Consider the following 57,671-nt stretch of genomic DNA (forward strand, 5'->3'; position numbering starts at 1 on the left):
TTGATCGTCAATGGGTCAGCCATAGGGATTAACCATGTTGGCCAGCACGCGCTGACGATAGTCTAATAGGCTAAACACGCCAAACAGCAACACGGCGCCATAGTCGGCCTTGCCCAGCCGCAACAAGGGGCTAAACAGGCGATGAAAAATCAGTAGCTGCCCGCAATGCATCACCACAGTGAGTAATAATAACAGTGATAGCAGTTGGCTTATCGTATCGCCTATGGGCATCAACAGGTTATACAGCATCAGCAACCAGGCGCACAAAGTGATGGCTTTACCCACTCGGATCAATGCTTTCATTATGAATTGCCTATCTCAGGCTGATACTGGTATAGACGGTAGATCACTTGTCCGGCTTTTTTCTCTTTCAGCGGCACCCAGTCGCTAGGCACAGTGAGTGAGCTTAACTCGCTTTCGGTTTCGACATAAATTTGCGCATTATTATTCAGCCATTGGTGCTCACTGAGCAGCGCAATCGTCTGCTGCGCTAACCCTTTGCGAAATGGCGGATCGATAAAAATAATATCAAACCCCTGGCTTGGCGTGTGCTGTAGTAGCGCCAGCGTATCGCCCTGCACGACTTCGGCGCAATCACATTTAAGGGTCAGCAAATTTTGCTGTAATTGTTTGGCGGCACTCGTTTGCAGTTCAAACACTTTAGCAAAGGCGGCGTAACGCGATAGCGACTCTAAGCACAGCGCGCCGCTACCACCAAAGCAGTCGAGTACCCGAGCGCCAGCAATATCGCCCGATAACCAGTTAAATAAGGTTTCTCGTACCCTGTCTGTCGTGGGGCGCAATCCCTCAAGATCATGAATGGGTAAACGTCGTGAGCGCCATTGGCCTGCAATAATGCGTACTTGCCCACTTAAGGGTTTATTTTTAGCCATCTTATACCTGTCAATTTACGGATACCTTTAGCGATGATTTGGCCTCACCGGAGAAAGTGATAGACTGTGACGCTAAATTGAAGTCGCCATTTTAACGCAAAGCAGTTAAAAATGGTGAAAAGCCGCCGACATTAGCTAAAAATGCCGCACTTTGCTGCGTATTTGGACTCGCTATCTGGTTATAATAACGAGCACAAAACGACTTCATACCGAATTTTAAATCAGTTAGTTGAGTACTGGTATTACCCATGGCAAAAAAAGGTTTTTTTTCTTGGTTCCGTAAAGACAAATCGAAAGAGGATGTCGCGGCACCCGAAGCAGAAGTAACATCTCAAGTTGAAACAGAGGCGACAGCGCCCGAAGCGGAGCAGGCAGAACTTGCCCGTATAGAAGCTGCGCGTATTGCAGCGGAGCAGGCAGAACTTGCTCGCATAGAGGCCGAGCGCCTTGCAGCAGAGCAGGCAGAACTTGCTCGCATAGAGGCCGAGCGCCTTGCAGTAGAGCAGGCTGAACTTGACCGTATCGAAGCCGAGCGTATTGCAGCAGAGCAGGCAGAACTTGACCGCATAGAGGCTGAGCGTCTTGCAGCGGAGCAAGCAGAACTTGCTCGTATCCAAGCCGAGCGTATTGCAGCAGAGCAGGCAGAGCTTGACCGCATCGAAGCTGAGCGCCTTGCAGCAGAGCAGGCTGAACTTGACCGTATCGAAGCAGAGCGTATTGCAGCAGAGCAGGCAGAACTTGAGCGTATCGAAGCTGCGCGTCTTGCAGCAGAGCAGGCTGAGCTTGACCGTATCGAAGCTGAGCGTCTTGCAGCGGAGCAGGCTGAGCTTGATCGCATCGAAGCTGAGCGTCTTGTGGCCGAACAAGCAGCGCAGGCATCTTTAGCCGCCGAGGATGCGCCCGAGCAGCAACCTGAGCCGCAACAAAAACCGACTAAAGAGGGCTTTTTTGCCCGCCTTAAGCGTGGCTTGAAGCGCACCAGCGAAAATATCGGTAGTGGGTTTGTCGGACTGTTCAAAGGCAAAAAGATCGATGACGAGTTGTTTGAAGAGCTTGAAGAGCAGCTATTGATTGCCGATGTCGGAGTAGAAACCACTACGCGCTTAATCTCTAGCCTCACCGAGCAAGCGAGCCGTAAGCAACTTAAAGATGGCGAAGCCCTGTATGAGTTGATGCGCGAAGAGATGCAGAAAACGCTCGAACCTGTGAGCGTGCCTTTAGTGCCAGAAAACCCCGATGGCCCGTTTGTTATTTTAATGGTTGGCGTTAATGGTGTGGGTAAAACCACCACTATTGGTAAGTTGGCAAAACAATATCAGAAACAGGGCAAATCGGTAATGCTAGCAGCGGGCGATACCTTCCGCGCCGCCGCCGTTGAGCAACTGCAAGTGTGGGGCCAACGTAATAATATTCCGGTTATCGCCCAGCACACGGGGGCCGATAGTGCCTCGGTATTGTTTGATGCCTTACAGGCGGCTCGCGCCCGTAATGTCGACGTGTTGATTGCCGATACCGCTGGTCGACTGCAAAATAAAGCCCACCTAATGGATGAGTTGAAAAAAGTCGTGCGGGTGATGAAAAAGCTAGATGAGTCGGCACCTCACGAGGTGATGCTGACCCTCGATGCCAGCACAGGCCAAAACGCCATCAGTCAGGCGCAGCTGTTTAAAGAAGCCGTTGGTGTTACAGGCATTACCATTAGTAAACTCGATGGTACCGCGAAGGGCGGGGTTATCTTTGCTATTGCCGATAAATTTGGTATTCCTATCCGTCACATCGGTGTGGGTGAGCAGATCGACGATTTGCGTACGTTCGATGCCAAAGATTTTGTCGACGCCCTGTTTAGCCAAGAGGGCGAAGAGACGACATAACCGCTATCGCACCTCGCAGTGAAACGGATTTTTGTATGCAAAATATTGCATTAATCAACTGCGTGGATTGGGCTGATATAAGATAACGTATCGCCGTCAAGGATTGGCGGCATCAATAATTGGGTAACTATGATTCGATTTGAGCAAGTTAGCAAAATTTATCCAGGTGGACAAAAGGCACTCACCGATGTGAGTTTTCATTTAAAACGTGGAGAAATGGCGTTTTTAACCGGACACTCAGGTGCCGGTAAAAGCACTTTGCTCAAGTTGATCAGTGTGATCGAGCGCGCCAATGGCGGTAGAGTCGCCATTAATGGCCACGATATCGCCAAAGTTAGGCCTAAAGATGTGCCTTACTTGCGGCGTGATATCGGCATGATCTTTCAAAATCATCACCTGTTGATGGATCGCAGTGTGTTTGACAACATCGCCTTGCCGTTGGTGATTGAAGGCTTTGCCCTGCATGAAATTAAAAAGCGGGTATTGGCCGCCTTAGATATGGTGGGCCTTTACGGCAAAGAGCGTCATTATCCCATAATGTTGTCGGGGGGTGAGCAGCAGCGTGTCGGTATTGCCCGTGCGATTGTTAATAAGCCGCCCTTGTTATTAGCCGATGAACCTACAGGTAACTTAGATCCTAAGCTGTCGATGGACATTTTACGTCTGTTCGAAACCTTTAACGATTCGGGAACCACGGTGTTAATTGCAACTCACGATCTTGGCCTTATTGCCCGCATGAAGTACCGCACTTTAACCCTCAAGCAGGGGAGAGTGATTGGTGGTGATGAGCTGGCGACGCCTCAAGCCTTTAACGGATAAGCGGACAATCGAATATGGATAAGCAACCTCAATTAGTCCGCAGCAAACTTCCCTTTACGGGCCGTATCGTGATGTTTTTTATTCGTCATATTCAACATGCCATGGGCAGCATGGGCGAGTTGTGGCGTAATCCTATCTCGTCGTTAATGACCATGGCGGTACTGGGGGTGAGTTTAAGCTTACCGGCGGCGTTACAAGTGCTGGTTAAAAATGCCGAGACCATTACCCAATCGTGGAACAGCGCCGCCGAGATCTCACTCTTTATCGATGAAGGACGCAGCGAGCGCTCTATTCAAAGCTTGATCACCCGTATAGGTGCGTATTCTGAAGTCAGTGCGGTCAACTATATTAATCGCGATCAAGCACTGGAGGAGTTTCAGCGGTTATCTGGTTTTGGTGAGGCGATAGCTTATCTGGATGATAATCCGCTGCCAGCTGTGGTCACAGTAACCCCAGATATCAAGCACGCCAGCCCCAATGGTGCACGCGCCTTATTAAAAAAGCTGGAGTTAGAACCTGAGGTGAGTTTTGGGCGGCTCGATATTGAGTGGCTAGAACGCTTACAAGCGGTCGTGAGATTGCTTGAGCGAACGGTATTGGCTATTGCACTATTATTAGTCTTAGCGGTGGTGTTAGTCATTGGCAATACCATACGTTTGGCCATTATGAACCGCCGCACCGAAATCGAAGTGATGAAATTAGTCGGTGCCACAGAGAGCTTTATCCAGCGGCCCTTTTTATACACAGGCATCTGGTTTGGTGTCATCGGTGGCATCTTAGCGTGGATCATTATCAATCTGTTGGTGTGGTATCTCGATGGTGCACTGGCCGATTTACTCGGGCTGTATGGCAGTACATTAACGATGCAATCGCTGACGCTTACCGAGTTAGGCCAACTGGTATTATTGGCGTCTTTCCTAGGCTGGTTAGGTTCCTATCTGTCGGTAAGACAGCATCTGCGCGCTATCGAACCGACTTAAGATTTATCGGCGCATAACAAGCGTTTTATGAACTAAATTTCACTTGAACTGTCTATAGTTTCGGGTGAAATTAGCCCACGTTAAGCGGTGGTATTGACATATACTGTCAGATAGTGAATAGTTCGTCAGCTTGCCTCTGCGTCAAAGCTTACTGTGTATCAGAGCGACCAGAGACGGCAGCCTGCAATAGGTATTCAAGCGTCATAAAGCATTTATAGCGTTAAATTTTTGCAAGATAAGAGGTAGGAGAGCGTTAATGACAAGTCAAACGCAATCAATGTCACTAATGGTTCCGCAAAGCAGCGGTAGCTTAGAGGCTTATATTCAGTCTGCGCATAACATTAGCATGTTAGAGCCACAGGAGGAGTATGAGTTAGCCAAGCGTCTGCAAGAGACGGGTGACCTTCAGGCGGCAAAGCAATTGATTATGTCTCATCTTCGTTTCGTTATTCATGTGGCCAAAGGTTACTCTGGATATGGTTTGCCACAAGCAGACTTAATTCAAGAGGGTAACATTGGTTTGATGAAAGCGGTTAAGCGCTTTGACCCTGATGTGGGTGTGCGTCTTGTCTCGTTTGCAGTGCATTGGATTAAAGCTGAAATCCATGAATATGTGCTTAAAAATTGGCGCATCGTTAAAGTTGCGACCACAAAGGCACAGCGTAAATTGTTCTTCAATCTACGCAAAGCCAAAAAGCGTCTTGGTTGGTTTAGCGATGAAGAGGTGACTATGGTCGCCGAAAATCTGGGGGTATCTAAAGCCGATGTGACCGAAATGGAATCACGTATGGCGGCGCAAGACCCAGCATTCGATCTTGCCAGCGATAACGACGACGAGCAAGATTATTCACCTGTGCATTATCTTGAAGATCACTCTTCAGATTTAGCCTCACAGGTTGAAAATGCTAATTTAGAAGCCGATAACCAAACACGCCTGTTGGCGGCCATCAAAACCCTTGATGAGCGTAGCCAGCATATTCTACAGGCGCGTTGGTTAGACGACCAAAAAACCACGTTGCAAGAGCTTGCGGCGACGTATCAAGTGTCTGCAGAGCGTATCAGACAACTTGAGAAAAACGCCATGAACAAGCTTAAAGCGCGCATGGAAATGTAAGCTGAGACCTGACGTGATAAAAACCTGCCACTTGGCAGGTTTTTTTATGCCTCAATGTTGAGCTCAGGTGTCTTGTCTTCATCCCATGATTTATCTGGTTATGCTGGGTGAAACTATGCCCTTGTAGCGACTTTAAGTCATCTCTGCCTATCACGCTGTGAAGATCTCCCACCGATTTAAAACAGGCTATTAATAGTATTGCTATGAATTATTGCCGCTTTATTTAGAGCTTAATTGTTTAGGCTTGGATTATGCAGGCTGTTTTTTCGATAAGAGATCATCTTAATAATATTATTTTTGCTGTTTTAACACTCATGTTTATGATATTCATTCTCATTTATGTTTTTTTAATTTAATTAAATGGTGTTGTGTAGGGTTAAAATAGTTCAATTATACGAGGGATTATTGTCAAATTTAGATCTGGTTCAAACACACATATATAGTGCACCTTAACGCTTGTAACTTACAGCTAACCATTCAATATCAACTCAAATATCATGATGTAACGCGATTAAATTTAAGTTGTTGTTTATTACCTTCTTTTTATCTATCTCATCGCCTGCTGTTAATAAGATTCATTCTCGATAGTAGGGTGTTGTAGATCACATAATCAACCTTTTTTAGACTTTATTAGCGTTTTTCAATTGCTAATTTTAACAACTCACATATTCGACTAGGCTTTAATTATATTGGCTATCTTTGCAATAACGATAGCACCATAAAAATTAACTCATGGTTAATTAGGGTAGGGTCATATAAATATGAAAAAAATAATCACCGCATTCACTGTTGGGATTATTTCAATATTGAGTCTGGTCGCAAGTGTCCAGGCCACTCCTTGGGATAATTTATCGAGTGAACAGCTTGAAGCAACATTAGTAGACAAGTTTTCTGCTGGAGAGTATTCCACCAAAGGAGCGGATTCTTGCCTGATGTGCCATAAAAAAAATACTAAGGTGATGGCCATTTTTGATGGTGTTCATGGCGACATGAGCAACAGCACATCGCCTATGGCAGGTTTGCAATGTGAAGCCTGTCACGGCCCCATAGGTAAGCATAATCGTGGCGGCAAAGAGCCCATGATCCATTTTGGTCCCGATAGCAAGTTGTCTGCTGCTAGCCAAAACAGTGTGTGTCAGGGCTGTCATAACGATCCCAAGCAGATGGCGTGGCATAACAGCACCCATAACCTTGCAGAGGTCGCGTGCAGCGATTGTCATAATGTCCATGGTGCTAAAGACCCAGCTCTAGATCGCCTCACGGTCAACGATACCTGTACTTCGTGCCATACCCGCGCCAAAGCCGATATGCATAAGCGTTCATCACATCCAATGCAATGGGATCAGATGACCTGTATTGACTGTCACAGCCCCCATGGCTCCATGACGGAAAGCGCATTAATCAAGCCAAGCTTGAATGAAACTTGTGCCGAGTGTCATGCCGACAAACGCGGCCCATTCCTATGGGAACATGCGCCAGTGATGGAGGACTGCTCAAGCTGTCATTCGGCCCATGGCAGTGTCAACGAAAACTTACTTAAGTCTCGTGCGCCGCAGTTGTGCCAACAATGTCACGCCGACGATGGTCACGCCAGTCGCGTTAGCTCTCAGGCAGGTCTCGATGCATTTAGTGCTGGTAAAAGTTGCCTCAACTGTCACAGCAAGATCCATGGTTCTAACCATCCTGCTGGCAGCAACTTTGCCCGTTAAGCTTTGGAGTGAGTATTATGCGTTCAATTAACCCTTTTTCATTAAACCTGATCACTCTGGCTTTGCTTTGTTCAGGTACTAGCGCCTTGGCGGCCGATTTTGGTATTCAACATGCCAATACCAGCGCCATCAACCAAACCAGTTATCAGTGTAAACGTTGCGTCGAACCTCAAGGTCACAGTGGTAGTGTTGGCGTGAGCGTGGGTGTTATCGATGCCGATGACAACCATGCCATCAATCAGCTTGGCACCGATACCGATGGCGCTGTCGCTGGGCTTAACAGTGATGTGGCCTATCAAGGCAGAGGTTACCGCGCCAATGTACAGGCGCACCAGCTCGGTATGGATAACGGCTTTATCCAGATGCAAGCGGGCAAGCCTGGTCAATATAAGTTTGATTTAGATTATCAAACGATCACCACCAATCATGGTAGCAATGCAGCCACCAATCTTTGGCAAAACAACGGCATGCTGACCCCAAGCGAGCAGACTCGAATGCTGGACCTTGAGCTGCAAAGACAGCGCAGCGGCATCGGCTTTGAGTATGACTTTGCCTCAGTATTGGGATTAGGGCTAAGCAGTTATGCCCGCTATAACCATGAAGAGAAAACCGGGCATCGCAGCGCCAGCTTAACCAGCCCAAGTCCCATCAATTTTGCGAACGCCGTCGATGAAACCACAGATAAATTCAGCGCTGGCGTGGTGCTGGATGGCAACAACTGGTTGTCAGAGCTGAGCTATCACGGTTCACGTTACGACAATAATCTTGGCAACCTGAGTTTGCCTTATGCCCCCGATGTGTATAGCGCCACCCCAGATAACCAAGCCCACCAAGTGGCGTTATCGGGCCAGTACCGCTTGGCATCAAGTGTCTTTAGTGGCCGTGTGGTGACGGGTCGTATGATCCAAGATCAAGATTTAGTGCAGATGAGTGGCAACCCCATCCAAAACTGGGATGGTCAAGTCGACACCCTTAATACCCACTTAGCTGCGACCACCCGAGTGAGTAATCGCTTACGTCTGGGCGCCAGTTACGATTACAGCAAACGCGATAATCGTTCATCGGTATTTGATTTTGCCCAGTATGAATACAACCCAGTATCGGGGGCGTTTAAGCAAAATACCCCTATGGATATCGATCGCCAAACGCTGAAAACCGATGCCAGTTATCGCATTGCTAGCGGCTATCGCCTGCAAGCGGGTTACAACTATAAGCAGGTCGAGCGCAGCTACGGAGAACGCGAAGAGACCCGTGATAACGAGTTGTGGAGCAAGTTAAACATTCGCGCGATCGATAAGCTGATCCTTGACTTTGGTGTGAGCTATAGCGATCGAGGCGGCAGTGATTATCAAGCCAATGAACTGACCAGCGAAGAGAGTGAGTCCTTGATGCGCAAGTATCATCTTGCCGACCGTCAGCGCAGTGAAGTCAACGCCAGAGCCAGCTACACCCCGCTCACCTGGCTAACCTTCGATGCAAGTACTTACTATGCCAATGATGATTACAACGCGACCGACATCGGGCTGACTCAAGCACAAGATTATGGTTATGACGTTAATGTGCATGCTCAAGTCACTCAGCCGCTCGCCGTGTACGCCTTTGCTGGCCAGCAGTGGATTGATTCAGACCAAAGTGGCGATCAAGCCTCTGTTTGGCAAGCCGAAATTAAGGATGAATTCATTAACTTGGGTCTAGGTGCCACCTACTCAGGCTTGATGCAAGACAGATTAACCTTAGGTGTCGATTACCTATTTGCTAACTCTGACAGTAACACCGGCGTCAATGGCTATAACAGCGACAACTATGGTGCGTATTACTCCTATAACCACAGTGTGAGCTTATATGGGCAATACCTGTTATCGCCACAAATGGCATTAAAGCTGGCTTACCAGTACGAACGTTATTTTGATACCGACAGCGCTTCGGTCACCCCCGATAGCATTGCAGGTTTAATCACCTTGGGTGACCTGAACCACAACTATAACGCCCATCAACTGATGTTGACCTTCAGCTACAAGTTGAAGTGAGTCGATTCAGTTATTTAATAAGTTTGAGGAAAACAAGATTATGGAACGTAGAAGTTTCTTAAAAATGAGCGCTGCACTGGGCTGCGCAGCAACCGTAACCGGCTGTAATTCCAGCTCTGATGATGCCAATGTAGTTCCGCCAACGCCACCAGTGGGTGATGAGCAAATCACTTGGTCTTCATGCTTGGTTAACTGTGGTTCAAACTGCCCAGTCAAAGTTTTCAGTCGCGATGGTGTGATCACCCGCGTTGAAACCGATCATGACATTACTGATGGTGACGACATCTATCAAGTACGCGCCTGTGCACGTGGTCGCTCACTGCGTCAACGTACCTATGCGGTTGACCGTTTAAAAACCCCAATGAAGCGTGTAGGTAAGCGTGGTGAAGGTAAATTTGTGCCTATCACCTGGGATGAGGCTGCCAAGACGATTGGTACCAAATTAACCTCAGTGATTGCCGAGCATGGTAACAAAGCCATTTTCCGTAGTTACGGTTCGGGTGCTTACTATGGTTTTGCCTCCAATGCCTGTTTTAACCGTTTATTCAACTTAAACGGTGGCTGCCTAAATGCCTATGGTAACTACTCTTGGGCGCAGCAGATGGAAGCTGCGAAGCACACTTTTGGTACCGGCAGTACTAGTGGTTCTTCCACTGTGACCTTGTCAAACAGTGACTTTTTATTAGGTATCGCTTACAACCCAAGCGAAATCCGTCAGTCTGGTTCGGGCGAAGGGTATGATTACTTAAAAGCCCTGCAAAAATCGAACGGCTTAAAAGTGGTGATGATTGACCCACGTTATACCGACTCCATGTTAGGTAAAGAGTCGAAGTGGTTACCCATTCGTCCCGGTACCGATGCCGCACTGGCCGAAGCGATTGCTTACCAGATGATAAGCACAGGTTGGGTCGATGCGAATTCACTCGACTTTATCAATCAGTTTACCGTCGGTTATGACGCCGCTTCGATTGCGGCGCAACAAGCGATATTTGCCGCCAGTAGCGATAAAGAAGAGCAAGAGTACGCTCAGGTGATGAACCCTGACGACAACTACCGCGACTATATCTTAAGTGCAGGCATTTATGCTGGCCAACCGTTGAAAACGCCTGAGTGGGCAGAAAAGATCACCGGCATTCCGGAAGCGCAAATCAAGCAAATTGCCGATGACTTAATGGCATCACAGCGCCCCTATATCGTGGTTGGCGCTGGGGTTAACCGTCAAGCTAACGGTGAGCAGAGCATGCGCGCACTTTACATGCTATCGGTATTAACCGGCAAATTGGGTAACTTGGGTGCCTCTAACGGTGAGTTACCATACATGAGCGGCATGTACCGTGCGGGCATTCCGGCGGGCTCAAACCCTGTGAAAGAAAGCATCTCCTTCTTTACGTGGAGTGAGGCGATTCACAACGGCAAAAACATGACGGCGCGGACCCACGGTATTCGAGGTACTGACGACTTAGATACTCCACTTGGCACTAACATCAAGGTGATTATCTCTGCTTCAGACAGCTCGCTACTGAACCAGCACGCCGAGATCAATAATACCGCCGACATCTTACGTGATGAATCGGGTGTTGAGCTGATTGTTAGCTGTGATTGTTGGATGACGCCGGGCGCTAAATTTGCCGACATCATCCTGCCTGATACCAGCTGGTTAGAGTCAAACGATCTGGTGAATGACTCTTATGCATCAGGTGCATTGGGTTATATCACCGCCATGAAGTCGGCTATCGATCCTATGTGGGATTGTAAGTCTATGTATGAAGCGGCAGCGTTAATTGCCAAGTACATGGGCTGTGAAGCCGAGTTTACCGAGGGTAAAACGGAAGCCCAGTGGCTTGAAGAGCTGTATCAAAAAACCAAAGACAGCAGCAGTAACTTAGGCGTGGTCCCAGCGTTCCCAGCCACTTACAAAGAAGCCCAGGCGATTGGCTTCTTCCGTAAAAACATGAACGACAACCACGTGGCACTGCAAAGTTACATTAAGGATGGCCAAGCGCTAACTACGCCAAGTGGCAAAATTGAGATCTACTCTGCCGAGCTGGCATGGCGCGCGGCTAACTGGAGTCAAGAGAATAGCGCGCAAAATCCGACTGGCATCAAAGGTGACACCATCACGCCTATCCCGCAGTACACAGTAACCTGGGATGGTTATGAAGATGAAGACACTAAGGTGGATTATCCAATCCAGTTATCCGGTTACCACACTAAGGGGCGGACACACTCAAGCTATCACAACGTGCCTTGGCTGCGCGAAGCGGTAGAGGATGCGGTATGGGTTAACCCCATGGACGCTACTCTGCATGGCTTAAGCTCGGGCGATAAGATTGAGATGTACAACCAGCGTGGGTCGATTGCCGTGAAGGTGCGCGTTACCCCACGTGTGGCACCAGGGGTATTTGCTCTGGGTCAAGGCGCTTGGTATAGCCCAGGTAACACTGTCGGTAGTACAGGCCATACGCTAGACGAAGGCGGCGCAATTAACTCGCTGACTCGCTATCAGCCGAGCCCTGTTGCTAAAGGTAACCCACAGCACACCATCCGTGTTGCCATTAAAAAGATTTAAGAGAGTAGTGAATTATGACTGAATCAACTCAATACGGTTTTTATGTAGACAGCACTAAATGTACTGGCTGTAAAGCCTGTCACGTCTCTTGCAAAGACCGTCAAAGCAATAACATTCGTAATAACAGTAATCCACAAGACAATAGCTTACCTGCGCTAAATGGGGTCACTTGGCGTCGTGTTTATGAATATGGCGGCGGCGATTGGACTGTCGGCAACAACGGCTGTTTCGAGCAAAATGTCTTTGCTTACTACATGTCGATCGGCTGTAACCATTGCTCTGAGCCGGTATGCGTTAAGGCGTGCCCAACCGGTGCCATGCATAAGCGCCGTGAAGACGGTCTGGTACTGGTAGCTGAAGATATCTGTATCGGTTGTGAAAGCTGTGCTCGCGCTTGCCCATATGATGCGCCGCAGATCGACCGTGAGCGTAAAGTGATGACTAAGTGTGATGGCTGCTTTGAGCGCATCGCCGAAGGCCGTAAGCCTGTGTGTGTTGAGTCTTGCCCGCTACGTGCGTTAGACTTTGATACTATGGAGAATTTACGCGCTAAGTATGGCGACGGTGACGGGCATATTGCGCCACTGCCATCACCTTCAATTACATCACCTAACCTGATCATCAAGGCCAATGTTAACGGTCGTCCCGCAGGTAGTGGTGAAGGTAGCATCTTAAATCCATCAGAGGTTTAAGCGTTACATTTTAGTCTTTAAGTGGTATTTAAGCGGCGGGCAACTTAAGCCCGCTTAGCTTGTAAGGTAAATCATGTCTTCAAAAGTAGAGTCTGTCAGTAAAGCGCCTTTAGCCGCAATCGATTTAGAGGCATATCAAGGCTTAGCGCGCATCTTGCATCATTGTTTAATCCGTTATCCAGATGCCGAATTGGTGCAAGGATTAGCAGAGTGTGATGTCGCTGCTAGCTGGCCGGTATTTGCGCAGCGCCCGCAAAATACCCAAGGGCGAGCCTTGCTAGGTGAGTATTTACAGCGCTGGGTGGCTGCGCAGTCAGACCCGAGTGACGAAGCACAACTGGTTGACCTTAAACTGGATTATGGCCAGCTATTTTTTGGTCCGGGTGAGCCTAATGCCGTGCCGCAAGGGTCGGTCTATTTGGGCGAGGAGCAGTTGCTCAACGACAAATCGACCATGGCGCTAATGGCGTTTTATCGTGCTCACGGGGTAGAGGTTAAGGTGGATTTTCCACAGCCTTTAGATCATATCGGTCTGTTTTTTGCGGTGTTGGATCAAACCTTTGGTCGCCTAAGCCAAGAGCCTGAAAATGATGCACTGGTGCGTTTTACCCAAGTGTTACTGCAGCAACACCTGTTGCCGTGGGCACCGCGTTGTTTCGCCTTAGCTTATGAGTACGCCACCACAGATTTTTATCGTGGCTTAGCCTTGCTTGGCAGCGACTTCTTGGTGCAGTTACAACAAGATTTTCAACTACTGCCGAAAGAGACCCGCTTGTATCGTTAAGCATGGGTATCGTTATGCATCTGTGGCGATAAAGGTATTGATAATGCCCGCGTTGGCTCACGAGTGAGTTAACGCGCTCGTCGCCGAGTGCAATACAAGGTCAGACGAACAAGCCCGCTCTCGATAAGAGAGCGGGCTTTTTATTTAGCTGGGGTTGCGGCCCATATTGCGGCTCACCTGACGCTGTTGGCTGCGCGCCAGCTCTAACTGAGTATGAATAGTTTGCAATAAGTGGCATAGCTGCTTGCCATTATCGCTGAGCTCACTTGCGCCTAACAGGTGATGCTCAACGGGCTCATCGCGTGGCTCGCTAAGCGTGTTGGCCTGTTTGGCAGGACTTTTTTGCAGCTCGACACTCCACTGGTTGGCGATGGTAAGGATCAGGTGTTCGGCTTGGCTCAGTTGGCCCTGCTCTAACTCTTTGACAAACAGCAGACGGCTGGCTTCGAACAAGCAGTGCAGGGTTAACTCAGGCGGCAAGGCATGCTCTGCGGCATCTTCCATCGGCGGCAACCACACTGGTTGGCCTTGGGTAAAAACCAATGCGGATATGGTATGGGCGACCGTCTTTAATGAGGTGGCGCCACCAAACAGTTGCTGCACGTTAACTGATTGCAGCAAACTTAAACTGAGGCGATGGGCCAAGGTGGACTTAGTCCACTGCTGACCGATAGAGCGTATTAGTGTCATAGTGTAGCCAGTTTAGTGTCGGTTTAGTGTCATAGCTAAGTGACATAGTTAAGTGACATAGTTAAGTGACATAGCGTTTTAGCGTGAGTCAGTCATTCGCTACTGGGCTTAGCCCTGTCACATAGTGCGTATTATGCGCCTAGCGCTGTGGGGCAACAAGCCTTGGCGGCCAGCGCTTAAGCAGAGTGTGACTTCAGTGTGGCAAAGGTGACCGGCTAAAGGAGACAAGCCAGGCTGTTAACGTCGGGCCGTTAAAGCCAGGCTGAAGTGAAGCCGTTAAAACTGAGTCTGCTGAGCCAGCGCCGCCTCAATCAGCTGCTTACGTGGCACCTTTAAACTGGTGCTGGTGATATCAGGCCAAGGGTAATAACGGCGCGGGCGTTTAAAGCTGGCAATATACTGGCGCACAAAATCATCCAGCGGGGCGACATCGCTAATGCTGCCGTTGATAATGGCCGCTGGCAGGAAGCCAAATTCACTGTCTGGTATTGGAAATACAATTGCATCGGTGATTGCAGGGTGGCGCTTAAGGGCGGCCTCAATCTCTTCGGGCTGCACATTTTCGCCGCCACAGACAAACATGTTGTCGGCGCGGCCGCTGATCACCAGATCGCCATCCTTATCCCAATAGCCCAAATCTTGGGTATCGAACCAGCCTTGCTCATCGAGCGGGCGCCATAAACTGTTACCGCCATCATGGGTTAGATAGCCTAAAAAGAGGGTGTCTCCCTTAACCAAGATCTTGTGGTCAACAATAGTTAGCTCGCGCCCATTTAATAACTTGCCGCTACTGCCTTTGCTGGTGGCGAGCCCGGTGGTAATTTGCGATGCCATCTCGGTCATGCCGTAGCTGGTGTAGGCGTTAATGGCTAGCGGCGCCAGTTGTTGTAGTAACGATGGCGCGATAGCGCCGCCCCCCAGTAGCAGGGCTTTGACGTGGCGTAGCGCCTGTTTATCTTGCTGTAGCAGCCGCACCAGTTGGGTGGCGACCAGTGACAGGTGAGTCAGGGGCTGTTGCTGCAATTGTTCCGTTAAGGTGAGCTCGGCTGTCGGCAGCGTGATGGCGGCGCCAGCCAAGACGCAGCGATTGACGATGGCGAGTCCGCCGATATGAAATAGTGGCAAAGACAGTAACCAGTTATCACCTTGAGCAATTGGGATCACCTCGCGAGCGCCCTGTGCGCTGGCAATATGATTGGCCAAACAATGCACCGCCGCCTTAGGCTGGCCACTGCTGCCTGAGGTGAGAATAACGTTGCAGGGTCGCTGGTGGTCGATAGGCTGAGGAGCCGTGGCTGCGCGGGCGCTAAAGTCCACGACTAATCCCGCGCTTGGCAGTAGATGCTGATAAGCAGCTTGAGCCCAACTATGGCGCAGGCCATATTGCATGCTCAAACTGGCGATTTGCTGTGCAGGGAAACGAGGTGATAAGGGACAAAATATCACGCCAGCGTCGACGCAAGCCCAATATAAGATAACCAGTTCTAGCGAGTTATTATCGATACAGCCGAGGCGATCGCCAAGCCTTACTCCTTGCTGGGTGAGTTGCCGCGCGCAGGCGCAAACCGCCTGACTGAGTGCCTGATAACTGATGCTGTGATACTGGTTTTGCGCCCAATAATAGAGTGCCACCTGCTGTGGATAGTGTTTGGCGGCAAGATGCAGTGGCGAGTGTACTTGGGGCATCTGAGCTCCTATACGCTGTAAAGCAAGGTTAAATCGTCGAGATTGAGGCAGCGCGCCTTATCACTGGGCTCGAGTAAATCGCAGCTAAAGGCACGCAGGGTGTCTAGTCCGGGCACTTCATCTGGAGTGCATGCTTGGCTAATGCAGCGCAGTGCATTGATGCCTAAGCTCGCCTCTAAACTGGAACTGATGATCACCCGCACGCCGTGCTGCTGGGCGGTGTCGATGATCGTCTGTAAGCGGCTTAAGGTGCCCAGTAACATAGGCTTAATCACTAAGGCACTAAGGCCCGCCTGCATGGTGAATTGATAACGCGGATCGTTAAGGCTCTCATCGAGAGCATAAGGGATACCTAATGTATTGAATAACAGAGGATTGTGGTTCGGATCGCGGCACGGCTCTTCAATATATTCAATAGCATCTAAGGGCAAGCAAGCTAAAAAGTCGATGGCATTTTGCAGTTTAAAGCTGCGATTGGCATCGAGACGCAGCTTGAGATCGGGGCGGATCGCCAAAATTTGATGAATTAATTGGATCTCCTCCATCATTGAGGTTTGCCCCACCTTCACCTTGACCGCATGCACCTGACGGTCGAGTTGAGCAACTCGCTGGCCAACCTCGGCTATGGGCTCATCTTGATGACGGTAGATAAGCGGCACTGTGCGAGGTAAAGCTCGGTGCGCCAACAGGCTAGGGAGTTGCCCCGACAACTTGGCGTGTAACAGGCTTAAACCATAGGCGAGTGAGGCCATGGTCGTGTGCTCGGCAAGGTCAAGCAGGGCATCAAGCGGTTGGCCCGGTAGCGATGGCATGGCGGCGACGAGCGCGTCAATCACCTGCTCGAGTCGCTCTTGGCTAAAGCCCGTTAAGGGTTGACCGTCGACATCGACACCCGACAACGGCGCAATTTCAACTACCTCGCAGCTCAGCGCTGTGCTGGCCTGTAACACTAGGCCTTCGCGGCTATCGATACGTTGATTACCCACAGGTAATAGGGTTTCGATTGGAATATGGTAGCGATACAGGTTAAGGGTTAACAGTGTCATGTACGATCCTTTTGGGGGGCAAAGGCGCTTTATTGGCAAACAAATGCGTGCTCAGCTTATTGTGCTATTGGCCCGATTTCAAGTGTGGTGCCATCTCACTGGGATGCCTAGGCGTCTGGCGTGGTGAGTTGCTCAATTAAGGTGGTGCAAAAGGCATCACAGCAACTTAGGTGAATATTGTGGCCGCCATGCTCAAAGCGATGCAGATTGAGGGGCGCGCGTTGTTGCCATGCTGTGGCTAACGCAGCAAATTTATCATCTTGGCCACCGACATAATAATGCCAAGGCACGCCAAGTTGATGGGGTAAGCAGGACAGATCTTGCTGTAAGCCGAGTGAGGTCGGCAGGTAAATCTGTTGCAGCGCCGCCAACTTATTGTGGCTGCGACGTTGAATGAGCTGCGCGCGCGCGCTATCACTCAGATCGCTAAAGACGGTTTGGCGATACCACAAGTTAAGAAACTCGTTGAGCGACATCTGTAGCATGCGCTCATGCCACTGTTTATCACTGTGCAAGCGCTGCTCGCGTAGCGCCTGACTGGTCAGCCCGGGGTGGCACGACTCTAAGTTGACACTTAAGATCTGCTGCGGCATGAGCTGCGCCAGATGCAACGCGATGCGCCCACCGAGGGAGTAACCTAGCAAGTGAAAGGTCTCGATATTGAGCGCTGTGAGTGTACGGCGGATCAAGCTGGCGACCTGCATAAAGCCCGGCGACGGCAGCGCTAGACTCGGGCTATCGCCATGGCTAGGCAGATCGAGACAGACACAGTAAAAATGCTGGCTCAGACGCGGCATCAAGTCTTGCCAGTCCTGTTTATCGCCCAGCAGCCCATGTAGCAATACCAAACAGGGATTAGTGGGCTGGCCATAACAGCGCGAGGCGAGCATTAGCTTTGCTTGATCCATGAGGCGAGCTGCGCTATCTGCGAGCTGGCTTGATCTTGAGCCACGTTGACCTCAATCACCGAAGTGCCCTGATGGTTAATCGCCTCTTGATAGACCTCATTAAAGGCGTTGATGTCGTCAACTTGGTTATAGGCTAAGCCAAACATGGCCGCGGCGTAACCAAACTCTAAGCCATGGGCAAGGCGGTAATATTCGCTGCGCAGCTTTTCGTCGGGTACAGGCAATAAATTAAAGATATTGCCGCCATCATTATTGAGGATCACGATAACCAGTGGGCCGTTATGTTTGGCGGCAATGGCGAGTGAATTAAGGTCGTGCAGTTGCGATAAGTCGCCAATAATTAAGGTGGTCGGTTGTTTTTTATGGGCCGCAATGCCGCAGGCGGTCGCTAATAAACCGTCGATACCCGACGCGCCGCGGTTAGTGTAAATACTTGCTATGGTGGCCGTGGTGGGGGCAAACATATCGTACAGGCGCACCGGTAAGCTATTACCAATAAACAGTTGCTTATCGGTGTGCATCGCAATGGCGCGTACCACCTGAGCTTCGCCAAATTCCCCTTGATCGATCTGCTGCTCAAATAGGCTAGCCAAGCGTTGATTTAATTCGATTAATTGCACCGCCCAGTTGGCCTGTGACGAGCGTGGCCAAGCTAATTGGCTAAAGGCCGTTACCGGGCAAAGCCAAATCTGTTTTGGGGTATGACTAGGATCTAACCGCTGCTGGTGGGGTAGTACTTGCCAATAGTTCTTCCATTTCTGTTCGGCTAAGTAGTTAATTAAGCGTTTTGACAGTAGGCGCCCACCAAACACCAGTACTTTTTCAGCCTGTTGTAACAGTGATTTAGCCTTAGGTTGCAGCAGCAGTTGGTCGATATTACCTATGGCAGCGCCATGTTGTCTCAATTGAGATTGGGCATCGGTGAGGATCGGCCAGCCCAACTTGTGTGCCAGCTCGATAATTAATTCGGGTTGCTCATGGGGCGCTAAGGTGCCCACCACAATGACGCCTTTACCATGGACAAAGCGCGCTAAGGCATCGCTACTGGGCGTGCTGTGCAGCTGCGCCTTAGCATATTGGCTAAAGGGCTGCGAAGTATGCTGCCAATTACCCAGCGTACTCAGGTAGTGAGTAAAATCGGCGCTCATGGTGCCAGGGTACAGTGGCTCGCGGTACATGCAATTGATATGCACTGGCTGAGTCTGGTTGGCAATGGCGCTATCGATAGTGGTCAGCAGCGCCTCAGGGCGGATCTGTAGATCTGGCGTCGGCAGGTTAATTTGCTCAGCGTAATGACCAAAGATAGCGGGTTGGATAATGGCTTGATTCGCGCCGCAGTCGAGTAATTCTGGCGGTCTATCGCCCGATAATACGATCAGTGGCACATGGGTGAGCCAAGCTTCAACGATGGCAGGATAAAGGTTAGCCACAGCCGTGCCGGAAGTGGTAATAATGGCCACGGGAGCACGACTGGCCTTGGCTAACCCTAGCGCCATAAAACCTAATCCACGCTCGTCGAAATGCAGATGCTGCTTCAGTTTAGTCTGCTTTGCCGCCGCTAAGGTGAGTGGCGTAGAGCGAGAGCCCGGCGCCATGCAGACATGCTGCACCCCAAGGCGTGCTAATTCTTCGAGGAGTATCGATCCCCACAATAAGTTGAGCTCGGCTGTTTTATCCATTGATCACGATGAAGTTTTTAAGATTTCGATTAAGGTTAGTGTAACGCGATTTAAGGATTAGGAGTAAGGCTTAGCTCGCGATATCACACTTTAGCGCAAAAGGCGTCTTGCGAGTGATGTTAATCGCGTCATTGATAGCGCATTAATACAAGCCGTTAACTTTGTAATCGAATTGTTTTGATTGTGAGTTTGATGAAAGTTGTTGGCGTTTTAATCATCAATTGTTTGGTGGTTTTATGCCCTAGTGCGCATAATTGCGTTTCACTATGCGTAATCGACAAATGTTTGATTTAGCCGAGCAATAACCTAAATTTAACTGTGATAATCTTAGCCGATATGGATATGGGCTAGGATTAAGGTAATGATTAAAAAGGAACTTTGTAAACTCGACTATTTTACACTTAGGGTCCTCATCGGCTTATTCGAATATCAAAATGGTTCTGTGGTGGCCGAGCAATTGAATACCACTCAGCCTAAGGTGAGCCGTGCCTTGAGCTGTCTGCGCGAATGGATGAAAGATGAGCTATTTGTACGCCAGCAATATGGTTTGCAGCCTAACGCCATGGCCGAAAAACTCTATCCTTTAGCCAAGGCGATAGTGGCCGCTTATGATGAGATGAGTATTGCCATACATCATAGGCAGCCCCAGCAGAGTGAATTGACCATCGCAGCGCAAGAGCATCAAGCTGGTTTGTTTACCGAGGCGGTGCAAGAGGTGTGTCAGTTGTTAGAGCGTAATGTCACCATCAATATGCAGCAGTGGAGCGATAATGCGCCTAGCCTTATTGCCCAAGGTAAAATTGATTATGGCGTGGGGATTAATGCGGACCTGCATCAATCGATTGAAAGTGTCGATTTAGGTGAGGTGAAATACCGTTATATTATCGCTAAAAAAGATCACCCCATCTTTAGTCAAACCTTGTCGCTGCCTACATTATTTACTCATCGTTTTGTGTTTATCAATTATTCATTGATTGGCGGCAAGCGTCATTGGCTCGAAGATCTGGCGCAAAAGTTAGGCGTCAATCTGGCGGTTAGCTTGAAAACATCGAGCCTCAATGTGGCACTGGATCATGTCGCCCATTGCGATGATATTTGTTGGATTGCATCGGCGCTCGCGCCACAGTTTGTTCGCCAGCGTCCGGAGCTGGCTATGATGAATGTGTCTACATTTTTTAATCGTGAATGCCGTGATTCAAATCGGTTTGTGCCTTACCACTATTACCTACAATTTCATCATGGTAACGATAAGTTATTCACCTCTCATCTGTTGGCTAATCTGCAAGATAAAGTGGCTAAACTCCATCAGCACTGCCATCAACAGCAACAAGAGGCTGGCCAAAGTTAAGCTGCGCTGCAGAGGGATGCGGTTGACTACTGCTTTGGTGATAGGTATCGATAATGCTGTTGATCATCCATTGTAGTGGTTGACCATTATCGTCACTATTATAAACCAGCGTCAGCATGGGCGGTGCGATGCGGCTATAAACGCGGTTGGTTTCAAACTGAGACAGCTCGCATGAATGCAAGCCATTAATATTTTCAGTGATCTCTGACTTCTCGTTGAATGGCAGCAGGGTGAGCGCTTGGCTATTTCTAAGGTAATCGAACAGGAAGTTGATATTCTTGGCTTCAACGTCACTGTGTAGCGCCAGTCCGCTAATATTACAGTACTCTTGAAATGGCGAAATCGCATTTTTGATACCACCGATATTGGGGTTAGCAAAAGGGTATTTTGCAATGGTTTCCAAGGTGATCTCTTGATGGTAAATATCATGATGCTCGTTAGCGATAAGCAGCAGTCGATTTAATGGCGACAGTGCGATGCTGTTAATATTGCTGAACTCATTGAGTTGAGCATTATTTCTGCTATAACATAAACCAATATCCACTTTGCCTTTGCTAATTTCATCCAGTGTTTTTGTACTCCAAGACTTAGATGAAACCGAAATTTGTTTACCCGCATCTCTAATATTATCTAAGATCCCTTTAGATAAGTTTAGATATAGCGGTGTCGGAATGGCTATATTAAAGTGTGTATTATTACATTCTACACTTTCATTTTTAAATGACTGTAGCGCTTTAGAACATTCGACAATTTCTTTGGCGACAGGATATATTTTGCTGGCGTAATCGTTTGGGATTAATCCATATCTTTTTCTAATAAATAATTCGTTGCCAAATATTTCGCGAGCATGTTTTAAACTGCGGCTTATTTTAGGTGCAGGTATATTGAGCTTTTGAGATACAAAGGTGGCCGATTGATTTTCGTATAGGTGTACGAAAATATTTAGACATAGTAGATCCAGGTCGCTGAATATTATATCTCTCATTTAATATACCCCTTAAACATAAGTGTTCCTTTCCACATCATAAGGAACTTTATTTGTTATTTGTCTAAATCTATTAACTATTTTTGCTAAATGACACCTGTGTCACTTAATGGGTTATGCATATTATAAAATTGAGTTATTCTCATATTTAAATTCTTGCCGTTTTGATTTATTTTTATTTATACAGTGGCCGTGGCTTAAGGTTTTTATGTTTTTTGATGTTACACCACTGGTGTATATTATTATCCAGTTATCTAAATCTTATATTTGGCTTATATATGCTTTATATTTCTGTTTTCTATATTTTTAAAAATGGTATTATGACACCGCTTGTAATTGCTTGAAATAAGTATTGTTAGTTTTTCTTGTGTGATCCAGGTCAAGGTTTAGATTTTCTTGTTTATAAATAATGGCCATGCGTTAAAAATAATAACTGTTAGAATGTTGGAGATAATTATGAATGCTTCAGTTGTTTTTAGTTATGCCTTTGTTTATTTTGTTTTATTCGTGGTCGTGCCATTTGTATTAGTTACATTTGCAATGACCTGTATTAAATTTTTTAAATCTGAGGGCAAATCTGAGGGTAAAGCTTTTAAGTTTAAAGGAAGTAAGGTAAGTGCTAAGGCTCAAGTTTTTCTATCTAAACTAAGCGGTGCATTTAAAAATAAATACAGTGTGCTTTATGGTACCTGTTTAGACAGTATTTTGGACATTGATAATAATAAGGATGAGCAGGCACATGAATATTTAAGAGCCTGCCATTTAGATTATGTATTAGTGGACCCAGAATCGTCAGCGGTTAAGTTAGTTATTACCGATCCTGAGCATAACTCTCCCGAGAGAAACGCGTTTATTGATCACTCGCTAGCCGAAGTGGGCATCAAAGTACTTCACCTAGACACTAATGTGCCCTGCGATGAAGCCTTATTAACCCGCTCGTTGTCGATGGCTGCATAGCGTGTAGCGTGCTGAGGCAACGCTTCAGCACGTATTTTTCAGTTGTTAATTCAATTATCACTCTCATCTCGTGAGGACTCATTATGTCCATATTCAGCAAAACAGCGTTTTGCGCGGTGTCGATATCAGCTCTCTTATTGCTGAATATTGCGCCAGTGAAAGCCGAAGTGAACCGTCTGCAAATCAATCAAGATAAATGTGTTAAGTGCCATAAGCGTAACGGTTTAATGGCAGGTGTGCATGGTAATGATGCGTTGGCACTAACCTGCCAGAGTTGCCATGGCGAAAAGGGGAAACATCCTCGTCAACCGTCATTGATTATCGGTTTCAATGCCGAATCGAGCAGTAAAGTGACTACACAAGTGGACAGTTGCTCGCAATGCCATGATCACGATGTCCTCTATCAAGCCGATTGGACCCATGCAGTGCATTCAAACAAGGTTAGCTGTGCCAACTGCCATCAGCTTCACAGCGACTCCGATCCTATGATGGCCCTAGCGACTGAAGAGCGTAGCGCCTTATGTGGCAAGTGTCATGGTGTTACCCCTAAGGAGAGTGATGATGAAAAACTCTAGACGTTTGTTTTTGAAATCCGCTTGCGCCTTAGTGGTGGGTGCTTCTGGTTACACCCTGGCGCAGGGCCCATTAGGTGAGGCGCAACAGGCGACTAAAAAATATGCCTTAATCCATGACGAAACTAAATGCATTGGCTGCGATGCTTGCAGTGTGGCGTGCCGCGAGGTTAATGATGTTCCCGAAGGGGTAACACGGCTGCGCATTGAACGTAAAGGCCCCTATGGCGAGTACCCAGAGCAATATTTTAAATTTACCCGTCACTCTTGCCAACACTGTGAAGACACCCCTTGCGTTAAGGTGTGCCCCACAGGCGCCGCGTATAAAGATGAGGCGACGGGCATTGTCAGTGTCGATGCGTGGAAATGCGTTGGCTGCCAGTACTGTATCGCGGCTTGCCCCTATCAAGTGCGTTTTATCAACCCTGTCACTAAGGCGGCCGATAAGTGTGATTTTTGTAAGGAGACGCGCTTAAAAGAGGGCAAATTGCCAGCCTGTGTTAGTGCCTGTCCGACCCAAGCGCTGACTTTTGGCGATCTGCAAGACCCCGATTCACAAGTGGTGCAGGTGTTAAAGCATACGCCTAACTATCGCACTAAGACCGAACTTGGGACGCGTCCTAAGTTGTTTCGTATTGGCTCACAAGACGGCGAGGTAAGGTTATGAGTCCATTCCATTTTGACGGCCTAGTGTGGCATTGGCCGATTGCGATCTACCTGTTTTTAGCTGGGGTGTCTGCCGGCGCGGTGTTTTTTGCCATTTTGCTAAAACAGTTCCGCTTAGGTGATGATGCCTATCGGTCTCCTTTCGTGCAGGCAGCGTGTATTATCGCGCCACTCAGTGTGTTTGCCGGATTGGGTATTTTGGTGATCGATCTCACCAAGCCGTTTGATTTTTGGAAGATATTGGTGTTTTACAACCCCACCTCAGTGATGTCGGTTGGGGTGGCGGTGTTGATGTTTTACCAAGCCATGCTATTTGCCTGGCTGGCATGTGTGTTTAAAAAACCCTTGCTCGCGTTTTGTGAGCAGCGCTGGCCACGTGTGCAACGCCTATTAAAGTGGCTGGTGAGTGCCGAAGCCAGCATTACCGGTATCTTGGCAATTTCGGCGGTGGCACTGGGGGCGTATACCGGCTTCTTACTGTCGGCGTTAACGACCTATCCCATGCTCAATAATCCGGTATTGCCCTTGCTGTTTCTGTTCTCTGGTCTCTCCTCTGGTGCGGCAGGCACACTGCTCGGTGGCGTGCTGATGAAGGGGAGTCCAGATGGCAAAGAGGTGCACTTTATCCACAATATAGAGATCCCGATTATTTTGGTGGAAATGGTATTGATTTTTACCTTCTTTGTCGGATTGATATTGAGTGGCGGAGCCAGCAAGTTAGCCGCCTTTAGGGCGATAGGCGAAGGCTTCTGGGGCTGGGTATTCTGGGGTGGAATTGTGTTTGTAGGCTTGAGTCTGCCGCTGGCCTTTAACCTCTTTATGAAAGCCTCGGCTAAGCGTAAGTTTTCTTATGTAGCGGTTACGGCCATGTGTAGTTTGATGGGCGTATTATTGCTGCGCAACTTCATTCTTTACACCGGTCAAATGACAGTGGCCTAGCCGTTGGAGAGCTGCGATGTACAAATTGGGATTAGGAGCGCTACTGCTGTGTCTCGCCTTAATGGTACAGGCGCAATCGGTGGTCGATACTCATATGCTTAATGGCGATTGTGAAACGTGCCATGAAAATGGCGAGCCATCGATTAACAATGAGGTTGAAAACCGCGCCTGTATTGAATGTCACGGCAGTGTCGATACCCTTGATGGCCCTTATCATCAGTCACATTCCTATTTGATGATGTGCAGCGATTGTCATAAGGTACATGCCTCTACGCCAGTCACTGACAGCTGCATGCGCTGCCATCACTGATAAGGCTTATCGGTCCCATTAGTCGCTCGCCACTCGGTGATTGACTAGTGGGGTTGCCCCAACTATTTATTGCGCGCGGTTGTCTATCCACTCACTCATCACCACGTGGGTTTTAATTTTAATGATGTTGTTTTGGGCATCGATATGTTCGCGAATTTCATGTAAGCGTTTCATCGAACTGGCCTGCACATACACCAGCAGATCCATGTCGCCGGTGATCCCGCGGCATGTGACCACTTCGGGTATCGACTGAAACACATGCACCACATCGGCACTCTGACGACATTGATGCTGGATCTCAAAATAAGCCGACACCCCCTCTTTTTGTGACTCACTGAGCAGCACCTGATAACCGCGAATAATGCCGCTTTGTTCCAGTTTTTTAATCCGTTCAGATACGGCGCTGCGCGACAGGCTGACTTTGTCGGCAATATGTGACACGCTCTGGCGTGCATCTTGGCGTAATGCGCTGATGATTGCTTTATCAAATTTATCCATCGAGTGTCTCTTATGCGGCGGCGACGATTTGTCGGTCAAAAGGCAAAATGACGTCAAAATGGCGGTCGCCATAGGAACATCGACGCAATGCTATGACAGTTTGTTGCGTCACACAAGTCTATACTAATGGCCATTAACCACCTTTACAGATAACAAGATGACTCATATTCAAGGCAGCATAGGGCGTTGGCAGGGGGCAGGTTTAATGGCCACCACTTTGCTGGGTACCGGGGTATTTATTTTACCGCAGATGACGATTGATACCGCGGGCACGGGCGCTATATTGGCGTGGATATTACTGACCTTAGCCATTATTCCGGTGTCGCTGGTCTTTGGCCGATTAGCCGGCGTCTTTCCTCATGCGGCGGGGCCAGCTTACTTTATTGAAAAGGCGTTTGGCCGCACCGCTGGGCGCACCATAGGCTTGATCTTTTTGTTGGTGATCCCTTTAGGGGCACCAGCGGCGGTGTTAATGACATTTCAGTTCGTTAATGAATTGGTGGCCCTGTCTGGCTGGCAGCAAGTGTTTACTGAGTTGGGGTTACTCTTGTTGCTTTTGGTCTTGAACCTTAGGGGGATCCAAGTCTCGGCTAAGTTGCAGTTTGCACTAACGCTGGCCATTGTGACCGTGGTGGTGGTGATGTTTGGCGCCGGTGGCAGTCACCTTGGCGAATTTGAATTGGCAGCCCATCAAGCGGGTGGCGATATGAGCTTAGTGATGGCGGCCGCCGGTATCGCGTTTTGGAGTTTTTTGGGTATCGAAGCCATGACCCACCTAGCCAATGATTTTAAAGATCCTAAGAAAGACATGATGGCGGCGATGATTATCGGTACCGTCTTGGTTGGCTTAGTCTATGTGGCGTGTACGGCATTGTTACTGTTTGCGCCGCCCACTGATGGCCTTGCGATGGTAGCAGCATTTGATCAATTACTGGGAGGCTATGGCGCACAAGTGATTGGCATACTAGGTATTGCCGGTGGGTTGTCGACCGTTAATGTGTATACCGCCAGTGTGTCTAGGTTGATCTGGAGCTTTAGCTGTGAAGGGGTATTACCACGTTATTTTATGCAGTTAAATACCCATAGAGTGCCAGTGCGCGCACTGATAGCGGTATTGCTGACCATGGCGCTAGTGATTGTCCTTACCTACCTTTCGGGGCAAGAGCTGGAACACCTGATTGCCTGGACCAACGGCGTATTTGTGATTATCTATCTGGTTTCTATGATGGCAGCGGTCAAACTGCTGAGTAAGCGTTACCTGCCACTGGCAATGATGGGGATACTGTTTTGTTTGCTGATGATGCAGGCACTGGGCAATAACATGTGGTATGCCACAGGCTTAGTATTGCTGGTGGCGCCTCTATTGTGGTGGCAAAAAAGCCATCTGGCACGTAAGTTAGCCCTTAGCTTAAATAAGCCATAGGTTATTTAAGCTAAGGGCGATTAAATCAATGGGGGTTACCGAGTCACCGCAAGGTTATCTCAAGCACATGTTACCAATGCTTATTGCGGCAGCTGGTTTATCGCCGCATTGCGCATCTGGATGAGCTCGCTGTGTTTGAGGTGCAGCAGATCTGCTGTGCGGCGTACTATCTGATCTTCATAACGGCACAGGTGGCCATCGGCATAGGCCAATTTCCACATGGCTAAGATCAGCTGCTGTTTTTCCGCTAAGTCGAACTGCTGGTTGATCTCGGCGGTGAACTCATACAGTGAGGTGGCATCTTGATGATTCGCCTTCGCCGTTGTAATCAGCTCATCAACCTCGCCCGGCGCTAACGACAGTGTGGTGGTCAGCAGGCTAGGCAGCAAGCGTAGCTCTTCGTCGCTCAGAGTGGCATCGGCATAGACCACCTCTAGCAGTAAACTCACTGCTGCAAGGTTAAGATGTTTGGCTTTTTCTTGCGGCGATACCGCTTGGCGCTCAGAAGCGAGCAACTGTTTTAGCTTTGCTATCATCATGATTCTCTTTTACTGCCTCGATATCGGTTAGAGCCCGATAAGAGGCAAGAGTTCACTATAACAGCAAAGCTGGATGTGGGCGTGGAGTCACTGGCTACAGGATTGCACCCAGTCCTTGTAGCAGCAGGTCGCTGGTACCAGCGCCGGCATTGGTGTCTAAATAACCTTTAATAATATCTACCATCGGCATGGCCAGCTGCTTAGAAATACCTAACTTTTCAAAGGCATCATAAACCTGCGCGCCACCTTGCAGCGAGGCCCCCAGATCGCCAGCCTGTGATAATAAGCCCGACATGCCCGAGCCGCTATCGGTTTGAGGTGCGGCGCCAAGTAACATATCTGCGCCCGGGATCGCCGCGGCAATCGGCGCAAAACTGTCGTTACCTAAAGTGGATTTCGCTAAGGAGAGCAGGCTGCCAAGGCCGCCTTCTGCTTGGTTTTGGTTGAGCCCGAGCTGCAACATGACAGTGCCAACCAGATCGTTATTTTGCGTCTGTGGCGCCGTTACTTGGGGTTCGGTTTTGTTGCTTAAATTATCGAGCCAGCCAGCGTGAACCGGGGCGTTGAAAGCGAGGGTACTGAGCAGTAACGGTATAACCTTGAAGAGCTTCATCACTTACCATCCTTTGGTAAATCAATTTAATGTGGCGCTAATATTAGCCTAAGTCGGCCAAGATTTCGTCGCTATTTTTAGACATCAGTTGTGCATTAGATAGGAAATTTCGGTATCCTGTGCGACCTAATTAGTTGGTTTATCATTATCTATTGGAACGACCTATGTCATTATCAGCGATTTTGACCGAAGCATATAACTTCTTTCGCAATCATATTAGTCAGTTAGCTATTTTAACCGTGCCTATTTTGTTTATTCAGGTGAGTATTCAATTATGGCTGGGAATGGAGATCAACAGTGCCGATTTAGAGAACCCACAGTTTGGTGCGTCTCATATGGTCGCTATGATGGTGTTGCTATTGGTGTTTTCGGTGTTGATTGCATCGTTAACCCTGTTTATGGAAGTGAGATCCAATGGCCATGAGCCATCTAATGCCCTGATTTTAAAAACCAGTTTAAACTTTGTGCCGGGATTATTGCTGGCGGGTGTGATGTCAGGATTACTGATTTTAGCCCCGGTGATGTTGTTTGCCGCCTTTGGTCCCTTATGGCTAATCGGCTTGACCTTGAGCATCTATGTATTTGCGCGCCTCGCCTATGTTAACTTCATGGTGGTGGTTGAGCGATTAACGCCGCTTGAGGCGATTAAAGGCAGTTTCAAGTTTAGCTCTGCTATCGCCTTTAAAACGTTACTGGTATTAATGCTGTATATTCCCTTGTCTCTGCTGGGTGGCACCTTGTCGCAACTCGCCTCAGCAGTAGGCTTTCCGCTGATGTTGGTGGTCGAGGTGAGCGTGGCATTTATTGGGTTATTTGTTAACGTTGCGCTGTTTCGCTTATACATGGTGTCGCGTCCTAGCGTCGATGAGCACGTGTAGCGAGTGTTTATATAAGGGCCTGATAGGCCCTTTTTTGTAAGTTTTACGGAGTGTATGCCGTGCTGACCGATATCGAACTCGTGAGCGAATTTTCTCAAGTGCTTGGCGAAGATTATCGTATCGCCAAGAGCTACGTACGTGATGTACCTACTCAAGCCTTGCTGCATATCCGCAGCTTTACTCACAAATTGACCGATCAGTTAGCGCAGTCGCAGCAGATTATTTTTGATAGCCCTAATCTCTATGATCATATTGAGACCTTGAATCGGCAGCGGGTGATCAATGTGCGCATCACTCGAAGCCTGCATCGGCTGCGTGGTGATGGTAATCGAGGTGCTCATCCAGAAAAATATCACCTAACCGCCGAGGCGCTGCAAGAGTTGGCGCAGCGCTCAATTGAGCGTTTACTCAAGCTGGTGGTTGAGCTGTTTCCTATAGTGCACCAACGGCCAGCCCCTGAGTATCAATTTGAACCATTTGATTCGATTGCTGGTCGCGACTTATGTTATCGGGCGATCATGGAAAATGACCATCAGGCCCAGTATTTGGTGGGCATGTCGTTAAAAACTCGCGCGCTGATGCAGCGTGAGCAAGAGCAAGCACTAGCCGAGCAAGATGATGAGCCCAAGGTCCAGCATCAACGCAGTACCGACAGCTTTAAGCAAGCCGCCTATTGGTTTGCCCAAGCGGCGCCTCACCACCCCGAGGCCTTGTATGAACATGGGGTTAGCCTGCTGCACGGTTATAACGGCGAGCCAGATGCCAGCGCTGGCGAAACCGCGATCATCGGCGCTGCCAAAGCGGGTGTCGCCAATGCCATGGCTTTGTTAGGTTATTTTTACTTGGTGGGGGGCGAGCATATTGAGGTCAGCCATAGCGATGCCTTGCACTACCTGCAGGCGGCTGCGGCGCTGGAGCAGTCGGAAGCGATGGCCAATCTTGGGGTACTCTATTATCAGCAAGGCGATTATAGCCAAGCCTATCATTACATTTCGACTGCTGCTAACGCAGGTTTCCCCCATGCGCAGTATCATTTAGCCTTGATGTTGGCCCGAGGCGAGGGGTGTGAGCCCGACGCATTAGCCAGTCAGCATTGGATGGCCGAAGCGGCCGAGCAAGGTCAGCTCGACGCCATGTTGAATCGAGCACAGCAGATGCTCAACAGCGATAATGCTCTGGGTGACGATTACAGTGTGGCCGAGCGTTATCTGCGCCAAGTGGTTAAATATGGCCACAGTGTCCCGGCCATGATTGAACTGAGTATCGCCTTAGCCGATGGTGTTTTAGGGCGTATCGATGTCGTGGGATCGGCGGCACTGCTTAATATGGCGCGCGCCCGTGCTAATGAACAGGAACTAGCGGTGATCGCGCCGTTATGGCGCTCATTGGTGGCGCAAATCGACAATGTGTTGGCGGTAACGGATAATCAGGCCGAGGTCTCGGCGCTAGAGCGGGCGAAAGAGTTGTTAGCTGAACCGATTTAAGCGGGTTTGCTTGCCCTATATAATCTAGCTGAGGCCAATGGCCTCAGCTAATACAAGCTTACTCGTTGGGGTTGTGGTCGAAGGTGCGGCCTTGGCGCGGCGTGGTAAATGGCGCCTGTTGCTCGAAGTATTCCGCTTGGGTATGGCGGCGCTGAGCCTGATGAGGCATCTCATCTTGTGCTGGCGAATACTGGCGAAACTTAGCCAGTTGGCGCTTTAAAAACAAGCGACCAAATACGCTGAGCAACACCAAGCTCACCGCCGCGATTAAGATGATAAAGGGCAGCGCTAGCAAGACCAATGTCATCACCACTAAACCGATAGCAAATGCCAACCACCCTTTGATTCCAGTGAACCTATGTTGCAAAGGTGTTTGCTGAAATTGATGATAAATCATAGTTTCTCCTGAATTTGCTGTGGCTTGATTCTGCCCACTTAGGCGGCAGAGATCACGTTAAATTAGCTTAATCTTAGTGTCAGCCACACATCGGTATGTTGGCTTGCTCGCTAAAAAACTGATGATAAACTAATCAGGCTTAACCGTTGCTGAATTATCCTCATTGGCTTGATTAAACGCCTGCGCCACACTCTTACAGATGGTTTCTCGTATCCATTTGTGTCCCGGCTCCTCATTATTACGCTCATGCCAAAGTAAGACATAGGCTAAAGGAGAAAATGCCACAGGTAGGGGTAATTCCACCAAGGGATAGAGTTTCTGGGCGTGACTGGCAAAGCTCGATGGTAGGGTAAAAATAAGGTCGCTATGGGCACAAACGCTGGCGGCACCATAAAAGTCCGGCACTGTGGTACTTAGGTGGCGACGATGGCCTTTTTTAGCTAAAAAGTAGTCGAGAGCCCACCACTCATTGCCCTCACAGCGCACCTGCACATGCGACATCTCTAGATAGACGGCCAAGCTCCAGGCGTTACTGTTGACCAGTGCGAGAATCGGATGTCCTTGGCGTACAAGGCAAACCTGATGATCTTTAAACAGGGTTTGATAGGCGATACCTTCGGGGAGGCGGTCGATAATCAGATCCGATTGCGGATTAAGGTCGCGGCCAGTAATGCCAAAATCTATCTGCCCTTGTTGCAATGCCGGCAGCGATTTTTCCAGCCAGAGGTAGGAGTCGAGCCGTAAGTTGGGCGCATTATTGAGCAGCGGGCCGATAAAATAGGGGATCAGGGTTTCGTAGGCGCTTTCGACCATGGCGAAGGAAAATTGTCGATTACTGCTAGCGGGCTCAAAATTGGGTGGCTGAGTCAGTTGATAAAGGCCTTGCAACATAGTGGGCAGTTGCTGACCTAGGTGCATCGCATGGGCGGTGGGTTTTAAACCGTGAGCGGTACGAATAAACAGTGGATCGCCTAAGGCATCTCGTAAGCGATTTAAGCTCTTACTCAAGGCCGACTGACTCACATGTAACCGATTAGCGGCGCGGGTAACACTGCGCTCTTCGAGCAAGACTTGCAGCATCACCAATAAGTTAAGATCGATACGGGCCAAATTGTCGAGATTCATAAGATATTCCTTAAAGGAAATTAGCTTTTGAAATTATACCATTTCTATTCATAACATCACTCGCTTAAAATGCTCGGCTTGCATATTTCCGATTAACTTACAGAGATTAAAGAAAGCTCATGCGTCGTAATTTGTTACCTATTTTAATGATGATGGTGGTGCTTAGCCCACTGGCCATCGATATCTACCTGCCTTCTATGCCAACCATGGCGGCAGAATTCGCCGTGTCGGCTAGTCAGGTGCAATCGACCTTAGTGCTGTTTTTATTTGCCATGGGCGTGGGGCAGATCCTCATTGGCCCGTTAGCCGACCGCTACGGTCGTCGCCCTGTGGCGCTGGGCGGTATTTTGCTTTATATCGCCAGCAGCTTAATGGCTGTGGTGGCGATGGAGTTTCATTGGTTGCAACTGGCTCGAGTGCTACAAGGGTTAGCCGCCTGTTCAACCTCTATTGTGGTCTTTAGTGCGATCCGCGATTGCTTCACTCCCAAAGAAGGAGCGCGTTATTACAGCTATATTAATGGTGTTATCTGCGTGATCCCAGCGTTGGCCCCGACCTTAGGCGGCTTGCTGGCCTTACAGTTTGGTTGGCGTTCGACATTTCTATTTATGACCTTGTATGGCTTATTGATGATGGTGCTGATGAGCTATCGCCTGCCAGAAACTCGTCCTGCTAACACGGTCACCACAGGACCACTGTATCGTTGGGCTCGTTATAAGCCGATTTTACGCGAACCCCATTTTCTGTTTTATGCGGTGGCTTGTATGGCGGGGATGGCCTCAATTTTATGTTATGTCTCCTATGCCCCGGTGTGGCTTATCGAGCGTTTAGGCGTATCAGAGTTGACCTTTAGTGGTCTGTTTGCCCTCAATGCCGTGGTCAACATCATTGCCTGTTTTGCTGCCCCAGCGGTGATCAGCCGTTTGGGTAATCGCCCCACCGTTATCCTGGCGCTATTGGCGTTATTAGCTGCTGCGGTATTGGAGTTGGCGATGCAGTTTGTTGGCCCACAAACCGGCTTGCCTGCGGCGTTTGGTTTTATGTTACCCATGATGATGTTGTGTATTGGTTTTGCCCTATTACTGGGCCCAGCTACCAGCATGGCACTCTCGGCGTTTGGTGAACGTGCAGGGACAGCCGCTGCGATGTTAGGTTTTATTCAGATGAGTGGCGCCTCGGTCATCGCTGGACTGGTGCAGCAAACAGACTTAAGCGCGCCATATGCGGTGATTGTGGTGACCGGCGGGTTGTCGATCTTACTGCTAGGCATGATGGCGATGAGTCGGTTCGATAATTGCCATCAAGAGCAGCACGCCCACTAATGTGTCTATGTCCGTGGCGCCAAAAGTAGCCAAGGGCAGATAACGAATAATGATAACCTAACCCTTTTGCCTGCGCTGAGTGACCTAAAGCGCAGGCTTTTTTTATTATAGAACCTGCTAAAGGCGCGTTTTGAGCGTGGGTTTGGTAAACTTAGCGTTTGTGTGATGACTGAAATAGAGCCTGTTGTGAGTCGAGCCCTGTGTGAGCAATGCCAATACCCGCTAAATGCCTGCCTGTGCGCCCATATTAGGCCCATGTCGACTGAGCTCGAGCTGATTGTGCTGCAAGATCCCAGCGAAGTTAAGCATGCTAAAAATAGCGTTAAGTTAATGAAAGCCGTGCTTCAGCCGCTGCGTGTCGAGGTGGGGGAAACACCAAGTGATTTTGCCGCGCTTAAGGCCTATCTCGACAGTGTGGATAAGCCGATATATTTACTCTATCCCTCTGAGCATAGCCAAAGTATGACTCAGCAGAATATCGCACCTGATGCTGTGCTGTTACTGCTCGATGGCACCTGGCGTAAAGCCTATAAGTTATTGCAGCTCAACCCTTGGTTGCAACAGTACCCAGCGCTGCATCTGGAGCTGGATTCGCCCTCCCATTACACTATTCGAAAAGCGAAGCGTGACGACAGCTTATCGACCCTAGAAGCGGCGGCGTTGGCCATTAAAGCGGTAACGCCTCATGTTGATGTGTCGCCCCTTAGCGATGCATTGGCGGCATTAGTTGAGCAACGTCTCAATGCCATGCCTGTGGCTGTCAGGGCGCGTTATGGTCAAAATGACTAATTGACCTAAAAATGTGTGATCTATCGCCGTGGCTACGCTAACAATTTAGCACTGGGTCACGATAACAGGATTGGAACTGATGTTTAATGATGCCATCACTTGTGTGCAAGTGGTGAGATAGTTGTGTCAGTCATTGTCCATGCAGGGAGGCAGTGACTGACACGGCTGTCGGTTTCTTATTGCGCCCTGTATTTATCCCCTTAGAGCAAGCGGCGAGCATGGCTTTATTGCCGGTATTGCCCACCCCTTGCTTTATAAAGTGGCCTGGTTGCCATGACTCGATTTACATTTGCTCTCTTCTCGCATACTCAACGCCTAAAAATAAGCCGCTATCATCACGGGCAAGCAGCAGGTAATATCAGCATGCCATACTGCAAGTCAGTGATTTATCCTTGGCTAAATGGGCGCTTGGTGAACACTGGGATACATAGTATTGATACTCATCGTTTATCACACATAGGATTTGAGGAAAAAATGATGTTTCGTAAACCGCATTGCATCACATCGATATTCATCGGCTGCGCTTTGCTGTGCAGTGGCGCCGTAGTGGCCAAAGATGACCCTAGCCGAAATGAAAAAACCGCAACGACCGAGGCGCTATCGCGACAAACCGAGCAAGATCAATTAGCCAAGGCGCGCCAAGCGGCGAGCGAGACCGAGCAGCGTCAGCAAGAGGTATTGCAGCGCCAAGAAGCAGGCGAATGGCAAGCAGAGCAACGGGCTAAGGCGCAAGCCGACTTTAATCAGCGCGAAACCCGTGAACAAAAATATTTACGTGAAGCGGCCGAAGCGGCGGCAAAAACGCGTAAAATCCCGCAACCTTAGGATGAATTCGCATACCTAGTGTGCAAATGACCCTTAACGTGGATCATTGAAATAGGAAATACCGTGAGTTGTTGTCCTTTATGTAAGAGCCCGTCGTTATCTGCATTTCATCAAGATAAGCAGCGCGCCTATTTTATCTGCTCAGTGTGCCAACTGGTCACTGTGCCCGACGAGTATTTGCTCAGCGCCGCCGACGAGAAAGCGTTTTACGATAATCATCAAAATAATAGTGACGATTTGGGCTATCGCCGTTTTTTAGGCCGTACATGGAGCCCGCTATTGCCGCGGCTGACACCCGCCATGCAAGGGTTAGATTTTGGTTGTGGCCCAGGGCCAACCATCAGTGTGATGGCTGACGATGCTGGCATCACTATGGCCAATTATGATCTGTATTATTTTAACCATCCTGAGCTGTTAGCCCGCCAATATGACTTTATTACCATGACCGAGGTGATTGAGCATGTTGCCGATAGCGCGGCATTGTTGCAGCAATTGGATGCCTTGCTCAAGCCCAATGGGGTGTTGGCTATCATGACTAAACGAGTCTTGGGCGCCGAGGAATTTGCCCGCTGGCACTATAAGAACGATTTGACCCATATCCGTTTTTACAGCATTGCCACCTTTGAGTGGATAGCTAAGCAGTGGCAGTGGCAGCTAGAAGTGATTGATAACGATGTGGTATTTTTTACCAAAAGTGCCCGTTAAGGATTAAGCGGTTACAGCAGGCGCTAATGCTACCTGCTGGCAAAGAACTTTTTACTCGGTTTTATCTCGCCTATTGCTGCGCTATTTGGCTGCCTGTTAGGGCCATTGCGCGGCTTGCGTCCTCATTTTTTAATATCAAAAAAGCAATACGTTACAATTAAGTTATGTAGATTTTACGCTCTGGCACTTGATCTTAATCCTGGTTTCACCGCTTAATAGTCAGCTAAATATCGATATCCTCATATCTTGAGTGTCTCGGTAACATTTAAATGTTTTTAGCTGCGCAACGAGAGGGAACCACTGATGATGCGAACAATTATCGCGCTGGGGGTGTCGATAGCAGTGTTATGTACTGCAACGGCCGCACAGGCGACACAAGTCGACGATATACAAAGCTTTACACTCGATAATGGCATGAAGATCATGGTGTTAGAAGATGCTTCTATCCCCAATGCCAACATGTACCTATTTTGGAAAGTCGGCTCGCGTAATGAAGTCCCCGGCATTACCGGAATTTCTCACTTTTTCGAACATATGATGTTTAACGGCTCAAAAAAATATGGTCCTAAGATGTTTGACAGAACCATGGAAGCCGCGGGGGGAGCCAATAATGCTTACACCACAGAAAACGTCACTGTGTATACCGACTGGTTTCCTGCCAGCGCGCTAGAGACCATTTTTGACCTCGAAGCCGATCGCATTGCGCATCTGGATATCAATGCCGAAATGGTAGAAAGTGAGCGCGGCGTGGTGACCTCTGAGCGCACCACAGGGCTAGAAAACTCTAACTGGCGCACCATACAAGAAGAGCTCAAAGGTGTCGCGTTTAGAGCGCACCCTTACAGTTGGTCGGTGATAGGCCATGAATCGGATATCGCCGCCTGGACCCTAGACGATTTAGTGCAATACCATAAGACCTACTATGCACCTAATAATGCGGTGGTGGTGATTGCGGGCGATGTGAAGCTCAATGAAGTGAAAGCCTTAGCCAATAAGTACTTTGCGCCAATTCCAGCTCAAGCGCCGCCGCGCGAAGTGAAAACCGTGGAGCCGCTGCAAAAAGGCGAGCGCCGCACCTATGTGCACAAGGCCTCGGTCAGTACGCCTAACGTGATGCTGGGCTATCATGTGCCCGCCACGACCCACGCCGATTACTATGCACTGGATCTCTTGTCCTCTATTTTGACCTCAGGCAATAGCTCGCGTCTCTATCAAGGCTTGGTAGAGCAACAAGTGGCGATAGAAGTCGAAACCTATATGCCGATGAGTTTTGACCCTAACTTGTTTTACGTTATGGGGGTGGCAAACCCTGGGATCACCGCCACGGAACTCGAAAAAAGCATGATTAGCGAAATTAACCGCGTTGCACGTGAAGGCGTTAGTCAGCACGAATTAGACAAGGTTAAAAATATCAAATTGATGGACTTCTATCGTTCGATGGAAACCATCAATGGTAAAGCCAACACCCTAGGCACCTATGAGCTTTATTTTGGCAATTATGCTCAGTTATTTAATGCGCCTGAGTCCTATAACAAGGTCACCCCAGATGATATTCAACGTGTAGCGCAAACCTATTTACGTCGTGCCAACCGCACCGTTGCCGTATTGGCGGCCACAGAGGAGAGTGACCAATGAAGCAGTTTATTAGCCAAATGCCCGCCAAGTTGTCGACATTAGCGCTGACCGCGCTGCTGGCGAGCACGCTAGGCTTGTCTGGTTGTACGACGACTCAAACGCCTGTGTCTGACAGTGCCAGTTTTAAGATGCCCGCTTATGAGCGTTATCAACTCGACAATGGCTTAACTGTTTATTTAATGCCGCAGACGGAGGTTCCCTTAATTACCGTTAATGCCGTGGTGCGTGCGGGCGCCGTTAACGATACGACTTCTGGTGTGGCGCTGATGACGGCGCAGTCTTTACTGCTTGGCGCTAATGGTCAGTCAAAAGCCGACATTGAACAGATGGTCGATTTCCTCGGGGCGTCTATTGGGGCCAGCGCTGGCAAAGAGGGCACCTATATTGGCGCCGACTTTATGGCGAAAGATAGCGATAAGATGTTGCCATTGGTGCGAGACTTATTGGTGACGCCTGATTTTTCTGCCGAAGAGTTTGATAAGTTGCGTCAGCGTGAAATGGCCGCGTTAGCGCAAGCGAAAGAGAGCCCACGCAATGTGATTGGTCGCTATTTCGATAAGCTAATATTTGGTCAGCACCCTTATGGTAATCCCACTTCTGGGACGCGCACCTCGCTGGAGCAGCTTACTATCTCTCAGCTCAGAGCATTTCATAAAAGCTATTACCAACCACGCAACGCCGCCATCACCGTAGTGGGAGACTTTTCCCCAGCAGTCATGAAAGCCAAGCTAGCCAGCTTGTTTAGCGATTGGCAAAATGGTGAAGCGATTCAAATGCCCGTTTTAGCCCAAGGACAGCCAGCGTTAGACCAGAGTAACGTCTTGCTGGTGAATAAGGGCGATGCCATTGAAACTACCTTCTTGATCGGTGGCAAAGGGGTCACGCGGGATAATCCTGATTTGGTTGGCTTACAAGTGGTGAATACCATATTGGGCGGTCGCTTTACCTCATGGTTAAATGATGAATTAAGGGTTAACGCCGGCCTAACCTATGGTGCTCGCTCAGGTTTTACCGCTTATTCTCAGGGCGGGGTGTTTAAAATTAGCACCTTTACCAAGAGTGAAACCACCAAAGATGCCATCGATTTGGCCTTAAAGACCTACGCGAGATTGTGGCAGAAAGGGATCGATCAGGCCACCTTAGACTCGGCCAAAGCCTACGTTAAAGGGCAGTTTCCGCCTAAATTTGAGACCAGCGGTCAATTGGCAGCCCTGTTGTCCGACATGTATTTGTACGGTTTCGACGACAGTTATATTAACGAGTTTCAAGCCAAGGTTGATGGCCTGACCATTGCCGAAAGCCAGCGCTTAATCAGTCGCTACTTTCCGCAGGATAAGCTGCAATATGTGTTAATTGGTAATGCCAGCAAGATTGCCGATGTTGCGGCGCAATATGGCGAGGTTAAGCAAGTTGAAATAGATGCCGTTGGATTTACTCAGTAAGTCCACATCCTAGCAGTGCAGACCTTGCTGTTAAATAACCAGCCCCAGTAACCTTAAGTTACAGGGGCTTTTTTATGATTAACGATTAGCGCTGCTTATAGGCGCTCAAGTGTTAAAGCGCGCCTTCGTAGCCAATTTGTCGCCAAGCCTCGTAACTGATGATCGCTACCGCATTAGACAGATTTAAGCTGCGACTGCTGCCTGCCATGGGGATTTTTAGGCGTTGTGTGGTCGGTAAGGATTCGATGATCTCCATCGGTAAACCGCGGGTCTCAGGGCCAAACAACAGCACGTCATCTTTCTCAAAACTCAGTTCGCTGTGTGGACGGCTGCCTTTTGTGGTGCACGCCATTATGCGCTTACCTGCCATCGCCTCGAGAAAACTGGCAAAGTCTTTGTGGCGAGTCACCCGGGTTAAGTCGCTGTAGTCTAAACCCGCGCGGCGCAGTTTTTTCTCTTCTAAATCAAATCCAAGTGGCTCAATTAAGTGCAGTTGGCAGCCATTATTAGCACATAAGCGAATGATGTTGCCTGTGTTAGGGGCGATTTCGGGTTCATAAAGGGCGATATGGAACATGCTGGCCTACCTTTGGATTGATGAGCGGCGATTATACGGTAAAAGTCGATGGTGGAAAACGTCACTGTGAGTGGGATCGTGAATCTCATCATCGCCATCAACATGGTCGGCATTTAGGTTTATATTACCTAGGACTGTCATTAATTGATGAGATAGATATGGAGCTGGCTAAACTTTCACGTATTAGCATGAAACACTTAATCACGTTGCACGTGATGCTGGACACCTTGAGTGTGACTGACAGCGCTCGTCGGCTGTGCCTTAGCCCATCAACGGTGAGTAAGACCTTAAGCCAACTGCGCAATAGCTTAGATGATGAGTTGTTTTACCGTAATGGTAATAAGTTGGTTGCCACGCCTGTTGCCCGTCGACTTGGGCCGAGTGTGCATCAAATCATTAATGATATGAACCAGATGGTCAGCCAAGAGGCGTTTAATCCTGCCCTGTATGAGGGCTGCTTTTCGTTAGCCATGCGTGAAAGCACCTTTGAACTGCTCGCCGCGAAGTTAACCGCCACTGTGCTGAAGATGGCGCCCAACATTCGCTTAACCATCTGCGCCAAGGAGGGAATAGGCTTCGACGGTTTAGTGCAGGGAACACTGGATTTCATCATTTTGCCCCATGATCGCAGCCAGCCGCCTATCACCCAGCAAGACTTGGTGTGGGAAACCTTAATTGATGATCAGATGGTATGTTTAATGAGTCCGGCGCATCCATTGGCTCATCAAGAGACCATTACCATGGCCGATTACTTAGATTTTAGTCATGTGGGAATAAGCGATGCCGACTTAAACATTCCCTTCTTTGAGATGCAGTTAGCTCAGCAGTCACGCAAGCGGGCGACCCCTGTGGTGGTGCCCGACTTTGGCAGTGCGGCGTTAATGTGTCATCACAGTGAACTGCTGTTTACCTGCTCGCGTCATTGGGCCAATACCGCTTTGCAGGCCAAAGGGTTAGTCACTAAAGCGCTACCATTCGATTATGGCAAGGTCGCCTATAGTCTGGTTTGGCAGCGTCAGAGCATGAATGATCCCGCGCTGCGTTGGCTCTATCAACAGATAGTTGAATGCAGTCGAGTGGCGTTTGAATGAAGGAGGGCGTTGGGGTTTGAGGTTTTGGTGTTGGGCTTAATGGTTTTTTATTTGCCACTAAAGCAGATAATTCCAAAAATTCAGCCTAGTTCTTATGACTGATTTCATCAAGGAGCGTAATCTGTATGGTTGATTTATTTTGTAAAAAAAAACGATTATGTAACGATGTCGAATCATAAATGCAACAAGCAAAGGACTGTAAATGAACAAAAAATATATCGCTGCGCTGCTCACTCTGCTAGTCAGTTCGTCAGTGTTTGCGAATACTCAGTGTAAGACTGTCTTTAAAGTAACCTATGATGATGCGTTAACCTTGCAAACAGACAGCATTCTACAGGTTGACCCTGATTTTGATGTAAACCAAGCACTCACTCTAGAGTTAACTTCTACTAATTGCGCAATACGCACCAAGAACATTAATGAAGTACCGGACGTTTTCCTAGAGGGCGATAGTCGTACTATCATTCAAAAGCGTGAAAATGTGTTAACGACGTATGTTCAGATATATAAGGGCGCTAGGTGGGTAATCACTAGTTATAGTCAAGCGCTTATCGATCTTAATAAAGATGAACAAGAGCCGGTGTAGTACATTTCATTTTAATAATTTATCGACTAAATATAGATTTTGTACAAAAGGAACTCTCGGGTTCCTTTTTTTAATCTGGCTGACCTCGCTAGGGTTATGATTATATCTATAGTTATCTATTGTTTTTAAGCGTTATAGTTCAACAGTGATCAGCCAGATAGCTTAATTGGTTCGCATGCTCATCAGGGGGGAGTTCGTGATGGAAAACAGTGTCAGATTGCGGGATTTTATTCAGTCATTTACCCATTTAATCGAACACGTCGGCAGCGATGAGGTGCGTATTTTGGCTGATGGAAAAAACCTACTGTCAGCACTTATCCGTCATGATGATTGGTTGCCCGAAGCGTTTGCCCAGCCGAGCATGGACAGGTATCAACAGTATTTGCTCTATTGCGATCCGCTGGAGCGTTTTTCTGTGGTGAGTTTTGTATGGGCGCCGGGACAAACGACCCCAGTGCATGATCATACCGTATGGGGCATGGTTGGCGTTATGCGCGGCGCCGAGCTCTGTGAGGAGTTTGAACTAGACCCTGCAACCGCTCGCTTGCGTGCAATCGGTTCACATCATTTGCCCACGGGCGGCGTTGATCTCGTATCACCGCGCATTGGCGATATCCACAAAGTTTCAAATGCCCTTAAGGATAGTGTGTCGATCAGCATTCACGTCTACGGCGGCAACATCGGTGCGGTAAAACGCCATGTGTATGACCTCCATTCTGGGCAGAAAAAGCCATTTATTTCTGGGTATACCAGCAAGGTCATCCCTAATATATGGGATCATGAAGCCGAGTAGACTTCGGCGGTGCCTTTTTTGGGCAAGAGTGTTTTAAGGTCGCACCTTCATGGTTGTTACTTGCCTGCGGCGGTGATGCATATGGATATACGAATGTCGTGATCACAGGGATGTGACGGAACGACCTTATGTGCAGGTACGGCTTCGGGGCGCTGTGCGCCGTCCTGGCCGCTTAACGAAAACGTCCCTGTTTTCGATGCCCTCAGCCGTATCTACACTGGGTCATTCAGTCTCTTCGATTTAACTTTATTTGGTGTGAATTCAGAGTTAAAAGCTAAGAAACTTTTGCCCCAAAGTGTGCTGGTCTTGGAATGAAGAACGATGACATTTGTTTGAGTAGCGGCTGGCTGTATTTTCATTTATTGAAAGTGTTTGAAGGTCGAACCTTCAATGTGAGTTAATTGCTTGCAGCAGGCTAATGTGCAGATACTGCTTCGGGGCGCTTTTCGCCGTCCTTGGCCGCTTAACGAAAACATCCCTGTTTTCGATACCCTCAGCCGTATCTACACCGGTTATTCTGTCTCTTCGATTTAGCTTCACTTGGTGTGAGCCGCTAGTCCAAAAGCTAACAAACGTTCGCCATGTTCGATGCACGCTAAAAACAGAGCGAAAAACGTGTTTTTTATGCTCGATAAACAGCCTGCAATTTTATAATTAGTTGAATTGTTGTGATTTAATAATTTGTTGTAGAGACCTCTACATCAACTCGTTCTGTTTTGCGGGGAACTTATTCAACTTTTATGGATGCGATGTTCACTTTATCGCTTTATTTCAATGTATTAGCGTGTCATAGTTGCTGCAGGTTAAATTTTGGACAGCAGTTTGTTGAGCTGCTATTCAATAAGCTGTTATGTGTTTAAGAGGTTTTATGATTGATAGTCGATTGAAAAGGTATTGGTTAGCTGAGCTGAAACAATCAGCGACATCTCTTGAAAAACTTTATCGAAGTAATAACTGGAATGACGAGCTTGAATTTTCGGTTGAAAAATCCATTTTCCTCGGCTTCTACGCTATCCGTAAATTGAAAGAAAGCGGTTTACTTCCAAATAACGTCATAAGTCTTAACTGGAAAATTACGACGTATCCTAAAGCAGATAAGCCTAAACAAAATAAGTTCATAAATGACTACCAGCTTTTTTCTGGCGGTTCAAAGCAACTTAGTTTGGAGGTTTTATGTAATCAATTTGTACATAGTAATCATTTCTCACCCTTTCTTCCTGATGGTCATGTTTGTGTAGGGTTCTTCTTTGCTTCAGACAGAGAAAGTAAAAAAGAGTTGTATTATCTGCAGCTTGTAAGCGTGATTAATGTTTTTCTTAGCGTGGTTAATGAGAAGAGAATGACGTTAGAATTAGTACATAATGAAAGTGAATTCTCTGTCAAACTACCCAACACATAACAAGCACTTTAAACGGAACAAAAACAGTTGGTTAGGTTCCGCTTTGCTTCACATTTTAACCCACTATTTTTGTCCGCTTAAGTGGGCGTTAACCCATAAAAAAATTAATCTGAAACATACCAATTAGAACATTAGTCCTAACAAGCTTTGTTCAAAAATAAGTTAGCTTTTGATTGTCCGAGTGACACTAGTAAGGTCAAATCGAAGAGATTAAGAACTCGGGTGTAGGTGCGGCTGTGACCTTCCGTGACATGGATTGTACTTGAACAACGTCCATGTCTAAAAGCCAGTTCGGCATCCATGCCTCTCGTTCGTTAGCGCGAAGCTGGGCTTCACTCACCGTGTCACAGAAGCACCTGCACTAAAGGCCTGCGGCAAGCAATTCAAAATGATGAAGGTTAACGCTACCATCAATCAATAAAAACCAACTCGACTAAATGCTACAAGCCAAAAAAAGCCAACACCTTGATTCGAAGGCCAAGATACTTTGTCCAAAAATAATTTAGCTTTTAACAGTTCTGTGGATATCAATTACGGCTAAATCGAAGAGATTAAGAACTCAGTGTAGGTATGGCGGTGGGGGTTGGTGGCATGGATGCCACCGTCGAGCTTATAGGGATATACTTGCAGCGCCCCACCGAAATACCTGCACGAAAGGCATGCTGCAGGCAATTGGTTGCCATGAAGGTTAACGCTACCATCAATAAATAAAAACTAACTCTACTAAATGCTACAAGCCAAAAAAAGCCAACACCTTGATTCGAAGGCCAAGATACTTTTGTCCAAAAATAATTTAGCTTTTAACGGTTCTGTGGATACCAATTACGGCTAAATCGAAGAGATAGATAAGTCGGTGTAGGTATGGCGCTGGGGGTTGGTGGCATGGATGCCACCGTCGAGCGTATAGGGATATACTTGCAGCGCCCCACCGAAATACCTGCACGAAAGGCATGCTGCAGGCAATTGATAAACCATAAAGTCATGGTTTCAAATACCCTTTTAAATACCAAAGTCAGCTTGACGCTCAAAAACTAAAGATGGGCGATTGGCGCTATAAGCTCAATCACCTTACAAATACACACTGGGCAAAACCAAATGCTTCACGCCTCGCTGCGACAGCTGTGTGGCTAGCTGCTGGATATCGGCTTCATGGCAGTTTGGCCAGTTCTTCGCTGCACCCGTAACGCCGTGATGATGAAAGGCGTTGAGTTTGATGCGCACCGACTCGGGTAGCTTGTTAAGGTAGTGGGACAAGGCCGCTATCTCGTGGTCGAAATCACTGATGCCGGGAATATGCAGTAGGCGCACTTCGTACAACTTGTTATGTTGGGCTAATAGGGTCAGTGACTGGAAAACCCTGTGGTTATCGCGTCCGGTGATGTAGTTGTGGGTCTCTTGCTGCCACGCTTTTAAATCGACCATAGCGCCGTCGAGATAGGGCAATAGTTTGTGCCAACCTGTGTGGCTTAGGCTGCCGTTGGTGTCGAGCATACAGCTGAGGTGGCTAAGTTGCGGGCTGGCTTTTATCGCCTTAAATAACGCGATAACAAATGGCAGCTGTAAGCTGGCTTCGCCGCCGCTAATCGTGATGCCGTTGATAAAGGGGAGGTTAATGCGGATCTGCGCCAGTAACTGATCGACACTGTATTGCTGGGTTTTCGGGTTAGATTGTTTACTGCAGGCTGACAAACACGCATCACACTGGTTGCAGCGTTCGCTATCCCACACAATACGTGGTTTCACGCCGCTGCTATCTAAGGCGAGCGCCGCCTGTGGGCAGGCGGGAATACAGTCGCCGCAATGATCGCAGGGCGTGATGGTGTGGGGGTTATGACAGTTCTTACAGCTGTAATTACACCCCTGCAAAAAGATCACCAGCCGACTGCCCGGCCCGTCGACGCAGGAGAAGGGCAAGATCTGGCTGACATTGGCCAATGGACTTGCCGATGATCGATCCACATTAGCTCTACTTGCAGCTACTTTATTCACCGCTCTTTACTCACTGTAGCTGGGCGTGAGTTCAAGGGCAGCCACTCTCGGCTGACGCTTGAGTATGCCGGTATTCTGCGCTGCTTCGGCGCCTAGCCCTGTGGTATTGGTGCGTGAGCCTTGCTGTTTAAAGGCGGTGATATCCGAGAGTTTTATCATGTAGCCGGTAACGCGAATTAAGTCGTTAGAGGCAACATTGGCGCTAAACTCACGAAAGCCTAAGTTGAATGCGCCCTTGCAGAGTTGCAGCATGGCCTCGGGGTTTTGCTTCACGGTAGCATCTATGGTGAGAATATCGCTGATCCCTGAGGTGTAGTATTGATGGTGCGGCGCTAACGCTTGAATATGTGCCACGGGATTGGGCTCGGTGCCATAGGGAATACGCACGCCAGGGGTGACATCCACATCGAGGCTGATACCGCTTTGCGAATGCAGTAGGGCGCGGTCATTATAACCGTAAGTCACAGGCGTCGATTTAACGATGCTATCTAAGGCTTTCGATATCCGGTAGCCCAGTTGATTGGCGCTATCGTGATGGCCGTAATGTTTACTGGGTTTGGCGCTCATCTGCGCAGATATGGACGCATTGCCAAGCAGAATATCCACCGCCTCGGCCATGCCGTAAATACCAAACATGGGGGCGAAACGTGACGGCTCAATAAGCCCCTCTTTTACCAAGAAGCTGTCGAAAAAATGCGACTCTTGATGGAGGAATGTAGCCCGTGCTTCGATGAGCTCATAGGCGAGGGCACAGTAGGTTGGCAGAGTATGTTCAAAGAAGGCGTCGATGCTACTTGCCTGACTGGCCACCTGTTTTAGATTAATCCGGACCAAGGTATTAGCGCCGCCGGCGAGTGGCAGCGCGTTATAACAGCTGACAATGCCGAATCCTTTAGCGTCAAAGGCGCTGGCGTGCAGTGGGTAATTGGCGATATGTGGCTTATTACATTCACAAATATTGCTAGCTGCCATCAACAGCAGGTCATCGGGCGTGGTGGCCGGGTCGTACATAAAGGTCAAGTTAGGCACCACCTGTTTAAGCTCGGCATCGATTTTAAGCAGGGTGCGGCAAACGATATTATCGCTTGGGCCGATATTAACGTGCACAAAGGCGTCGGGCAGGGTGCGATCGAGCATGATCCACACGTTTTTCAGCTTGCGATATAAGGTTTGTTCATCAACGCCGTCAACGTAGGGCATGAGTAGTTCATCTAGCTGACCCAGATACACAGGCATATTAGTGACCGATGGCACATGATGATAGAGGATGATCAGCGCGTTGAGCGCTTCATCTAAATCTGTCGCGGCGGCGAGTTCTAAGTAGGCGGAGCCTTGGCGCAGAAATTTAGCATAATCGGGCAGCACATAGCGTGGTTTAAAGGGCGCGTGGCCCTCAAACATGTCGCAAATAATCCCCGCTTGCATGGCCGCGGTTACGGCATCAGACACAGCGACATAGGGCAAACTCGCTTCAGCCTCTAAGGCCAGATAGTTCGACTTTTGCTTGGGAGAGAGATGAGGGTCGCTAACTATGCTTGCCAGTGTATTGAGTCGGGTCATGATAGGTATCCACAAAAAGAATATGGATATAATTTACGTGGTTCGCGTTTGGGCTAACAGTGAAAAACCGCTAATAGAGCGTTTCCAATCTGGAAATCCGCGGGGTGATATCTTAGTTTTTATTGAAGGTGAGATCTCGATTGGCGCTGTGAGTTTGTAGGTAGGGCTTGATAACAACCAGGCCAAATCCTCCTAGACGGAAGGATTTGGCCATGGCTGAGTGAGATTAGAAGAAACCTAATGGGCTGGTCGAGTAGCTAACCAACATGTTTTTGGTGTTTTGATAGTGGGCTAACATCATCTTATGGTTTTCACGACCGATCCCCGACTGCTTGTACCCCCCAAAGGCTGCATGGGCTGGGTAGGCGTGGTAGCAGTTTATCCATACACGGCCAGCCTGTATGCCACGGCCCATACGTTGGGCGCGATTCATATCGCGGGTCCATACGCCGGCGCCTAAGCCAAACTGCGTATCATTGGCGATAGCCAGCGCCTCAGCCTCATCTTTAAAGGTGGTCATTGAAATAACCGGGCCAAAGATCTCCTCTTGGAACACGCGCATATTATTGGTGCCTTTGAGAATGGTTGGATTAACATAAAAACCATTGCTCTGCTCACCGCCGAGCTGGCAAAGTTCACCGCCAATGATCACTTCGGCGCCTTCGTTGCGGCCGATGTCGATGTAGCTCAGAATTTTATCGAACTGCTCTTTAGAGGCTTGTGCGCCCACTTGGGTGTCGGTGTCGAGTGGATTGCCCTGCTTGATGGTTTTAGCTCGGGCGATAACCCGCTCGATAAACTTATCGTAAATCGATTCGGCCACTAATACCCGCGATGGACAGGTGCAGACTTCGCCTTGGTTAAAGAAGGCCAGTAACATACCTTCGATCGCCTTATCTAGGTATTCATCTTCATGATCCATCACATCGGCAAAGAAGATGTTAGGGGATTTACCGCCCAGTTCAACAGTCGATGGGATTAAGGATTCGGCGGCGCATTTTAAGATGTGGTGGCCTATTTGGGTCGAACCGGTAAAGGCCAATTTTGCAATGCGTGAGCTAGTAGCGAGTGCTTGGCCCGCTTCTTTACCAAAACCGTTAACCACGTTAAGTACACCTGCGGGAAGCAGATCTTCAATCAGCTCAAGCATTACTAAGATAGAGGCCGGTGTCTGCTCTGCAGGCTTAAGGACGATGCAGTTACCGGCGGCGAGTGCGGGGGCGATTTTCCATGCGGCCATCAGTAGGGGGAAGTTCCAAGGAATAATTTGTCCGACCACACCTAATGGCTCAGGAAAGTGGTAGGCCACCATGTTGTTATCAATGTCGGCCGCGCTGCCTTCTTGGGCGCGAATACAGCCAGCAAAGTAGCGAAAGTGATCAACAAACAGCGGCAGATCGGCGTTTAGGGTTTCGCGCACCGCCTTACCGTTTTCCCAGGTTTCGGCTACCGCAAGGTATTCGATATTTTGCTCGACGCGATCGGCGATGCGCAGTAATACGTTTGAGCGTTCGGTCGCCGAGGTCTTACCCCAGGCGTCTTTGGCGGCATGGGCAGCTTCGAGCGCTAATTCAATATCTCTCGCATCTGAACGTGGCACTTGGCAAAACGCTTGGCCATCAACTGGCGAGCTGTTAGTAAAATATTCACCGCTTACAGGTGCGACCCATTTACCACCGATAAAGTTATCGTACTGACTTTTGAAGGTGACGAGTGAGTCGGCGCTACCCGGTTTTGTATAAATCATGCTGCTTCCTTGTATTGATTTGAGTATTGATTCGAGTCTTATTTCGTGCCGCCATCTTGTGCGCGGTTGGTATAGTGAGCGACTGACTTATCGCTCGATAAAATAGGGTTAAGCAGGTACTTGCCTGTCGCTTGTGTGTCACTGACCTGCTGATGTGCCCTACTGCATTTGGTCTATTACATAGAGCACGTTACAAGGTGCGCGCCAAACTGGCAGGAGTTGTGTTGATTGTTTGGTAACAGTATGATGAAAAGCTAATTTTTGATGTCTGAATGTGCGTGTTCCAGTAAGAGGTAGCACTGGAAGGGTCGTCGCACTGTGACATAAGTGCACAGCCGCTGTGCCAAAATGGAACACTGTTATGACGATTGCTCCACAGACAGAGGCTTGGTTATCTGACTCTTGGTCACGCAGCCAAGGTGCAGGATTATCAGAAACCCAGCTGCCACAAGCCGTGCGTTTAGAAAGCGACGCGCTCGCCGAACGCCACGAGCTATATCGCAAATTAATCGCCCTGATTGAACAACACGCTTTACCCTTGTTTCATCAGCTCATGGCGCATACTCAGAGCCGCCTTATTTTGTCTGACAACGAAGGTTATGTGCTGCGCCATTGGGGGGTAGCACAATACTCTAATAAGTTGGCCAATGTGGCGCTGGATATCGGGGTCAATTGGCATGAGCAGTACCGAGGCACTAACGCCATTGGTACGGCGCTAACCTCAAAGCAAGCGGTATCTGTGATTGGCGATCAGCACTTTATTCGTCAGCATCGCTTTATGAGTTGCACCGCTACGCCCATTTTTTCGCCCACGGGGGAGATGCTCGGCGCTATCGACATCACCAGCGAACAACAACGCCATAGCCAGCAGACCCTGTTGTTGATCGCCAGCTTAGCGCAACAGATTGAAACGGCGCTATTATGCCATCTGCCCGGTAGCCACTATCGTATTGACTTAGCTGAGCAAGCTTCGCTTATTACCTCGGGATGGCAAGGTATAGTGGTCGCTAATGCCGAGGGTAAAATATTGGGCTGTAACCCGATGGCCCACAAACTGCTGCAGAGCGCCAAGGTGGGTGACGATATTCATCAATATTTGGGGCAGCAATGGCATCGCCCCGAACAGTTATTACAGCATCAAAGTTTACACCTTAAGACCCAAGAGTTAGTGCCCAGTAGCCGCTCTCATCTGGTGAGTCAGCAGATAGGCGTGCGTTTTCGTGACCCGCAATTGGAGCGCGCTTGGCAGCAGGCCAACAAGGTGGTTAAACGTAATATTCCGTTATTGGTGTGCGGTGAAACTGGGGTCGGTAAAGAGCAGTTTATTAAAAAGTTGCATCATCAGAGCAGCCGTAGCCAGCACCCATTAGTGGCGGTCAATTGCGCCGCCTTACCGAGTGAGCTGGTGGAATCAGAGCTGTTTGGTTATCAGGGGGGCGCATTTACCGGTGCCAGTCGCAGTGGTTATTTGGGCAAGATCCGTCAAGCCGATGGCGGCTTTTTGTTCCTCGATGAAGTGGGCGAAATGCCCCTTGCGGCGCAAGCGCGCTTGTTGCGGGTATTGCAAGAGCGCGAGGTGGTGCCTGTTGGCAGCAATCACACCTTCAAAGTCGATATTCAAGTGATTGCCGCTACCCATATGGATTTAGCGTCTCTGGTCGAGAAAGGCTTGTTTAGACAAGATTTATATTATCGACTCAATGGCCTGCAAGTGGAGCTGCCGCCGCTGCGCGATCGCCTAGATAAGGCGCGGATCATCGATAAATTACACAAGCGTTATCGGGTGGCGCCGCAAGCATTATGCGCTGAACTGTTAGCGCGGCTGTTATGTTACGCCTGGCCGGGTAATTTACGTCAGTTAGATAATGTGATGCAGGTGGCGTGTTTGTTGGCCGAGGGCGACGAGGTATTAGCGTGGCATCATCTGCCTGATCATATGCAGCAACAGCTGCGTGTGGCCGATCATCTATTGCCGATAGAGTCAGTGCTTGAAGAGAGCCAGTCAAAAGCGGGTCAATCCCTCAATGCCACCATTAATGCCAATGTCGCCGCCTTGTATCATGAGTGTCAAGGCAATGTGAGTTTGTGCGCCAAACGTTTGGGGATCAGCCGTAATGCGCTGTACCGTAAATTAAAGGCCTTAGGGCTGAAGTAAGCTTGGTTACATGGTCTGATTTGAGCGAAATATGTGACTGACCGCGCTAAGCTAAATATGATGTAAATGCGCCAGCTCACGAAGCTGACCTGAGACAATATCACCACTTGCTTGTGTGGCGTTATCACCATTAAGGTAAGCGCCAATGAGCTTGTACCATCAATAATCACTGATTTAAATCAGTTGGGAGAGAAGCATGTTTGATGCATTAGTGTTAACTCAGCAAGATAAAGTGACGCACGCCAGCGTGACGCAATTGAGCGAAGATCAGCTTCCGGCTGGCGATGTGGTAGTTGATGTCGCCTATTCCTCTCTCAACTATAAAGATGGCCTGGCGGTGACAGGCACTGGCAGAATTATCCGCCAGTTTCCTATGGTACCGGGCATCGATTTTGCGGGCGTGGTGAGCGAATCGGCAGATCCACGCTACCAAGTGGGTGATGAGGTGATCCTCACTGGTTGGGGCGTGGGTGAAAATCATTGGGGGGGGATGGCGCAAAAAGCACGCGTCAATGCCGACTGGTTAGTCCCCATGCCAGCAGGATGTGATGCCGCCAAAGCCATGATGATAGGCACCGCCGGGCTTACCGCCATGTTGTGTGTACAGGCATTGCAACGCGCCGGAGTGACGCCAGAGCAAGGTGAGGTGCTCGTCACTGGCGCCAGTGGTGGTGTCGGCTCGGTTGCGGTGACCTTGCTTGCCAGTGCGGGTTATCGTGTGGTGGCCTGCAGTGGCCGCGTTGAACAAAATGGCCCTATGCTTAAACAGTTGGGCGCGGCAGAGGTGATGGATCGCGCCGAGTTACAGCAAGATGCGAAACCCTTAGAGGCCCAGCGCTGGGCAGGTGTGGTCGATACCGTCGGCGATAAAATTTTAGCGAAAGCATTGGCGCAAATTAACTATGGCGGCGCCGCGGCCATTTGTGGTCTTGCGGGCGGATTTGCACTGCCCACCACAGTGATGCCCTTTATTTTGCGCGGAGTTAGCCTACTGGGTATTGACTCCGTTTCTTGCCCATTTGAGAAACGCCAAGCCGCGTGGCAAGAGGTGATTGCACGTTTACCTGAGCAGTTCTATCAGCAGGCTTGTCAGCAAGTGAGCCTAGCTCAAGTGCCAGAATTTGCCGATAAGATTGTTAAAGGACAGGTGACAGGGCGAGTGCTGGTTAAACTGTGATCCGCTATTGATGGCCGCAAATGGTGGCCGTCAATACCGTAGGGCTCAACGCTGCGTTGCGCTAACCAGAACTGGGTATCGGCAAGCTTGCGTTAGCTTCCTGCGTATCCCCCCATTTATTGAGTGGCCTAAGGGCCACTTTTTTTGTGCTTAAAATTTATCAAACGACTTTAATTCAATGGCTTGATTATGTGAGGGTACCGTTGATCTTGGTCACAATTTAGCCGTTAATAGCTTGTGACTGGTTTGCTGTTCGCCGTTGACATAGGCATACTGTAGCGCTGCTGGAGTGCAGCATTAAAGATGGTCTAAAGTTATTGTCCAATAAAATGGCTATGTGTTGTTTGAATGGGATTAGTCATTGCATCAATGTAGGTAGTGAGCACTGCATATATTGACCCAACGACTCGGCATTAACTTGTGTTGTCACTCAACCTTAGCCTTTAATTTAATGAATTAGGCTAGCACAGCGACAGGTGATTTGACTCAGGCTCGGTGGTTTCCCCATTACATTAACTCAGTAATTTATGGATGGGTATCACTTAGGCTGGTTAAATCAAAACTCCTCTTATGTCACTATCACTACACAAACAAGTTGGTTGAATGATGAACATTTCCAAAGCATTACTGTTGGCGCTGTTAGTGCCAACCTCCCTCGTCATCACAGATGTACAAGCAACGGGGGCTGAAGATGGTATTAACGTCTCTGGTACCGTCAGAGTCAATTATGCCTACAAAGATTATGATCAAGCCTCTAAAGACAAGTTGGGTGATTTTACTTTCGATATGGCTGCCATCAAGTTTGACGGCAAGTTAGGCGATTGGGGACTGGCCAGCGAATATCGCTTTTTAGATGGCTGGAATATGTTGCGTTACGGCTATGGTTTTTATGATGTAAATCCACAATGGCAATTGCAATTGGGTGTCACCCAAGTGCCTTTTGGTAACCCAGGGTTTATTTCAAATAGCTTTTGGTTTGGCGTGCCATATTACCTGGGTTTCGAAGATGATTATGATTTAGGGGTTAAGGCTGCCTATTCTAGCGGCGCGTGGAACACTGAAATGGCATTCTTTAAAAATGCCGAATATGCCGCCAGCAACAATCAGCGCTATGCGACCGATCTGTATTCGGGTGTGGTTAATGGCATCGAATATTTTAACCAAGAGACTAATCAGCTTAATCTACGTCAGATGTATGAGATAACCTATGCTGGTGGTCAAACTCGCCTAGGTGGTTCAGTCGAATTCGGTCAAATCTATAACAGTAATACTGGCAATAATGGCGATCGCTACGCTGTCGCGTTACATATGGATAGCAGCTATAACGGCTGGAACCTGCAACTGCAGGTGATGCAGTATGAATACGACGCTGCCGATGCGGTTGATAGCAATAAGATTGCGGTGTCCGCTTATAATTATCAGTATGAAATTGCAGCTAAAGCGCAAGCGTATAGCGTCAACGTCGCCAAGACGTTAGATAGCTATTGGGGCAGCATTAAGTTATATAACGACTTTGGCATGGTCACCCCAGATGTCGATGACGACAGCTATGACACCAGTTATCAAAATGTCACTGGCGTCGCCCTTGCTGCGGGCCCGACTTACACCATGATTGACTTTATTTTGGGTAAGAATATGTACGCGTCGACTGGCGATAACAGCCATGTCGGCCTGCCTGAGATGGGCGATAGCTGGGATAAACGAGTTAATATTAACTTTGGTTACTATTTTTAAGTTTTAAGTTTTAAGTCTTGAGTCTTAAGAGCTAAACCATAAGGTTTAAGGTCTTAAGGCGCTAAACTCAATTAGCTGTTAGCCGCTCAAAGCCCAATGCCAACTTCTGTTTGGTATTGGGCTTATTATTTTCTGGCCCCGCCAGCCAGATGGATCCTAGGTTGGCTTTTATCCTGTTTTGCAATGACTGAGCGTGACGGCTGAGCTTAGTCATTTTTTATTCATGCTTATCTAAGATGTTCTCTCATACCGTGATTGCTTAACTTGGCTGTTGACAATGATGACGCCTCATTATGCTTGGCTTTTCTGCTGCGTCGCCACCGATAGTCGGATTTGGAATCGATTCCAAAAGACTGCCAAAGTAGTGGTTTCGATTAAATTTGAAGCCAGTTACCACTTTTAAAATGTTGCTAGCTTGTTTTAAAGGTAACTGTTGATTAACTCCCGTTTTGGAACGGATTCCAGCCCTATGATGATGCTGTCGAATAAATCATAAGGGTGATAACAGATGAGTAATGTAGATCTGCTAGGACGCCGTAATTTCATTAAAGGGCTGGGTGCCGCGGCGGGTGTCGCAATGGCAGCGCCTGCAATGGCGGTTTCTGAGAAAGCTGACGGTGTGACATGGGACAAAGAAGTTGAAGTGCTGATCATAGGTTCAGGCTTTGCTGGCTTAGCGGCGGCGATCGAAGCCACCCGCAAGGGCGCTAAAGATGTCCATATCTTTGAGAAGATGTCTTACTTTGGTGGTAACTCCGCCATTAACGGTGGTCTTTTTGCTGCGCCTGGTACGCCGATGCAGAAAAAAGAGGGTGTACAAGATTCGGTCGACCGCATGGTCGGCGACCAGTTAAAGTCTGGCCGTGGTATTGCTGATGAAGCGCTGTTACGCCATGTGGCCTCTCATGCCGTTGAAGCCTTACAGATGACGATTGATGCTGGCGCTGAGTATCATCCCTACCTTCAACAGCTCGGTGGTCACTCCGTTGCGCGAACCTATCAGACCACGGTGAGCTGCGGCGCAGGTATTACCCAACCGCTTTATAAAGAGTGTCAGCGCATTGGTGTTAAAACTCATAACCGTTCTAAGTTTGAAGGCTTTTTAGTGGGTGAAAAAGGGGAAGTGGTTGGCGTTAAAATGCGCCAGAACTATCATTTTGGTGAAGACCAACCCGGTGATGTGCTGAATATTCGTGCTAAGCGAGGCGTTATTATGGCCACAGGTGGCTTTGCGCAAAACGTTGACTTACGTATGGCGCAAGATCCCACTTTAACCTCTGAAGTGGGTTGTACTAACGCACCGGGCGCAACCGGTGAAGGGATGTACGAGATGTTCCGTTTGGGCGCTATCCCTGTGCACCTGGCACACATTCAGTCTGGTCCTTGGGCATCGCCTGATGAAGGTGGTTTTGGTTATGTATCGAATTATTCTATTTATAACTTCCCGCATTCAATGGCGATTAACCGCCTAACCGGTAAGCGTTTTATGAACGAAATTGCCGACCGTAAGACCCGTGCCGATGCTGAGCTGGCTTGTCGCGATGAAAAGGGTAATCCACTGCCGCCAATTTTGATCACCAGCTATAAGGATTCTAAGCAGCATCCCAATACTAAGAAGGTGATCAAGTACAACGTGGGTTGGAAGTTCGACACCATTGAAGAGTTAGCCAAGCATTTCGATGTGCCGTTGCAACCGCTTAAAGCACAAATTGAAGAGTACAACAGTTACGTTAAGTCTGGCGACGATAAGCAGTTCGGTAAAAACATGACCAAAGCCAAAGATAAGTTTATCGAGGCGCCATTTACCGTGGTTCGTCTATGGCCAAAAGTGCATTACTGCCAAGGTGGTGTGCAGGTCAATGTTAATGCTGAAGTCAAAGATAGCTTTACGGGCCAATCAATTCCTGGCTTATACGCAGCAGGTGAGGTGTGTGGCGGTATTCACGGTGTGAGCCGTTTAGGCAGCTGCTCGATCCCTGAGTGTATGGTAATGGGCATGACCGCTGCACGCACCATGATGCAAGCTTAAGTCGATCGGTTAATTAGAGGAATCAATAATGAAAAAATTTAATATTGTACTCGCACTGGTCTTAGGTGGCTTGGTGAGTCTCTCTGCTCAAGCGATCGAGCAGCGTGCTTGGCATAAAGAGGTGATCGGTAAAGATTGTAAGGTGTGCCATGACAAGGGGATTAAGCAGTTCCCGTCTGATCAAGCTTGTTTGCAGTGTCACGATATCGACGACCTAGCCGAGCAAACGGCGCGCAGTGAAGAGGATAAGTGGCAGAATCCCCATAATAACCTGCACTATGGCAAAGACTTACCTTGCCAAGAGTGTCATGGCGAGCATAAAGCTAAAAAGCCATTATGCAGCAACTGTCATACCTTCAAGTTTGATAAGCACCAAGAGTAATATTGGCCCAGTGACTCATTGAAACATGGGTCACTGTTCTATCTCTATTCCCCCCAATAATTTTGGGTCGCAGCACAGAGAGTATTCTCCTGGTAAGCTGTGACTTTCTGAGGGGGAAATCGCAGTGTGACTCCAGCAGCAATGATGTTAAAGTTAATTAAGCCTCTTGGTCATTTCCTTGCCTAAGAGGCTTTTTCTTTGTCTAAACGATGCCAATAGTGGTTGCTTGCTAGTGAGCGCATGCCTCTGCCAAGTTTTCAACATTGGCCTTAATTAGGGTAATAAGTTGCAGCGTGGCATCGGTTTGCGTATCAGGGTTGAGGTACAGAGCCTCATTGAACACAGGCAACACGGGTAGGCCGTGTTCGAGTGGATCTAATATCTGCATATTGTCGTTGATGCGAAACTCGGCAATAGGCGCGATAGTCAGATCGTTCTCTACCGCCATGCACAAGGCTTGTGGCGAGGGCGTTGATAACAATACATTGATAGGCCGCATGGTGAGCTGATGATTGGCAAAAACCTGTGCCCGGATGGGGCAATTTTCGGGGTACAGTGCCATCGGAATCGTCGCTCGTTTATGGGCATTACCATTTTTAGCGGCGGCCCAATGAAATCGACGCTCAAATAACAGCTCGCCTTGAACGGGTGGCTGCCAGTGTGTAGCGACGATGAGATCAAACTCCCCTTGTTGCAGGCGTTTATACAGGTTGCCACTGACATCGGTATCGATGACCAGTTCTATGCAGGTAAATTCGCGAATAAACTCGAGCAAACAACTGCTGAGGTAGCGCTTAATATAATCGGTCGGCACCCCAAGGCGAATAATTTCACGGTTTTGGCACTCTTTAAGCTCATCCAACGCCTGCGAGTTGAGCTGCATCATCTTGTAAGCGTAGTTGAGTAAGGTATTGCCCGACTCAGTGAGGGTGACTCCTTTGTTATCGCGCAGCAATAGTGGCTGGCCGACACTCTCTTCCAGTTTTTTAATCTGTAGGCTTAAGGTTGACTGGGTGCGGCAGATCTTATCGGCAGCTTTAGACAAGTTGCCGCATTCCGCCACCGCGATAAAGCTCTCGAGTAATTCGATTTTTAACATGGGGTATTGGCTTTGCTCATAGTGGTATCAGTATTACTCAATATCGAGTTTCCATAAACACTGTTATCGTTTGATTGTGAAGTTGCAATGTTTATGTTTGTCCAAATGTGATGGGGTCGCTATGAGTAGCTGGGAACAAAGAGAGGATTATCTTGTTGAGGTTGCACAGCGCAGCCTTAGGGGGCATCAGAGCTTTGATTTGTGTCGCTCTCATCTGGTTGCTGCGAGTCAGATATCCAAGGGTACCATCTATAACCATTTCACCACAGAGGCAGATTTAGTGGTGGCAGTGGCTTGTGCTCAATACCAAGATTGGTTGCTCGCGGCCGAGCGTGACCAACAACAATATAGCGATCCCTTTGAATGCTATCTGTTTCATCACTGCCAGCGCCTACATGATGTGTTAGCTCAAAAGCGTTTTGTGATAGAGCGAA

At 48.5% G+C, this 57,671-nt stretch carries 52 protein-coding genes (1 of these 52 only partly in view); 34 read left to right on the plus strand and 18 right to left on the minus strand.

Annotated elements, in window-relative coordinates; translation table 11 throughout:
• Positions 1-15: 15 nt before the first annotated feature.
• Both AC5YB1_RS02720 and rsmD read right to left on the minus strand, forming a co-directional pair.
• Complete coding sequence (locus AC5YB1_RS02720; RefSeq protein ID WP_494520619.1) at positions 16-303, minus strand: DUF1145 domain-containing protein; 288 nt, start codon at positions 301-303, stop codon at positions 16-18.
• Positions 303-893, minus strand: coding sequence for a 16S rRNA (guanine(966)-N(2))-methyltransferase RsmD (gene rsmD / locus AC5YB1_RS02725; RefSeq protein WP_494520620.1), 591 nt, complete (start codon positions 891-893; stop codon positions 303-305). The genes AC5YB1_RS02720 and rsmD overlap by 1 nt, the downstream gene beginning before the upstream one ends.
• 248 nt (positions 894-1,141) lie before the next feature.
• Here rsmD and ftsY point away from each other — a divergent pair, with 248 nt between their 5' ends.
• The 9 genes from ftsY to AC5YB1_RS02770 all read left to right on the plus strand — a co-directional run bounded on the left by ftsY (position 1,142) and on the right by AC5YB1_RS02770 (position 13,458).
• Positions 1,142-2,764 carry a signal recognition particle-docking protein FtsY gene (ftsY, locus tag AC5YB1_RS02730; protein WP_494520621.1) on the plus strand — a complete coding sequence of 541 codons (1,623 nt, stop codon included), beginning with the start codon at positions 1,142-1,144 and terminating at the stop codon, positions 2,762-2,764.
• Between the two features lie 129 nt (positions 2,765-2,893).
• Positions 2,894-3,583: a cell division ATP-binding protein FtsE gene (ftsE, locus tag AC5YB1_RS02735; protein WP_494520622.1), complete on the plus strand. Its 690-nt coding sequence runs from the start codon at positions 2,894-2,896 to the stop codon at positions 3,581-3,583.
• A gap of 14 nt (positions 3,584-3,597) precedes the next feature.
• On the plus strand, positions 3,598-4,563 hold the full coding sequence (ftsX, locus tag AC5YB1_RS02740; RefSeq protein ID WP_494520623.1) for a permease-like cell division protein FtsX: 966 nt from the start codon (positions 3,598-3,600) through the stop codon (positions 4,561-4,563).
• A 256-nt stretch (positions 4,564-4,819) separates the two neighbouring features.
• Complete coding sequence (gene rpoH, locus AC5YB1_RS02745; RefSeq protein ID WP_475515585.1) at positions 4,820-5,677, plus strand: RNA polymerase sigma factor RpoH; 858 nt, start codon at positions 4,820-4,822, stop codon at positions 5,675-5,677.
• 761 nt (positions 5,678-6,438) lie between these two features.
• Entirely contained in the window at positions 6,439-7,386 is a 948-nt protein-coding gene (locus AC5YB1_RS02750; RefSeq protein WP_494520624.1) for a DmsE family decaheme c-type cytochrome, read from the plus strand.
• Between the two features lie 17 nt (positions 7,387-7,403).
• On the plus strand, positions 7,404-9,413 hold the full coding sequence (locus AC5YB1_RS02755) for an MtrB/PioB family decaheme-associated outer membrane protein (protein WP_494520625.1): 2,010 nt from the start codon (positions 7,404-7,406) through the stop codon (positions 9,411-9,413).
• 40 nt (positions 9,414-9,453) lie between these two features.
• A complete protein-coding gene (locus tag AC5YB1_RS02760; RefSeq protein ID WP_494520626.1) occupies positions 9,454-11,982 on the plus strand; it encodes a DMSO/selenate family reductase complex A subunit in 2,529 nt (842 codons plus the stop codon).
• Positions 11,983-11,996: 14 nt separating this feature from the next.
• A complete protein-coding gene (locus AC5YB1_RS02765) occupies positions 11,997-12,674 on the plus strand; it encodes a DMSO/selenate family reductase complex B subunit (RefSeq protein ID WP_475515589.1) in 678 nt (225 codons plus the stop codon).
• Between the two features lie 73 nt (positions 12,675-12,747).
• Positions 12,748-13,458 (plus strand): TorD/DmsD family molecular chaperone, encoded by a 711-nt coding sequence (locus AC5YB1_RS02770; RefSeq protein ID WP_494520627.1) that lies wholly within the window; start codon positions 12,748-12,750, stop codon positions 13,456-13,458.
• Positions 13,459-13,602: 144 nt separating this feature from the next.
• On the opposite strand, the gene AC5YB1_RS02775 is transcribed toward AC5YB1_RS02770, so the two are convergent.
• The 5 genes from AC5YB1_RS02775 to menD all read right to left on the minus strand — a co-directional run bounded on the left by AC5YB1_RS02775 (position 13,603) and on the right by menD (position 19,467).
• A complete protein-coding gene (locus AC5YB1_RS02775) occupies positions 13,603-14,148 on the minus strand; it encodes a hypothetical protein (protein WP_494520628.1) in 546 nt (181 codons plus the stop codon).
• A gap of 276 nt (positions 14,149-14,424) precedes the next feature.
• Positions 14,425-15,834: an o-succinylbenzoate--CoA ligase gene (gene menE / locus AC5YB1_RS02780; protein ID WP_494520629.1), complete on the minus strand. Its 1,410-nt coding sequence runs from the start codon at positions 15,832-15,834 to the stop codon at positions 14,425-14,427.
• An 8-nt stretch (positions 15,835-15,842) separates the two neighbouring features.
• Entirely contained in the window at positions 15,843-16,880 is a 1,038-nt protein-coding gene (menC, locus tag AC5YB1_RS02785; RefSeq protein ID WP_494520630.1) for an o-succinylbenzoate synthase, read from the minus strand.
• A gap of 107 nt (positions 16,881-16,987) precedes the next feature.
• Positions 16,988-17,788 (minus strand): 2-succinyl-6-hydroxy-2,4-cyclohexadiene-1-carboxylate synthase, encoded by an 801-nt coding sequence (gene menH, locus AC5YB1_RS02790; RefSeq protein ID WP_494520631.1) that lies wholly within the window; start codon positions 17,786-17,788, stop codon positions 16,988-16,990.
• Positions 17,770-19,467 carry a 2-succinyl-5-enolpyruvyl-6-hydroxy-3-cyclohexene-1-carboxylic-acid synthase gene (gene menD, locus AC5YB1_RS02795; protein WP_494520632.1) on the minus strand — a complete coding sequence of 566 codons (1,698 nt, stop codon included), beginning with the start codon at positions 19,465-19,467 and terminating at the stop codon, positions 17,770-17,772. The genes menH and menD overlap by 19 nt, the downstream gene beginning before the upstream one ends.
• A 361-nt stretch (positions 19,468-19,828) precedes the next feature.
• On the opposite strand from menD, the gene AC5YB1_RS02800 reads away from it, so the two are divergent.
• Positions 19,829-20,815, plus strand: a complete 987-nt coding sequence (locus tag AC5YB1_RS02800) for a LysR family transcriptional regulator (protein WP_494520633.1) — start codon at positions 19,829-19,831, stop codon at positions 20,813-20,815.
• Here AC5YB1_RS02800 and AC5YB1_RS02805 read toward each other — a convergent pair.
• Positions 20,763-21,800, minus strand: coding sequence for a LysR family transcriptional regulator (locus AC5YB1_RS02805; RefSeq protein ID WP_494520634.1), 1,038 nt, complete (start codon positions 21,798-21,800; stop codon positions 20,763-20,765). The genes AC5YB1_RS02800 and AC5YB1_RS02805 overlap by 53 nt on opposite strands.
• A 456-nt stretch (positions 21,801-22,256) precedes the next feature.
• Here AC5YB1_RS02805 and AC5YB1_RS02810 point away from each other — a divergent pair, with 456 nt between their 5' ends.
• The 5 genes from AC5YB1_RS02810 (at position 22,257) to AC5YB1_RS02830 (ending at position 25,244) form a co-directional block, all read left to right on the plus strand.
• Positions 22,257-22,757: a DUF2726 domain-containing protein gene (locus AC5YB1_RS02810; RefSeq protein ID WP_494520635.1), complete on the plus strand. Its 501-nt coding sequence runs from the start codon at positions 22,257-22,259 to the stop codon at positions 22,755-22,757.
• Positions 22,758-22,840: 83 nt separating this feature from the next.
• On the plus strand, positions 22,841-23,332 hold the full coding sequence (locus AC5YB1_RS02815) for a cytochrome c3 family protein (protein WP_494520636.1): 492 nt from the start codon (positions 22,841-22,843) through the stop codon (positions 23,330-23,332).
• Positions 23,319-23,996, plus strand: coding sequence for a 4Fe-4S dicluster domain-containing protein (locus tag AC5YB1_RS02820; protein WP_494520637.1), 678 nt, complete (start codon positions 23,319-23,321; stop codon positions 23,994-23,996). Before AC5YB1_RS02815 ends, AC5YB1_RS02820 begins: the two co-directional genes overlap by 14 nt.
• Positions 23,993-24,934: a cytochrome c nitrite reductase subunit NrfD gene (gene nrfD, locus AC5YB1_RS02825; RefSeq protein ID WP_494520638.1), complete on the plus strand. Its 942-nt coding sequence runs from the start codon at positions 23,993-23,995 to the stop codon at positions 24,932-24,934. Before AC5YB1_RS02820 ends, nrfD begins: the two co-directional genes overlap by 4 nt.
• A 16-nt stretch (positions 24,935-24,950) precedes the next feature.
• Positions 24,951-25,244 carry a cytochrome c3 family protein gene (locus AC5YB1_RS02830; protein WP_475515599.1) on the plus strand — a complete coding sequence of 98 codons (294 nt, stop codon included), beginning with the start codon at positions 24,951-24,953 and terminating at the stop codon, positions 25,242-25,244.
• A 66-nt stretch (positions 25,245-25,310) separates the two neighbouring features.
• Here the strand turns inward: AC5YB1_RS02830 and AC5YB1_RS02835 are convergent, their stop codons facing one another.
• Entirely contained in the window at positions 25,311-25,742 is a 432-nt protein-coding gene (locus AC5YB1_RS02835; RefSeq protein WP_475515600.1) for an Lrp/AsnC family transcriptional regulator, read from the minus strand.
• Positions 25,743-25,899: 157 nt separating this feature from the next.
• Here AC5YB1_RS02835 and yjeH point away from each other — a divergent pair, with 157 nt between their 5' ends.
• Entirely contained in the window at positions 25,900-27,165 is a 1,266-nt protein-coding gene (gene yjeH, locus AC5YB1_RS02840) for an L-methionine/branched-chain amino acid transporter (RefSeq protein WP_494520639.1), read from the plus strand.
• A gap of 80 nt (positions 27,166-27,245) precedes the next feature.
• On the opposite strand, the gene AC5YB1_RS02845 is transcribed toward yjeH, so the two are convergent.
• The gene (locus tag AC5YB1_RS02845; protein ID WP_494521567.1) at positions 27,246-27,701 is read right to left on the minus strand and encodes a tellurite resistance TerB family protein; all 456 of its coding nucleotides are present in this window, start codon (positions 27,699-27,701) and stop codon (positions 27,246-27,248) included.
• Between the two features lie 97 nt (positions 27,702-27,798).
• Positions 27,799-28,317 (minus strand): DUF2780 domain-containing protein, encoded by a 519-nt coding sequence (locus AC5YB1_RS02850; RefSeq protein WP_494521568.1) that lies wholly within the window; start codon positions 28,315-28,317, stop codon positions 27,799-27,801.
• A 164-nt stretch (positions 28,318-28,481) separates the two neighbouring features.
• Between AC5YB1_RS02850 and AC5YB1_RS02855 the strand changes: the two genes are divergently transcribed.
• Together AC5YB1_RS02855 and AC5YB1_RS02860 are read left to right on the plus strand one after the other, a co-directional pair.
• A complete protein-coding gene (locus AC5YB1_RS02855) occupies positions 28,482-29,195 on the plus strand; it encodes a hypothetical protein (protein ID WP_475515602.1) in 714 nt (237 codons plus the stop codon).
• A 59-nt stretch (positions 29,196-29,254) separates the two neighbouring features.
• Complete coding sequence (locus AC5YB1_RS02860) at positions 29,255-30,679, plus strand: DUF4145 domain-containing protein (protein ID WP_494520640.1); 1,425 nt, start codon at positions 29,255-29,257, stop codon at positions 30,677-30,679.
• A 58-nt stretch (positions 30,680-30,737) separates the two neighbouring features.
• Here AC5YB1_RS02860 and AC5YB1_RS02865 read toward each other — a convergent pair whose 3' ends face one another.
• Both AC5YB1_RS02865 and AC5YB1_RS02870 read right to left on the minus strand, forming a co-directional pair.
• The gene (locus AC5YB1_RS02865; protein WP_494520641.1) at positions 30,738-31,076 is read right to left on the minus strand and encodes a hypothetical protein; all 339 of its coding nucleotides are present in this window, start codon (positions 31,074-31,076) and stop codon (positions 30,738-30,740) included.
• Positions 31,077-31,205: 129 nt separating this feature from the next.
• Positions 31,206-32,201 carry a LysR substrate-binding domain-containing protein gene (locus AC5YB1_RS02870; RefSeq protein ID WP_475515605.1) on the minus strand — a complete coding sequence of 332 codons (996 nt, stop codon included), beginning with the start codon at positions 32,199-32,201 and terminating at the stop codon, positions 31,206-31,208.
• 119 nt (positions 32,202-32,320) lie between these two features.
• On the opposite strand from AC5YB1_RS02870, the gene AC5YB1_RS02875 reads away from it, so the two are divergent.
• The 6 genes from AC5YB1_RS02875 (at position 32,321) to AC5YB1_RS02900 (ending at position 38,919) form a co-directional block, all read left to right on the plus strand.
• Complete coding sequence (locus AC5YB1_RS02875) at positions 32,321-33,523, plus strand: multidrug effflux MFS transporter (RefSeq protein WP_494520642.1); 1,203 nt, start codon at positions 32,321-32,323, stop codon at positions 33,521-33,523.
• A 186-nt stretch (positions 33,524-33,709) separates the two neighbouring features.
• Positions 33,710-34,312 carry a tRNA-uridine aminocarboxypropyltransferase gene (locus AC5YB1_RS02880; RefSeq protein ID WP_494520643.1) on the plus strand — a complete coding sequence of 201 codons (603 nt, stop codon included), beginning with the start codon at positions 33,710-33,712 and terminating at the stop codon, positions 34,310-34,312.
• A gap of 474 nt (positions 34,313-34,786) precedes the next feature.
• Complete coding sequence (locus AC5YB1_RS02885; protein WP_494520644.1) at positions 34,787-35,137, plus strand: hypothetical protein; 351 nt, start codon at positions 34,787-34,789, stop codon at positions 35,135-35,137.
• Positions 35,138-35,200: 63 nt separating this feature from the next.
• A complete protein-coding gene (locus AC5YB1_RS02890) occupies positions 35,201-35,842 on the plus strand; it encodes a class I SAM-dependent methyltransferase (RefSeq protein WP_494520645.1) in 642 nt (213 codons plus the stop codon).
• 303 nt (positions 35,843-36,145) lie between these two features.
• A complete protein-coding gene (locus AC5YB1_RS02895; protein WP_494520646.1) occupies positions 36,146-37,477 on the plus strand; it encodes a M16 family metallopeptidase in 1,332 nt (443 codons plus the stop codon).
• Positions 37,474-38,919 carry a M16 family metallopeptidase gene (locus AC5YB1_RS02900; RefSeq protein ID WP_494520647.1) on the plus strand — a complete coding sequence of 482 codons (1,446 nt, stop codon included), beginning with the start codon at positions 37,474-37,476 and terminating at the stop codon, positions 38,917-38,919. Before AC5YB1_RS02895 ends, AC5YB1_RS02900 begins: the two co-directional genes overlap by 4 nt.
• A gap of 112 nt (positions 38,920-39,031) precedes the next feature.
• Here the strand turns inward: AC5YB1_RS02900 and trmL are convergent, their stop codons facing one another.
• On the minus strand, positions 39,032-39,496 hold the full coding sequence (gene trmL / locus AC5YB1_RS02905; protein WP_110458271.1) for a tRNA (uridine(34)/cytosine(34)/5-carboxymethylaminomethyluridine(34)-2'-O)-methyltransferase TrmL: 465 nt from the start codon (positions 39,494-39,496) through the stop codon (positions 39,032-39,034).
• Positions 39,497-39,654: 158 nt separating this feature from the next.
• Here trmL and AC5YB1_RS02910 point away from each other — a divergent pair, with 158 nt between their 5' ends.
• From AC5YB1_RS02910 to AC5YB1_RS02925, 4 genes are all read left to right on the plus strand, one after another.
• Positions 39,655-40,587 carry a LysR family transcriptional regulator gene (locus AC5YB1_RS02910; protein WP_475517057.1) on the plus strand — a complete coding sequence of 311 codons (933 nt, stop codon included), beginning with the start codon at positions 39,655-39,657 and terminating at the stop codon, positions 40,585-40,587.
• A gap of 202 nt (positions 40,588-40,789) precedes the next feature.
• Positions 40,790-41,173, plus strand: coding sequence for a hypothetical protein (locus AC5YB1_RS02915; RefSeq protein WP_494520648.1), 384 nt, complete (start codon positions 40,790-40,792; stop codon positions 41,171-41,173).
• 199 nt (positions 41,174-41,372) lie between these two features.
• Complete coding sequence (locus AC5YB1_RS02920) at positions 41,373-41,966, plus strand: cysteine dioxygenase family protein (protein ID WP_494520649.1); 594 nt, start codon at positions 41,373-41,375, stop codon at positions 41,964-41,966.
• 868 nt (positions 41,967-42,834) lie between these two features.
• Positions 42,835-43,365: a hypothetical protein gene (locus AC5YB1_RS02925; RefSeq protein ID WP_494520650.1), complete on the plus strand. Its 531-nt coding sequence runs from the start codon at positions 42,835-42,837 to the stop codon at positions 43,363-43,365.
• 1,068 nt (positions 43,366-44,433) lie between these two features.
• On the opposite strand, the gene AC5YB1_RS02930 is transcribed toward AC5YB1_RS02925, so the two are convergent.
• The 3 genes from AC5YB1_RS02930 to exaC form a co-directional block, all read right to left on the minus strand.
• A complete protein-coding gene (locus tag AC5YB1_RS02930; protein ID WP_494520651.1) occupies positions 44,434-45,324 on the minus strand; it encodes a YjjW family glycine radical enzyme activase in 891 nt (296 codons plus the stop codon).
• 36 nt (positions 45,325-45,360) lie between these two features.
• Complete coding sequence (locus tag AC5YB1_RS02935) at positions 45,361-46,914, minus strand: YjjI family glycine radical enzyme (protein WP_494520652.1); 1,554 nt, start codon at positions 46,912-46,914, stop codon at positions 45,361-45,363.
• A 226-nt stretch (positions 46,915-47,140) separates the two neighbouring features.
• Positions 47,141-48,661, minus strand: a complete 1,521-nt coding sequence (exaC, locus tag AC5YB1_RS02940; RefSeq protein ID WP_494520653.1) for an acetaldehyde dehydrogenase ExaC — start codon at positions 48,659-48,661, stop codon at positions 47,141-47,143.
• 361 nt (positions 48,662-49,022) lie between these two features.
• On the opposite strand from exaC, the gene AC5YB1_RS02945 reads away from it, so the two are divergent.
• From AC5YB1_RS02945 to ardB, 5 genes are all read left to right on the plus strand, one after another.
• Positions 49,023-50,816, plus strand: a complete 1,794-nt coding sequence (locus tag AC5YB1_RS02945; protein ID WP_494520654.1) for a sigma-54-dependent Fis family transcriptional regulator — start codon at positions 49,023-49,025, stop codon at positions 50,814-50,816.
• A gap of 196 nt (positions 50,817-51,012) precedes the next feature.
• On the plus strand, positions 51,013-51,993 hold the full coding sequence (gene acuI / locus AC5YB1_RS02950; RefSeq protein WP_494520655.1) for an acrylyl-CoA reductase (NADPH): 981 nt from the start codon (positions 51,013-51,015) through the stop codon (positions 51,991-51,993).
• Positions 51,994-52,596: 603 nt separating this feature from the next.
• Positions 52,597-53,727: a hypothetical protein gene (locus AC5YB1_RS02955; RefSeq protein ID WP_494520656.1), complete on the plus strand. Its 1,131-nt coding sequence runs from the start codon at positions 52,597-52,599 to the stop codon at positions 53,725-53,727.
• A 508-nt stretch (positions 53,728-54,235) separates the two neighbouring features.
• Positions 54,236-55,756 (plus strand): acrylate reductase flavoprotein subunit ArdA, encoded by a 1,521-nt coding sequence (gene ardA / locus AC5YB1_RS02960; protein WP_494520657.1) that lies wholly within the window; start codon positions 54,236-54,238, stop codon positions 55,754-55,756.
• Positions 55,757-55,784: 28 nt separating this feature from the next.
• On the plus strand, positions 55,785-56,138 hold the full coding sequence (gene ardB, locus AC5YB1_RS02965; protein ID WP_494520658.1) for an acrylate reductase cytochrome subunit ArdB: 354 nt from the start codon (positions 55,785-55,787) through the stop codon (positions 56,136-56,138).
• A 229-nt stretch (positions 56,139-56,367) separates the two neighbouring features.
• On the opposite strand, the gene AC5YB1_RS02970 is transcribed toward ardB, so the two are convergent.
• Positions 56,368-57,237: a LysR family transcriptional regulator gene (locus tag AC5YB1_RS02970; protein WP_494520659.1), complete on the minus strand. Its 870-nt coding sequence runs from the start codon at positions 57,235-57,237 to the stop codon at positions 56,368-56,370.
• 121 nt (positions 57,238-57,358) lie between these two features.
• Here AC5YB1_RS02970 and AC5YB1_RS02975 point away from each other — a divergent pair, with 121 nt between their 5' ends.
• Positions 57,359-57,671, plus strand: the beginning of a protein-coding gene (locus AC5YB1_RS02975; RefSeq protein ID WP_494520660.1) for a TetR/AcrR family transcriptional regulator. It continues 341 nt past the right edge of the window; 313 of the gene's 654 nt are visible here — the first part of the coding sequence; it begins with the start codon at positions 57,359-57,361; its stop codon lies off the right edge, out of view.

Source organism: Shewanella sp. 433 (assembly GCF_059338565.1).

Bases quoted from the DNA above. Each gene is read 5' to 3' on its own strand.
- AC5YB1_RS02865 (WP_494520641.1), bottom strand. From the start codon at position 31,076: ATGATTTATCATCAATTTCAGCAAACACCTTTGCAACATAGGTTCACT.
- AC5YB1_RS02720 (WP_494520619.1), bottom strand. From the start codon at position 303: ATGAAAGCATTGATCCGAGTGGGTAAAGCCATCACTTTGTGCGCCTGG.
- AC5YB1_RS02885 (WP_494520644.1), top strand. From the start codon at position 34,787: ATGATGTTTCGTAAACCGCATTGCATCACATCGATATTCATCGGCTGC.
- AC5YB1_RS02870 (WP_475515605.1), bottom strand. From the start codon at position 32,201: ATGAATCTCGACAATTTGGCCCGTATCGATCTTAACTTATTGGTGATG.
- AC5YB1_RS02835 (WP_475515600.1), bottom strand. From the start codon at position 25,742: ATGGATAAATTTGATAAAGCAATCATCAGCGCATTACGCCAAGATGCA.
- AC5YB1_RS02900 (WP_494520647.1), top strand. From the start codon at position 37,474: ATGAAGCAGTTTATTAGCCAAATGCCCGCCAAGTTGTCGACATTAGCG.
- ardA (WP_494520657.1), top strand. From the start codon at position 54,236: ATGAGTAATGTAGATCTGCTAGGACGCCGTAATTTCATTAAAGGGCTG.
- AC5YB1_RS02845 (WP_494521567.1), bottom strand. From the start codon at position 27,701: ATGATAGCAAAGCTAAAACAGTTGCTCGCTTCTGAGCGCCAAGCGGTA.
- AC5YB1_RS02800 (WP_494520633.1), top strand. From the start codon at position 19,829: ATGATTAAAAAGGAACTTTGTAAACTCGACTATTTTACACTTAGGGTC.
- AC5YB1_RS02820 (WP_494520637.1), top strand. From the start codon at position 23,319: ATGAAAAACTCTAGACGTTTGTTTTTGAAATCCGCTTGCGCCTTAGTG.
- AC5YB1_RS02935 (WP_494520652.1), bottom strand. From the start codon at position 46,914: ATGACCCGACTCAATACACTGGCAAGCATAGTTAGCGACCCTCATCTC.
- AC5YB1_RS02945 (WP_494520654.1), top strand. From the start codon at position 49,023: ATGACGATTGCTCCACAGACAGAGGCTTGGTTATCTGACTCTTGGTCA.
- AC5YB1_RS02915 (WP_494520648.1), top strand. From the start codon at position 40,790: ATGAACAAAAAATATATCGCTGCGCTGCTCACTCTGCTAGTCAGTTCG.
- ftsY (WP_494520621.1), top strand. From the start codon at position 1,142: ATGGCAAAAAAAGGTTTTTTTTCTTGGTTCCGTAAAGACAAATCGAAA.
- AC5YB1_RS02775 (WP_494520628.1), bottom strand. From the start codon at position 14,148: ATGACACTAATACGCTCTATCGGTCAGCAGTGGACTAAGTCCACCTTG.
- nrfD (WP_494520638.1), top strand. From the start codon at position 23,993: ATGAGTCCATTCCATTTTGACGGCCTAGTGTGGCATTGGCCGATTGCG.
- acuI (WP_494520655.1), top strand. From the start codon at position 51,013: ATGTTTGATGCATTAGTGTTAACTCAGCAAGATAAAGTGACGCACGCC.
- rpoH (WP_475515585.1), top strand. From the start codon at position 4,820: ATGACAAGTCAAACGCAATCAATGTCACTAATGGTTCCGCAAAGCAGC.
- AC5YB1_RS02875 (WP_494520642.1), top strand. From the start codon at position 32,321: ATGCGTCGTAATTTGTTACCTATTTTAATGATGATGGTGGTGCTTAGC.
- menC (WP_494520630.1), bottom strand. From the start codon at position 16,880: ATGACACTGTTAACCCTTAACCTGTATCGCTACCATATTCCAATCGAA.
- AC5YB1_RS02755 (WP_494520625.1), top strand. From the start codon at position 7,404: ATGCGTTCAATTAACCCTTTTTCATTAAACCTGATCACTCTGGCTTTG.
- AC5YB1_RS02925 (WP_494520650.1), top strand. From the start codon at position 42,835: ATGATTGATAGTCGATTGAAAAGGTATTGGTTAGCTGAGCTGAAACAA.
- AC5YB1_RS02770 (WP_494520627.1), top strand. From the start codon at position 12,748: ATGTCTTCAAAAGTAGAGTCTGTCAGTAAAGCGCCTTTAGCCGCAATC.
- AC5YB1_RS02750 (WP_494520624.1), top strand. From the start codon at position 6,439: ATGAAAAAAATAATCACCGCATTCACTGTTGGGATTATTTCAATATTG.
- AC5YB1_RS02815 (WP_494520636.1), top strand. From the start codon at position 22,841: ATGTCCATATTCAGCAAAACAGCGTTTTGCGCGGTGTCGATATCAGCT.
- exaC (WP_494520653.1), bottom strand. From the start codon at position 48,661: ATGATTTATACAAAACCGGGTAGCGCCGACTCACTCGTCACCTTCAAA.
- AC5YB1_RS02760 (WP_494520626.1), top strand. From the start codon at position 9,454: ATGGAACGTAGAAGTTTCTTAAAAATGAGCGCTGCACTGGGCTGCGCA.
- menD (WP_494520632.1), bottom strand. From the start codon at position 19,467: ATGGATAAAACAGCCGAGCTCAACTTATTGTGGGGATCGATACTCCTC.
- ftsE (WP_494520622.1), top strand. From the start codon at position 2,894: ATGATTCGATTTGAGCAAGTTAGCAAAATTTATCCAGGTGGACAAAAG.
- AC5YB1_RS02910 (WP_475517057.1), top strand. From the start codon at position 39,655: ATGGAGCTGGCTAAACTTTCACGTATTAGCATGAAACACTTAATCACG.
- AC5YB1_RS02920 (WP_494520649.1), top strand. From the start codon at position 41,373: ATGGAAAACAGTGTCAGATTGCGGGATTTTATTCAGTCATTTACCCAT.
- AC5YB1_RS02895 (WP_494520646.1), top strand. From the start codon at position 36,146: ATGATGCGAACAATTATCGCGCTGGGGGTGTCGATAGCAGTGTTATGT.
- AC5YB1_RS02850 (WP_494521568.1), bottom strand. From the start codon at position 28,317: ATGAAGCTCTTCAAGGTTATACCGTTACTGCTCAGTACCCTCGCTTTC.
- AC5YB1_RS02810 (WP_494520635.1), top strand. From the start codon at position 22,257: ATGAATGCTTCAGTTGTTTTTAGTTATGCCTTTGTTTATTTTGTTTTA.
- AC5YB1_RS02855 (WP_475515602.1), top strand. From the start codon at position 28,482: ATGTCATTATCAGCGATTTTGACCGAAGCATATAACTTCTTTCGCAAT.
- AC5YB1_RS02765 (WP_475515589.1), top strand. From the start codon at position 11,997: ATGACTGAATCAACTCAATACGGTTTTTATGTAGACAGCACTAAATGT.
- AC5YB1_RS02805 (WP_494520634.1), bottom strand. From the start codon at position 21,800: ATGAGAGATATAATATTCAGCGACCTGGATCTACTATGTCTAAATATT.
- menE (WP_494520629.1), bottom strand. From the start codon at position 15,834: ATGCCCCAAGTACACTCGCCACTGCATCTTGCCGCCAAACACTATCCA.
- ardB (WP_494520658.1), top strand. From the start codon at position 55,785: ATGAAAAAATTTAATATTGTACTCGCACTGGTCTTAGGTGGCTTGGTG.
- menH (WP_494520631.1), bottom strand. From the start codon at position 17,788: ATGGATCAAGCAAAGCTAATGCTCGCCTCGCGCTGTTATGGCCAGCCC.
- ftsX (WP_494520623.1), top strand. From the start codon at position 3,598: ATGGATAAGCAACCTCAATTAGTCCGCAGCAAACTTCCCTTTACGGGC.
- AC5YB1_RS02970 (WP_494520659.1), bottom strand. From the start codon at position 57,237: ATGTTAAAAATCGAATTACTCGAGAGCTTTATCGCGGTGGCGGAATGC.
- trmL (WP_110458271.1), bottom strand. From the start codon at position 39,496: ATGTTCCATATCGCCCTTTATGAACCCGAAATCGCCCCTAACACAGGC.
- AC5YB1_RS02830 (WP_475515599.1), top strand. From the start codon at position 24,951: ATGTACAAATTGGGATTAGGAGCGCTACTGCTGTGTCTCGCCTTAATG.
- AC5YB1_RS02955 (WP_494520656.1), top strand. From the start codon at position 52,597: ATGATGAACATTTCCAAAGCATTACTGTTGGCGCTGTTAGTGCCAACC.
- yjeH (WP_494520639.1), top strand. From the start codon at position 25,900: ATGACTCATATTCAAGGCAGCATAGGGCGTTGGCAGGGGGCAGGTTTA.
- rsmD (WP_494520620.1), bottom strand. From the start codon at position 893: ATGGCTAAAAATAAACCCTTAAGTGGGCAAGTACGCATTATTGCAGGC.